This window comes from Stenotrophomonas sp. MH181796, assembly GCF_009659995.1.
Classification (GTDB): Bacteria; Pseudomonadota; Gammaproteobacteria; order Xanthomonadales; family Xanthomonadaceae; genus Stenotrophomonas; species Stenotrophomonas riyadhensis.
On record NZ_RAHU01000006.1, the window covers coordinates 284420 to 340802 of the forward strand.

Consider the following 56383-nt stretch of genomic DNA (forward strand, 5'->3'; position numbering starts at 1 on the left):
CGCCGGCCTGGCCGAAGCGCAGCCGGTGCCGGGTCGCCAGATCGCCCATCAGCTGCGCAATGGCGCGGTGCTGGTGGATGACAGCTACAACGCCAACCCGGGTTCGCTGGCTGCGGCCATCGATGCCCTGGCCGCCGCGCCGGAAGAGGGCTGGCTGGTGCTGGGTGACATGCGCGAGCTGGGCCCGGACGCCGAAGCGCTGCATGCGCAGGCCGGCATCCGTGCACGCGCCGCCGGCCTGAAGCGCCTGTATGCGCTGGGTCCGCTCAGTGCCGCCGCTGCTGCCGCCTTCGGCGACGGCGGTCGTCATTTCGCCACCCATGACGCGCTGTCGCAGGCGCTGAAGGACGAGCTGCACGCTGGCGTGCGCTGCCTGGTCAAGGGTTCCCGTGGCAGCGCCATGGACACGATTGTCAAAGCGCTGCTGGCGCAAGGAGAGGAATCCCCGCATGTTGTATGAACTGGCTCGATGGTTGCAGCAGTTGGAGAGCCTGTTCGGGCTGTTCAACTACCAGACGTTCCGCGCCATCCTTGCCGCGCTGACGGCCCTGTTCCTGTCGCTGTGGCTCGGCCCGGCGATGATCCGCAAGCTTGCCCAGTTCAAGGGCGGCCAGCCGATCCGCAAGGACGGTCCGCAGACCCATTTCTCCAAGGCCGGTACGCCGACCATGGGCGGTTCGCTGATCCTGCTCACCATCACCCTGTCGGTGTTGATGTGGGCCGACCTGCGCAACCGCTACGTGTGGCTGGTGCTGGCAGTGATGCTGTGCTTCGGCGCCATCGGCTGGTATGACGACTGGATCAAGATCGTCCGCCGCGACCCGAATGGCCTGAAGTCGCGCTGGAAGTACCTGCTGCAGTCGATCTTCGGTCTGGCCGCGGGCCTGTTCCTGTTCTACACGGCCGACGTGCCGGCAGCGCTGACCTTCTACATCCCGATGTTCAAGTCGATCGCGCTGCCGCTGGCCGGCATCGGTTTCGTGGCCATCGCCTACTTCTGGATCGTCGGCTTCTCCAACGCGGTGAACCTCACCGACGGCCTGGACGGCCTGGCGATCATGCCGACCGTGCTGGTGGCCTGCGCACTGGGCGTGTTCGCCTATGCCTCGGGCAACGTGGTGTTCGCCAATTACCTGCAGATCCCGCAGATCCCGGGCGCCGGCGAGCTGGTCATCATCTGCGCGGCCATCGCCGGTGCGGGTCTCGGCTTCCTGTGGTTCAACACCTATCCGGCCATGGTGTTCATGGGCGACATCGGCGCGCTGGCGCTGGGCGCGGTGCTGGGCACGATCGCGGTGATCACCCGCCAGGAGCTGGTGCTGGTGATCATGGGCGGCGTGTTCGTCATCGAAACGCTGTCGGTGATGATCCAGGTCGCCTCGTTCAAGCTGACCGGCAAGCGCGTGTTCCGCATGGCGCCGATCCACCACCATTTCGAACTGAAGGGCTGGCCCGAGCCGCGCGTGATCGTGCGCTTCTGGATCATCTCCGTCGTGCTCGTGCTGATCGGCCTGGCCACGTTGAAGGTGCGCTGAGATGAACGACCTGTCCCGCCAGGCAACACGCCTTGAAGCCATCGAAGGCAGCTACGACAAGTGGCTGCTGGGCGCGATCATCGCGCTCACCGGTGTCGGCGTGGTGATGGTGGCGTCCAGCTCGATCGCATTGATGAGCAGCCCGTTCTACTACCTCAACCGCCACCTGATCTTCCTGGCGGTCGGTATCGTGCTGGCGGTCATCGCCGCCCGCACCGAGCTGAAGTCCATCGAGCAGTACAACCAGATGCTGCTGCTGGGCTGCTTCGTGCTGCTGCTGGCGGTGTTCACGCCGGGCCTGGGCAGCACCGTCAACGGTGCGCGCCGCTGGATCAACCTGGGCATCTCCAAGTTCCAGACGGTCGAAGCGGTGAAGGTGCTCTACATCGTGTGGCTGTCCAGCTACCTGGTGCGCTTCCGCGACGAGGTCAACGCGACCTGGCCGGCGATGCTCAAGCCGCTGGGCGTGGCCGGTGCGCTGGTGGTGCTGCTGCTGCTCCAGCCGGACTTCGGTTCCTCGACCCTGCTGCTGGCGATCACCGCCGGCATGCTGGTGCTGGGCGGGGTGAACATGCCGCGCATGTCGATGCCGGTGATCATCGGCTTGGTCGGGATGAGCGCGCTGGCGATCATCGAGCCGTACCGCATGCGCCGCATCACCTCCTTCCTGGACCCGTGGGCCGACCAGCAGGGCGACGGCTACCAGCTGTCGAACGCGCTGATGGCGGTGGGCCGTGGCGAGTGGACCGGCGTCGGCCTGGGCAACTCGGTGCAGAAGCTGTACTACCTGCCGGAAGCGCATACCGACTTCATCTTCTCGGTCACCGCAGAGGAGTTCGGCTTCCTGGGCACCTGCGTGATCGTGGCGCTGTACGCGCTGCTGGTCGGTCGCACGTTCTGGCTGGGCATGCGCTGCGTGGAAATGAAGCGCCACTTCTCCGGCTACATCGCCTTCGGCATCGGCCTGTGGATCAGCATGCAGACCTTCGTCTCTATCGGCGTGAACCTGGGCATCCTGCCGACCAAGGGCCTGACCCTGCCGCTGATCTCCTCCGGCGGTTCGTCGGTGCTGATGACCTGCGTGGCGATGGGCCTGCTGCTGCGCGTGTCGTATGAACTCAAGCGCGCCGAGCGCCGCCAGGCCGTGCGCATCGGTGGCGCCGAAGACGCCGCTGCCGAGCCGATGGACGAGCCCGCCGCACCGGTGGCCGCCAGCGTGCCGATGAGCGCCGAGCCGACGGCGGCCGCTGCGCCGAACGCTGCACGCGGCACCAGCCGCCTGCAGTCGCGCGTCGAACCGACCTTCGGGAGGCTGTCATGAACGCAGCCGCCCACACTGCACGTCCAGTGATGATCCTCGCCGGTGGCACCGGCGGGCACATCTTCCCCGGCCTGGCCGTGGCCCGCGTGCTGCGCGAGCGCGGCGTGCCGGTCACCTGGATGGGCGCCGACGGTGCGATGGAAACCCGCCTGGTGCCGCAGCACGACATTCCGATCGACACGCTGGCCATCACCGGCCTGCGTGGCAAGGGCAAGCTGGCTCTGCTCGGCGCGCCGTGGCGGCTGATGCGCGCGCTGCGCGCGGCCGGCATGATCATCCGCAAGCGCCAGCCGCGTGCCGTGGTCGCCTTTGGTGGCTTCGCGTCCGGGCCGGGTGGCATGGCCGCGCGCCTGCATGGCTTGCCGCTGCTGGTGCATGAGCAGAACCGTGCGCCGGGCATGACCAACCGCATCCTGTCGCGCTATGCGCGCCGGCTGCTGACCGGTTTCCCGGGCACCTTCGCCAAGGGCGAGGAGTTCGTCGGTAACCCGGTGCGCGCCGAAATCGCCGCCATCGCACCGCCGGAACAACGCTTCGCCGACCGTCATGGCCCGCTGCGCGTGCTGGTGGTGGGCGGCAGCCAGGGCGCGCGCGCACTCAACACCGGCGTGCCGCAGGCGATCGCCGCACTGGGTACCGGGGTTCCGGTGCAGGTGCGCCACCAGAGCGGCGAGAAGATGCATGCCGAAGCGGTCGAGGCCTATGCCAAGGCCGGCGTGCAGGCAGAAATCACGCCGTTCATCGCCGACATGGCCGAGGCCTTTGCCTGGGCGGACCTGGTGGTGTGTCGCGCGGGCGCCTCGACATTGGCCGAGCTGTGTGCGGTGGGTGTCGGCAGCGTGCTGGTGCCTTTCCCCGCTGCCGTCGACGATCACCAGACCCGCAATGCGGAGTACCTGGTCGAGCGCGGCGCGGCGGTTTTGCTGAAGCAGGACGGAACGCTGGCCGACGGCATTGCCGCACTGCTGCGCGATCTGTCCGAAAATCCCGCCCGCCGCATGCAGATGGCGCAAGCCGCGCGTGCCCTGGCCAAGGTCGATGCCGCCGAGCGCATCGCCGATATCATTCTCGAGGAAGCTGTATGAAGAAGGCATGCCACCGCGCCTGCCCTGCGCGAGGCTGCGCATGATCCGTCGCCTGCACGACACCAACGACCTGGTGCGCGCGTTCCCGCGCGTGCATTTCGTCGGCATCGGCGGCACCGGCATGAGCGGCATCGCCGAAGTGATGCTGACGCTGGGCTATGAAGTGTCCGGCTCGGACAACGCCGACAACGTGGCGACCCGTCGCCTGGCCAGCCTGGGTGCGCGCATCATGCGCGGCCACTCCGCGGCCAACGTGCTGGGCACCGATTGCGTGGTGGTCTCCAGTGCCATCCGCGAAGACAACCCGGAACTGATGGAAGCGCGCAGCCAGCGCATTCCGATCATGCCGCGTGCGGCGATGCTGGCCGAGCTGATGCGCTTCCGCCGTGGCATCGCGGTGGCCGGTACCCATGGCAAGACCACCACCACCAGCCTCACCGCCGCGGTGCTGAGCGAAGGCGGCCTGGACCCGACCTTCGTGATCGGTGGCCAGCTGCTGGCCGCCGGCGCCAACGCCAAGCTGGGTGGTGGGCAATGGCTGGTGGCCGAGGCCGACGAAAGCGATGGCAGCTTCCTGCGCCTGAACCCGCTGATGTCGATCATCACCAACATCGATGCAGACCACCTGGAGAACTACGGCAACGACTTCGCCCGCGTGCAGGCGGCGTTCGCCGAGTTCCTGCAGCGCCTGCCGTTCTACGGCCTGGCGGTGCTGTGCATCGACGATCCGGAAGTGGCGGCTCTGGCTGCCAAGACCCCGCGCCACGTGATGAGCTACGGCATGAGCCCGCAGGCCGACGTGCGCGCCGAGAACGTGGTGCAGGAAGGCTCGCGCATGCGCTTCACCCTGCGCCTGCCGCAGGGCACCAGCCAGGAAGTGGTGCTGGCGCTGCCGGGCAAGCACAACGTGCTGAATGCACTGGCCGCCGCCGCAGTGGGCTGGCAGCTGGGCGTGGCCCCGGATGCGATCGCGCGCGCACTGGAAGGCTTTGCCGGTGTCGGTCGTCGCTTCAACGATCTGGGCGAAGTGACCACCGCCAGCGGCGCCAAGGTGCGCATCATCGACGACTACGGCCATCACCCGAGCGAGCTGGAGGCGGTGTTCGCCGCGGCCCGCGGCGGCTGGGCCGACAAGCGCCTGGTGGTGGCCTTCCAGCCGCACCGCTACAGCCGTACCCGCGACCAGTTCGACAAGTTCGCCGCGGTGCTGTCCAGCGTCGATGCACTGGTGCTGAGCGAGGTCTACCCGGCCGGCGAGGAACCCATTGCCGGTGCCGATTCGCATGCGCTGGCCCGCGCCATCCGCGCGCGCGGCCGCAGCGAACCGGTGGTGGTGGGCAAGGCCGCCGAGCTGGCCAGCGTGCTGCCGGACGTGCTGCAGGACGGTGACCTGCTGCTGATGATGGGCGCCGGCGACATCGGTGCCGTGGCCACCCATATTGCGGTGGAAGGCTTCAAGGGGGAGGGCGAGGCGTGAGCGCGCTGACCTTCCCGCCGCTGCGCGTGACCGACCCGGCCGTGTTCGGTCGCGTCGCCGTGCTGCTCGGCGGCAGTTCCAGCGAACGCGAGGTGTCGCTGGATTCCGGCCGCAACGTGCTCGAAGCCCTGCAGTCGCGTGGCGTCGATGCGTTCGCCGTGGACGGCATCCCGGCGCTGGCCAAGGCGCTCGCCGCCGGCGGCATCGACCGTGTGTTCAACATCCTGCACGGCCACAACGGTGGCGGTGAGGACGGCATCGTACAGGGCTTGATGGATGCCTTCGGCGTGCCGTATACCGGCTCGAGCGTGCTGGGTTCGGCGCTGAGCATGGACAAGATCCGCACCAAGCAGGTGTGGCTGACGCTGGGCCTGCCGACGCCGCAGTACCGCAAGGTCACTGCCGAGGACGTGCACGCCAATGCCGCCGAACTCGGCCTGCCGGTGGTGGTGAAGCCGGCCAACGAAGGCTCCAGCGTGGGCATCAGCCGGGTCACCGACGAGGCGAGCCTGGACGAGGCGGTGGCCCTGGCCGCCCGCTACGACGGCCAGCTGCTGATGGAGCAGATGGTGGTCGGCGACGAACTGACGGTGGCCATCCTCGGCGACGTTGCGCTGCCGTCGATCCGCATCGTGCCCAAGGGCCAGTGGTACGACTACAACGCCAAGTACATTGCCGAAGACACCCAGTACCTGTGCCCGGGCCTGGACGGTGACGCCGAAGAGGAAATCCGGCGCATCGCGCTGGCCGCATTCCGTGCCGCTGGCTGCCGTGGCTGGGGCCGCGTGGACGTGATGCGTGATCGCGACAGCGGCCGTTTCTTCCTGCTGGAAGTGAACACCGCGCCGGGCATGACCAGCCACTCGCTGGTGCCCAAGGCGGCCCGCCAGGCCGGCATCGGTTTCGAGGAGCTGGTGTGGCGTGTGCTGGAACAGACCCTGGAGGCCTCGCACGCATGAACGCGGTGCTGCGCATCTTCGTCTGGCTGTTGGCGCTGTCGGTGGTTGCACTGCCGGTGGTGGCCGTAGTCAATGGCTGGGTCGGCGCCGAGCGCTGGCCGCTGGCGAAGCTGCGCGTGCATGGTGAGTTCAAGCGGGTGCCGGCCGAGCAGCTGCAGCAGGTGCTGCTGCCGTACGCGCATGCGGGCTTCTTCGCGGTCAAGCTGCAGGACGCGCAGGACGCACTGGAACAGCTGCCCTGGGTGGAAAGCGCGCAGGTGCGCAAGCAGTGGCCGGACGTGCTGGAAGTGACCCTGGTCGAGCACAAGCCGTTCGCGCGCTGGGGCAACGACCGCCTGGTCTCCGAGCAGGGCAAGTTGTTCCCCACGCCGAAGAAGCTGGCCGATCTGGCGCTGCCCGAACTGGACGGCCCGGACAGCCAGACCGAAGAAGTGATGAAGCTGTACAGCGACTCGCGTGCATTGTTCGCACCGGCCGGCGTGGACGTGCGCCGGGTGACGATGGACGCGCGCGGCAGCTGGTCGCTGGTGCTGAGCAACGGCACCGAAGTGGTGGTCGGCCGTGACGACGCGCGCTCGCGCATGCAGCGCTTCGTCAAGGTGCTGCCGCAGCTCAACCGCCAGGATGCGCCGATCGAGCGCGCCGACCTTCGTTACACCAATGGTTTCACGCTGAGCTGGGGTACCCCGGCCACGCCGGCGAAAACGCCGGCGACCCCGGCCAGCAGGACGCAGGAAAGGACATGAATCGCAAGGGTGACAAATCGCTGATCGTTGGCCTGGACATCGGCACCTCCAAGGTGGTGGCGCTGGTGGGCGAGTACTCGCCGGGCAATCCGATCGAAGTGATCGGCATCGGCTCGCACGAGTCGCGCGGGCTCAAGCGTGGCGTGGTGGTGGACATCGAATCGACCGTGCAGTCGATCCAGCGCGCGGTGGAAGAAGCCGAGCTGATGGCCGGCTGCGAGATCCGCTCGGTGTATGCCTCGATTTCCGGCAACCACGTGCAGTGCAAGAACTCGCCTGGCATCGTGCCGATCCGCGACGGCGAGGTGACCTGGGGCGACCTGGATCGCGTGCTCGATGCGGCCAAGGCGGTGGCGATTCCGGCCGACCAGAAGATCCTGCATGCGATCCCGCGCGAGTATGTGCTGGACGATTCGCAGGAAGGCATCCGCAATCCGGTCGGCATGACCGGCGTGCGCCTGGAGGTGCACGCGCACCTGGTGGTGTGCGCGCAGTCCGCTGCGGCCAACATCAGCAAGTGCGTGCAGCGCTGTGGCCTGCAGGTGGACGACCTGGTGCTGTCCTCGCTGGCCTCCAGCGTGGCCGTGCTGACCGCCGACGAGCGCGAGCTGGGCGTGGTGCTGGTCGATATGGGCGCCGGTACCACCGATATCGCGGTGTTCGTGCAGGGCGCGATCTGCCACACGGCCTCGCTGCCGATCGCCGGCGACCACGTCACCAACGACATCGCGCACATGCTGCGCACGCCGACCCCGGAGGCCGAGCAGATCAAGGTGCGCTACGCCTGCGCCCTGGCCCAGCTGGCCACCGCCGAGGAAAGCATCCAGGTGCCGTCGGTGGGTGATCGCCCGCCGCGCCGCATGCCGCGCCATTCGCTGGCGCAGGCAGTGCAGGGCCGCTACGAGGAAATCTTCGAGATGGTGCAGGCCGAACTGCGCCGCTCCGGCTTCGAGGAGCTGGTGCGCGCCGGCATGGTGCTGACCGGTGGTGCCTCGAAGATGGAAGGCGTGGTCGAACTGGCCGAGGAAATGCTGCAGATGCCGGTGCGCGTGGGTATCCCGCAGCACGTCACCGGCCTCGGCGAAGTGGTGGGCAACCCGGTGCATGCCACCGGCGTGGGCCTGCTGCTGATGGGCAGCCAGATCGAGCACCCGCGGCGGCCGTCGCTGCCGACCGGGCGCGCTGGAAGCATGTTCAAGAAACTCAAGACCTGGTTCCGCGGCGAGTTCTGACGCGGAACCCGTAACACCGGGCATCGCCCGGGCGCAGCACCCGCAGTACCCGTAGCACAACGCAACACCGGCAACACACAACCCACACAGCCGCAACGTCGGCATGCAGCAGGACGGCAGGACGCCCGAATGCCCATGCCCGCCAAAGCGGATACAACGAGGACACGGACATGGCGCATTTTGAACTGATCGAAAAGATGGCACCCAATGCGGTGATCAAGGTGGTTGGCGTGGGCGGCGGCGGCGGCAATGCCGTGGCGCACATGGTCAACTCGGCGGTGGATGGCGTGGAATTCATCACCGCCAACACCGACTCGCAGGCCATCAAGAATTGTGGTGCCAAGCTGCAGCTGCAGCTGGGTACCAACGTGACCAAGGGCCTGGGCGCAGGCGCGAACCCGGAAGTCGGCCGTCAGGCCGCGCTGGAAGACCGTGAGCGCATCATGGACGCCCTGCAGGGTGCGGACATGGTGTTCATCACCGCCGGCATGGGCGGTGGTACCGGCACCGGCGCTGCGCCGGTGGTGGCACAGCTGGCCAAGGAAATGGGCATCCTGACCGTGGCCGTGGTCACCAAGCCGTTCCCGTTCGAAGGCCGTCGCCGCATGCAGGTGGCGCTGAAGGGCATCGAGGAACTGAGCCAGCACTGCGACTCGCTGATCACCATCCCGAACGAGAAGCTGATCACCGTGCTGGGTCGCAACGCGACCATGATCCAGGCCTTCCGTGCCGCCAACGACGTGCTGCAGGGCGCCGTGCAGGGCATCGCCGACCTGATCGTGCGTCCGGGCCTGATCAACGTCGACTTCGCCGACGTGCGCACCGTCATGTCCGAAATGGGCCTGGCGATGATGGGTACCGGCACCGCCCGTGGCGATGACCGCGCCCAGGCCGCCGCCGAAGCCGCGATCCAGAACCCGCTGCTGGACGATGTGAACCTGGCCGGTGCCAACGGCATCCTGGTCAACATCACCGCCGGCGCCGACTTCACCATGGCCGAGTTCGACGAGATCGGCCGCACCATCGATGGCTTCGCTTCCGAGGACGCCACCGTGGTGGTCGGTACCGTGCTGGATCCGGACATGCAGGACGAAGTGCGCGTGACCGTGGTCGCTACCGGCCTGAACCGCGTGTCGGCCAGCAAGGCCCAGCGTCCGGGCGAGCGTGCGCCGATCAAGCTGGTCCGCAATGCCACCACCGGCCAGCCGGAATTCGGCGAGTTCGACAACGGCGGCGACGCCGTGTCCAAGGCCGTGGGCGGCATGGGTCTGGGCCTGCGTCGCGCCAGCAGCGATACCGCGGCAGCCTCCGCTCCCTCGGCCCCGGCCGCTTCGGCCCCGGCGGCGGCGGAACTGCCGAACGATTACCTGGACATCCCGGCCTTCCTGCGCCGCCAGGCGGACTAAGCGGGGCGCCCGGGGCTTGTCCTCCCCGGGTTGCGCCACCATGTCCTGAAAACGCGGGCGCCGGGCCAGGATGGGTCCGGCTGCCCTGCTTCACGTGCGTCCCCGCGGCGTGCCGGTGCGTCCTGCCGGCAGCCTTCACTGGCGTTTCAGCCAGGGTAGGGGAGGGCGCGTGTTAATCTAATGTGTCACTTCCGGCCCATCCCCCATGATCCAGCAACGCACCCTCAAGAACACGATCCGCGCCACCGGCGTTGGCCTGCACAGCGGTGACAAGGTCTACATGACCCTGCGCCCGGCACCGGTCAACCATGGGATCGTGTTCCGTCGCGTGGACCTGGACCCGGTGGTGGAAGTGCCGGCCAAGGCCGAACTGGTCACCGAAGTGACCCTGTGCACCGGCCTGACCTGCAACGACGCCAAGATCCAGACCGTCGAACACCTGATGTCGGCGCTGGCCGGCCTGGGTGTGGACAACATCATCGTCGAACTGTCCTCGGCCGAGCTGCCGATCATGGACGGTTCGGCCGGCCCGTTCGTGTTCCTGCTGCAGTCGGCAGGCATCGTGGAACAGGACGCGCCCAAGCGCTTCATCCGCGTGCTGAAGACCGTGGAAGTGACCGAGGGCGACAAGGTGGCCCGCTTCACCCCGTACGAGGGCTACAAGCTGGGCTTCACCATCCAGTTCGACCACCCGATGATCCCGGCCAAGCAGTCGCGCCAGGAAATCGAGTTCTCGACGCTGGCCTACACCAAGGAAATCTCCCGCGCGCGCACCTTCGGTTTCATGCGCGACCTGGAATACATGCGCGAGCGCAACCTGGGCCTGGGCGGTTCGATGGACAACGCCATCGTGCTGGACGAGTTCCGCGTGCTCAACGAAGACGGCCTGCGCTACGCCGACGAATTCGTGCGCCACAAGATCCTCGACGCGATCGGCGACCTCTATCTGGCCGGTGGCCAGGTGCTGGGCGCCTACGAAGGCTTCAAGTCCGGCCACGCGCTCAACAACAAGCTGGTGCGGGCGCTGATGGCCGACGCGACCGCCTGGGAATGGGTCAGCTTCGACTCGCCGGCCACCCCGGATCCGGTCGAATACGCTACCCCGGCCTACGCCTGATCATTCCAGGTCATTGAAACGAAAGACAAAAACGCCGCCTGAAAGGGCGGCGTTGTCGTTTCCGGCGCCGACGGCGCATTCAGCGTACTTTGAAAGTTTCAAGGCCGGTTCGAGGTCACGGTTTTGTGAACCTGTTGGATCGGAAGCCTGAATTTAACGTAATTTTAACAACAATCTAACGACAGGCCCCCGGATGGCAGCTAGGATGCGACCCGGCCCCCGAAATGTTTCACGCCGTGGTGACACGCGCGACGGGGAGCGGAGCCGGATGCTCCGTTGTCGTCAGGACCGCTTCTTCGGCTTCGAAGGAACGTCCTGCAGGCAAGCCAAGGCGTCGCGTAGCCCTTTGTGCGTGGCGGCTGAAACTGCGTGGGGTCCATTCCGGTTGTCGAGCGCTGGGGAGCGCGTGGGAGTGGGAGACGCAGTCTTGATGGTCACCCTGGTGGCCTTCAGCCCGATGGAACGGGCCGCGTCGAGCAACTGGGCTTCGGCAAGCCGCAACTTGGCATGCCAGACCGGGGACTCGACGAGAAAAACGAGGTGTTCCCCGTCCACATTGGCCAGCCGGCAACGGCTGCGCAGAGGTGGCGGCAACTGGGGGCGCAACTGACGGTCCAGCGCGTCGAGCCACAAGGCACGCCGCAGCGGGTTCCCGCTTTTGTCCGCCATCACCGCATCCAGCGCCGGCTTCGGCACTGACGCGGGGCGAACGCTGGATTTCGGCTCAGACATGAAAACTCACTGATGGCATTCAAAAAGATCGTAATCAAAACGCGTGAAGGACAGGCCAAGTCGTCGCCGATCGCGCGTTTGCGGTTCTATTTCGAGGACCGCCCCCGCGCCCTGCTGGGCAGCGTGCTCGGGGTAGGCTGCATTATCGGCCTTGCCGGCGGCATTGGCGCCAGCGCGCTGAATGATTCCCGCCTGCAGGCCAAGGTCGAGCGCCAGGATGCGGAGCTGGCCAAGGTCAAGCGCGATGCGCAGACCCAGGTCAACGCGCTGGCGGCCCGCCTCGGCGAGCTGCAGGCCCAGGCCACCCGCCTCAACGCCCTTGGCGAACGGCTGACCCAGATGGGCAAGCTGGAAGACGGCGAGTTCGACTTCAACGAGACCCCCGGTCTCGGTGACGGCGACGCCGGCGGCCCGACCAGCGACATCCCGGTCAAGGACGTCAACGCCGACTTACAGGTGCTGGAGCAGCGCTTCGCTGCTTCAGGCCGCCAGTTGTCGGTGATGGAATCGCTGATGTTCGACCACCAGCTGCAGCAGAACGCCGTGCCGTCGCGCATGCCGATCCGCAACAGCTACGTGACCTCCGGTTTCGGCACCCGTGCCGACCCGTTCGGCCGCGGTGCCGCCACCCACAAGGGCATGGACTTCCACGCCAAGGTCGGTGACCCGGTGATGGCCGTCGCCGAAGGCGTGGTCAGCTTCGCCGGCGTGAAGGGCGGCTACGGCAACGTGGTCGATGTTGACCACGGTAACGGCTACGTCACCCGCTACGCCCACAATTCGCGCCTGGTGGTGAAGGCCGGTGACCTGGTCCGTGCCGGCCAGGAAGTGGCCAAGGCCGGTTCCACCGGGCGTTCGACCGGTGCCCACGTGCACTTCGAAGTGTGGGAAAACGGCAACGTGGTCAACCCGCGCAAGTTCCTCGGCGACGGCGGCAACACGCCGGTCGGCCGCGTCAGCCGCGGCTGATGCCCGGGTCGGATCCCTTCCGCGCCGCGGGAGGGTTCTGACCCGATGCGGGTGATCTGGTAGTGCCGGCCGCTGGCCGGCAATTCCTTTGAGGGGTCCGAACGAGGTTGCCGGCCAGCGGCCGGCACTACCCCACGGGGTTGAAACCCCTTGCGGCCGTCCCAAGCTACAATGGGTGTTGCCATCGACAGGGCGCCAGGCGCCCTGTTTCGTTTGCGGCGGACGGATCCCAAGGGGGAGGCCGGGCGTCGTGTCCATCCAACCCGGTTCCTTCAATGATCAACAGCCTGCTTACCCGCGTATTTGGCAGTCGTAACGAACGACAGCTGCGCCAGCTCAACCGCATCGTCGCCAAGATCAATGCGCTGGAGCCGGAGATCGAGAAGCTTTCCGACGAGCAGCTTCAGGCCAAGACGCCGGAGTTCAAGCAGCGCATCGCCGACGGTGAAGCCCTGGACAAGGTGCTGCCGGAAGCGTTCGCGGTCTGCCGCGAAGCCGGTCGCCGCGTGCTGGGCATGCGCCACTACGACGTGCAGCTGATCGGTGGCATGGTGCTTCACCTGGGCAAGATCGCAGAAATGCGCACCGGTGAAGGCAAGACCCTGGTGGCGACCCTGCCGGTGTACCTCAACGCGCTGGAAGGCAAGGGCGTGCATGTGGTCACCGTGAACGACTACCTGGCCCGCCGCGACGCCGCGCAGATGGGCAAGCTGTACAACTGGCTGGGCCTGAGCGTGGGCGTGGTGTACCCGGGCATGCCGCACAGCGACAAGCGCGAAGCCTACGCCTCGGACATCACCTACGGCACCAACAACGAATTCGGCTTCGACTACCTGCGCGACAACATGGCGCTGTCCAAGGCCGACCGCTACCAGCGCGGCCTGCACTACGCCATCGTCGACGAAGTCGACTCCATCCTGATCGACGAAGCGCGTACCCCGCTGATCATCTCCGGCCCGGCCGACGACTCCCCGGAGCTGTACATCCGCGTCAACCGTGTCGTACCGAACCTGGTCAAGCAGGAAGCGGAAGACGGCGAAGGCGACTTCTGGGTCGACGAGAAGGGCAAGCAGGTGCACCTGTCCGAAGCGGGCATGGAGCACGCCGAGCAGCTGCTGGTCGAGGCCGGCATCCTCGACGGCGAGACCGAAGGCCTGTACGCGCCGCAGAACCTGACCGTGGTCCACCACCTCAACGCCGCACTGCGCGCGCACGCGATCTACCAGCGTGACGTGGACTACATCGTGCGCGATGGCGAAGTGGTCATCGTCGATGAGTTCACCGGCCGCACCCTGTCCGGCCGCCGCTGGTCCGATGGCCTGCACCAGGCGGTGGAAGCGAAGGAAGGCGTGCCGGTCCAGCGCGAGAACCAGACGCTGGCGAGCATCACCTTCCAGAACCTGTTCCGCATGTACAAGAAGCTGTCCGGCATGACCGGTACGGCCGATACCGAAGCCTTCGAGTTCCAGAGCATCTATGGCCTGGAAGTGGTGGTGATCCCGACCAACCGCCCGACCATCCGCAAGGACAGCCCGGACCAGGTGTTCCTGAACCGCAAGGGCAAGTTCAATGCGGTGCTGGCCGACATCGAGGAGTGCGCCAAACGCGGCCAGCCGGTGCTGGTGGGTACCACCTCGATCGAAACCTCGGAAATGCTGTCCGAGCACCTGCGCAAGGCCGGCGTGAAGCACGAAGTGCTCAACGCCAAGCAGCATGACCGCGAAGCGACCATCGTCGCCAATGCCGGCCGTCCGGCGGCCGTGACCATCGCCACCAACATGGCCGGCCGCGGTACCGACATCGTGCTGGGCGGTTCGCTGGAAGCGGAGATCCACGAGCTGGGCGAGGGCGCGACCGATGAGCAGAAGGCTGCGGTCAAGGCCGAATGGCAGAAGCGCCACGAGGCGGTGAAGGCTGCGGGCGGCCTGCACATCGTCGGTACCGAGCGCCATGAATCGCGTCGTATCGATAACCAGCTGCGTGGCCGTTCCGGCCGCCAGGGTGACCCGGGTTCGTCCCGCTTCTACCTGTCGCTGGAAGACAACCTGATGCGCATCTTCGCCTCCGACTGGGTGCAGAAGGCCATGCGCATGATGGGCATGAAGGAAGACGACGTCATCGAGGACCGCCTGGTCAGCCGCCAGATCGAGAAGGCGCAGCGCAAGGTCGAGGCCCACAACTTCGATATCCGCAAGAACCTGCTGGACTTCGACGACGTCAACAACGACCAGCGCAAGGTGATCTACGCCCAGCGTGACGAACTGCTGGACGCCGAGTCGGTCAAGGACAACGTCGACGGTATCCGCGACGACGTGATCTTCGACGTGGTGGCCCGCTTCGTGCCGCCGAACTCGATCGACGAGCAGTGGGACCTGCGTGGCCTGGAAGCGACCCTGGAGTCGGACTTCGGCCTGCAGATGTCGCTGACCGACCTGGTCAAGGAACACGAGGAACTGGACGCCGAGGCGATTGCCGCCAAGGTGCAGGAACGCGTCAACCAGCACTTCGCCGAGAAGGAAGCCGGCGTGGGCGAAGAGACCATGCGCGCGCTGGAGAAGCACGTGATGCTGACCGTGCTGGACCAGAGCTGGAAGGAGCACCTGGCCCGCATGGATTACCTGCGCCAGGGCATCTACCTGCGTGGTTACGCGCAGAAGCAGCCGAAGCAGGAATACAAGAAGGAAGCCTTCGAGCTGTTCTCGGACATGCTGGAGAACGTCAAGCGCGAAGTGGTGACCCTGCTGTCGCGCGTGCGCATCCGCAGCGACGAGGAAGTGCAGGCGCTGGAAGCCGCCGAGCGCCAGCAGGCCGAAGCACGCCTGAGCCAGTCGCAGTTCCAGCACCAGGACGTGGGCGGCTACAGCGCCGACGAGGAAGCCGCGCAGGTGCAGGCTGCCCAGCAGGGCGTGGCGCAGATGCAGCGCGACGAGCCGAAGATCGGCCGCAACGATCCATGCCCGTGCGGCAGTGGCAAGAAGTACAAGCACTGCCACGGCCAGCTGAGCTGATCCCGACGAGCCCCGCGAAAGCGGGGCTTTTCGTTTGTGGCGGGGCAACCGCACCGGATCCGTGATTGCGCCGGTCGCCCTGTTCTGGGCATGCTTCCCCCATGGCTTCCCCCACCCGATCGATCCACGTTGTAGCGGCCGTCATCACCGATGCCCGTGGCCGCGTGCTGCTCAACCGCCGTACCGAGAACCGCGACATGGCCGGCCTGTGGGAATTCCCCGGCGGCAAGCGCGAATCCGGCGAGACCTCCGAACAGGCGCTGGTGCGCGAGCTGCGCGAGGAGCTGGGCATCGAGGCCGATGTCGGCGACTGGCTGATGGACGTGCCGCAGCGCTATCCGGACAAGCACCTGACCCTGGAGGTGCGCCACGTGCGCAGCTGGAAGGGCACCCCACGCGGACGTGAGGGGCAGGCGATCACCTGGGTGGCGCCGGACAAGCTGGGCCGCTATTCGATGCCACCGGCCGACCTGCCGGTGGTGGCCGCCCTGCGCCAGCCCGACAGCTACCTGATCACCCCGGCGCCGGCCGATGACGCCGACGGCGTGCAGCATTGGCATGAGCAGCTTCAGCGTGTGGTGGCGGCGGGCCAGCAGCGCATCCAGCTGCGGTTGCCGATGGCGCATCCGCAGCGCCAGGCGATGGTCGAACAGGTCGTGCGCGCGCATCGTCGCAGCGGGGTGCAGTGGTTGCTCAACCGCGATATCGAGCTGGCACGCGCATTGGGCGTGGGGGTGCACCTGGGCAGCGAACAGCTGCTGGAGCTGTCGCAGCGTCCACTGCCCGAAGGCCAGCTGGTGGCCGCGTCCTGCCATGACCTGCAGCAGCTGCAGGCCGCACAGCGGCTGGGCTGCGACTTCGCCGTGCTGGGTCCGGTGCAGGCCACGGCCAGCCATCCCGATGCCGTGCCGCTGGGCTGGGATGCCTTCGCCGAGCTGCGTGCGCAGGTGTCACTACCGATCTACGCGCTGGGTGGCATGGGCAGTGGCCATGTCTCCGAGGCGCGCCGCCATGGCGGGCAGGGCATCGCCGCCATCCGCGGGCTGTGGCCGGCGTGATGCAAACAGGGTCGGATCCCCGCAACGCGGGGCTCTGACCCCATCGCTGGGATCGGGGGTCAGAGCCCTTTCCGCAGGAAAGGGATCCGACCCCTGGCGATCACAGTGTGATCCAGAAGCACCCGTATTGCCGTCGCAACCCCAGCACCGTCGAAGCGCGCGACGCGCTGCCGGGCAGGGTCTGCTCCAGGCGCAGGCCGACCGGATGGCGCACGGCCGGGGGCTCAGGGTCGGATCCCTGCGCCGCAGGGCTCTGACCCTCATCCTGAGATTGCGGCAGCGCCTGCGAGGGATACACCGGCACCACGTCGACCAGCGGCCGCCGCGCCAACGATTCCAGCTGGCCGAGGATGCGCTGCGCGCCCGCATCGGAAACGGCGCCCCACAGGTACAGCGAGGACAGCCGGTTCACGTCGTTGCTGAGGATGCCGGTACGCAGTGCATCCACCAGTTCGCTCAGCCGCCGTGGGCAGCGTGCCCCGAGGGTGTCGCGCTGCAGGGTATTGCCGGCGGGCGCAGGCGATGGCAGCCGCGACTGCGCACCCAGGCTGTCGCAGGGACGGTCGGTATACACGCTTTGGCCCTGGGCATCGGTGCAGCGGTTCAGGCGCGTAGCCTGCGCGTGGACATCGCTCGATAGCACGCACAGCGGCAGCAGCAACAGCAGGAAAGAAAGCCGGATCATCCTCGCAGGGTAGCGCCGATCACGCTTGCGCGCCGTGCTTTCAGCCCTGCAGCAGCTTCAGTACCGAGGTGGTCGGCTTGGCCAGGTTCAAGGTGTAGAAGTGCAGGCCGGGAGCGCCGCCCTCGATCAGGCGCTGGCACAGCTTGGCCACCACTTCAGTGCCGAATGCACGCACCGACTCCGCATCATCGCCATAGGCCTGCATCTTGCGGCTGATCCAGCGCGGGATCTCCGCACCGCACTGTTCGGAGAAGCGGCGCAGCTGGCTGAAGTTGGCGATCGGCATGATGCCGGGCGTGATCGGCACCTGCACACCCAGCCGCCGCACTTCGTCGACGAAATGGAAGTACGCGTCCGGGTTGAAGAAGTACTGGGTGATCGCCGCATCGGCACCGGCGTCGATCTTGGCCTTGAAGTGCTTCAGGTCGGCCAGTGCGTCGGAAGCCTGCGGGTGCGTTTCGGGGTACGCGCCCACTTCGATATGGAACGCATCCCCGTGCTCGGCGCGGATGAAGTCGATCAGTTCGGCGGCATAGCGCATGTCACCGGGGAAGCCCATGCCCGATGGCAGATCGCCGCGCAGCGCGACCAGGCGGCGGCAGCCGATGGCGCGGTACAGCTTGAGCAGCTCGCGGATTTCCTGACGGGTGCCACCGACGCAGGACAGGTGCGGTGCGGCATCGAAGCCATGGTGCTGGTTGAGGTGGCGCACGGTCTCGGAGGTGTAGCTCAGGGTCGAGCCACCGGCACCGAAGGTGCACGACACGTACTCGGGGCCGTAGTCCTTCAACCTGGCCGCGGCGCGGTCCAGCTGGCTGCGCTGTTCGTCGGTCTTGGGCGGATAGAACTCGAAGCTGATGGCGGTCATGGCACGGGCGGCAGCGGCGGGTGCGGATCAGTATATCGCTTCATCAAGATGGATGTTGTCAATTTGTGCGGGTGCGCACCGTCCGTCGCCTGCGACCGTTCGCCCCGGCGATCGGCCGCTGCTCCGAAATCGCAACCCGGGTGCCGTGGCCGGCGGCACGCTGTTCCCATCCCGGCAACACCCACCCGACGAAGGAGCAGACGATGAAGATCTTCCTGGCACTCTGGTATGCAATGAAGGCCCTGGCCCGGCTGGCGATGATCGGCATGGCGATGGCCGTGCTCGGTTCCGGCTCGGCGCACGCCGCCAGCGCCAGCGCCCCGGCGGCGGGCAAGGTGCAGGTCGAGGTGGTCGGCAAGGGCCGCCCGCTGCTGATGATCCCCGGTCTCAACAGCAGTGCTGAGGTCTGGCGCGAGACCTGCCTGGCCCTGAAGGATGTGCAGTGCCATCTGGTGCAGCTGCCGGGCTTTGTCGGCGCCGCAGCCGCTGATCCGCGCCCGGCCGAGTTCCTGCCGGCGATGCGCGGGCAACTGCTGGCCTACCTGCATGACCAGCACCTGGGGCCGGTGGTGGTGGTTGGCCACAGCCTCGGTGGCCTGCTGGGCCTGCAGATGGCGCAGGCCGAGCCGAAGGCGGTCAGCGCGCTGGTGGTGGTTGACGCCCTGCCATTCCTGCCGGCCGCGCGTGACCCGAAGGCCACCGCTGACAGCGTGCGGCCGATGGCCGACCAGCTGCGCAAGGGCATGCTGGCCGCCGACGCCGCGCAATGGCAGGCGCAGTTGAAGGCGGGCCTGCCGGGGATGACCCGCGATCCGCAGCGCCAGGCCGAACTGGGCCGCTGGGGCGAAGACAGCGACCGCCAGACCACGGCCGATGCCATGCATGCGGTGATGACCACCGATCTGCGTGACAGCATCGCTTCGATCTCCGCACCGACGCTGGTGCTGGGCAGCTGGGCCGGCTACCAGCCGATGGGTGGCACCGAGGACGGCACCCGGGCGGTATTCCAGTCGCAGTACGCGAAACTGCGGGGCGTGCAGATCGCGATGAGCGCGCAGGGTTTCCACTTCCTGATGTGGGATGATCCGCGCTGGTTGCAGGAACAGGTGCAGCGTTTCCTCGCCGCGCATCCCTGACCGTTGTCCGCCCTCCTGCCATCGCCGAGAGCCCGCATGGACGCCACCACGTCATCCCGCCGCTTCTGGACGCTCAACGCACTGGCATGGGCTGGCTATGCGATGTACGGGCTGTGGGTCGGCACGCGGATCGGCGGCGGTGCGGTGTTCAGTGGCATCGTGTTGATCACCGTCAGCGTGGCGGTCTCACTCTGGTTGTGCAGCGGCGCACTGCGTTCGATTGCACTGCGCCAGCGCTGGTGGGATGCGAGCCTGGCCAGCCTGGTACTGAAGCTGGCCGCCGGTGTGGTGCTCGGGGCCAGCGTCGCTCAGGCGGTAACGGCGGCGCTGCTGCTGCCGGCACTGGCGCTGGGCTGGGTGCAACTGCCTGGCGGCCATGCGGATTACCAGTGGTCTTCGCTGCTGGTGTACTGGATGAACACCGCGTTGTTCCTGCTGATGTGGACCGGCTTGTGGGCGGGCCTGCACGGCCTGCGGCGGGCACGCCACAGTGAGCTGGCCCGCCTGCGCGCCGAGGCCGAACGCAGCGCCCTGGAGCGCGATGCGCTGCGTGCGCGGCTCAACCCGCACTTCATGTTCAATGCGCTGAACAACCTGCGTGCGCTGATCCTGGAAGACCCGGAACGGGCCCGCGACATGGTCACCCGCTTGTCGCGCACGCTGCGCCAGGCGCTGGCGCACAACCGCAGCGAGCAGGTCACGCTGGCCGAGGAACTGGCGGTGGTCGACGACTACCTGGCCATCGAGGCGGTCCATTTTGAACAGCGCCTGCAGGTGCGGCAGCAGATCGATGCCGATGCCATGCAGGCGCAGCTGCCGGCGATGGCGTTGCAGCTGCTGGTGGAGAACGCGATCAAGCACGGCATCGCCAGCCGCCCGGGCGGCGGCGAGGTGCAGATCCATGCCACGCTGGACAATGACGTGCTGCGCCTGCAGGTGGACAATCCGCTGGCCAGCGTCAGCGAGCCCACCCACGGACATGGCGTCGGCCTGGCCTACCTGCGTGCGCAGCTCGGTACGCAAGGTCGTTTCACCCTGCAGCCGGTCGGCGACCGCATGCAGGCCCTGCTGGAGATTCCGCAATGAATGGCGTGCTGCGCGTGTTGATCGTTGATGATGCGCGGCTGGCGCGGCAGGAGCTGCGCACGCTGTTGTCGGCGCTGCCGTGGGTGCAGTGCGTGGGCGAGGCCGACGATGTGCCGGCCGCGCGCGAGGCGATCGCCACGCTGGCCCCGGACCTGGTGCTGCTGGATGTGCAGATGCCCTCCGGCAGCGGCTTCGACGTGCTGGACGGCCTGGAGGTGGTGCCGGCCGTGGTCTTCGTTACTGCTTACGACACCTACGCGGTGCGTGCGTTCCAGGCCAATGCGCTGGATTATCTGGTGAAGCCGGTGGAGGCGCCGCGCTTGCTGGAGGCGCTGGAGCGGGCGCGCCAGCGCGAAGTGGTGGCGGCCGAAACGCCGGAGTCGCGCGGCACGCTGGGTGCGCAGGACCAGGTGTTCGTGCGCGAGGGCGAACGCTGCTGGTTCGTGGCGGTCTCCGAGATCCGCCGGCTGGTGGTGGATGGCAACTACACGCGGCTGTGGTTCCGCGACCAGAACGCCCTGCTGACCCGCAGCCTGAGCGCGCTGGAAGCACGCCTGCCGCCGGATCTGTTCTTCCGGGCCAACCGCAATACGCTGGTCAACCTGCGCCGCATCCGTGGCGTGACGCCCAGCATCGCTGATGGTTATGACCTGGCGCTGGATGACGGCAGCGAGGTGGAGGTGTCGCGCCGGCAGGCGCGTGAACTGCGTGAACGGATGGCGTTGTAGCTGCCGCTACAGCTGGGCACTGACGGGGCTGGTGAGGAAGCCCCACAACAATCGCGCCATCACGGCGGGCGAACGTGCCTGCTTGCGCGCATAGGCCAGCAGCGCATCCAGCTGCGGGCGGTCGTAAAGATGGCCGGCAAGCAGCACCGCGTGCACGCGGCGGGTACTGGCGGTTTCGTGCAGCGGATTGCCATCGAGCAGCACCAGATCGGCCACCTTGCCGACCTCGACGCTGCCATGCGATGCCTGCAGGTCCAGATGGCGCGCGGCCTGCAGCGTGGCTGCGCGCAGCACGTCGGCCTGGCTCAAGCCGGCCTGCCGCAGCCACTGCAGTTCATCGTGGTAGCGGAAGCCGCCCAGCCCGGTATCGGTGCCGACCAGCACGGTGACGCCGGCACGATGCGCGGCGCCGGTCAGCGCCAGCCCGTGCTCGAAGTAGGCCTTCAGTGCGTCTTCGCCGCGCAGGCCGGGGTAGCGCGCCACGGTGGCCTGCAGGTCATCACGCCACGCCCAGCGTGAAAGCGGATCGAGATAGGCCAGGCGCGGATCGTTGATGAAGGCGGGGTCGCGCGCACGCGCATCCTCTTCGCGGGTGACATGGGTGGGTACGAACGCGGCACCGCTGGCCTGCATCACACCGAACGCCTCGTTGCAGAGCGCGGGCTGGTAGCCGCCGACCATGCGTTCGGCCAGCGCGGTTGGATCCTCGCTGTCGAGCGTGCCACCGCGCCACGCCGCCGCGTTGTCGAAGCAGTGGCGTACGAACAGATGGGCATGCTCGAAGCTGCGCTGGCCTGCCTGCAGTGCGCCCTCCAGCGGCACCGCTTTGGGCAGGTGGCCGACCAGCGGGCGACGCAGCTGCTGCGCCTCGGTGGCCAGCCGCTGGTAGGTATCCGCACGCAGCCGGTTGTAGACCTTCAACGCGTCGACGCCGCGCGCGCTGTACGTGCGTGCACGCTCGGCGGCGGCCTCCGGCGCAAGAGACGGATCTTCAAAGTAGAAGCTTGCGACCTGCACGAAGCGCGGCGCAACCTGCTGCCCGGCCATGGCCTGTGCGGTCCAGCGGCGTTTGTCGGCCACGCAGGCGATCAACGGATCGGTAGCCTGCGGGCAGTCCATCATGTCGCGGGTGCCGGTGATGCCGTTGGCCAGCATCAGCGGGAACTGCAGCTGCGGCGACAACTGCAGTGCATGGGTATGCATGTCCCAGAAACCGGGCAGCAGCCACCGGCCACCGGCATCGAACACCGGCAGCGTGGCGTCCCGTGGAGCTTCACCGATGGCGGCGATCGTGCCGTTGCGCACTGTCACTGTGGTGGGTTCACTGACCTGGCCCCGCGCGACGTCCACCACCCGCGCATTGACGATCACGCGGCTGTTGCCCGGCTCGGGCAACGGCGGTGCCGACAGCGGCCAGAGCAGGGCGGCGGTGAACAGCACTGGCGGCGCCAGCAGGAGAATGGCCAGTACGATCGGCCATCGCCGACGGCGGGCGGAACGGGGCAACGCGCGTGCTGCATCCATGAGCCGGCGATCCTTGCGATGGGTCGCCCGCAGGGTGGGGCAAGATGGACGCGGACGCCAGTGACCATCGGCATCCCGCACGCCGTACCGCCGGGGCGGTTACCCTGTGCAGCGGATTCCCAGATTGCGCCGCGCCATGTCCATCGTCCTCACCGATTTCGCCCGTCCCCGCCTGTTCCCGCGTGTGCCGCGCGGCAACACCATCCAGGACTGCACTGCCGAGCAGTTCGAGGCACACCTCAATGCGCACGCGCCGCTGAAGGTGCTCGACGGCTACGCCCCGTTCTGCAAGTTGTTCGTCTACGAGAACTGGACCAGCACGCGCTGCCTGACGGTGCCGGTCACCGAGGCCAACCGCCACCAGCTGCGCAGCGGCTACGAAGCGCGCAACCGCGAGGAACTGCCGGTACTGGTGCGTTGGTTCGAGGGCGTGGAGTCGCCGCGCGCGAACTATCTGGTGGTGATCCTGTACAGCGCCGGGCAGCTGGCGAAGGAGGGTTCACCGATCGAGGCTGACTGGGGCATCGTCGGCTGTATCTACACCGCCGAACCCGAAGAGGTACCGATGGCGCCGATCACGATGATGCGCAATGCACTGGGCGTGGAGGAGGGCGGTTCCGGTGTGCCGCTGGATCGGGATGCCTACCAGCGCTCGGTGGCGTTCTGGGAGAACAACGCCAACTGGCGGCCGTGAGCCGGCCCGGGTCGGATCCCCGCAGCGCGGGGCTCTGACCCGATCGTTTGAACCAGGCCCCGGGCGCCCACTATGCTCGGACCAGGCCAACCCAGCAGGGACGGGGCATGGATATCTGGGCAAGGATGATTCCGGTGTTGCTGGTTGGCATGTTGCCTTGCGCCACGGCGCTGGCGGCCAAGCCCGCTGCTGACATCGCGTGCGCGCCATTGGCGGCCCTGCCTGGGCTGCGCGATGCCGGGCTGACCGCGCTGTCGATGCAGTCCAGCGACGGTCGTTGCATGGTTGAGGTGACGGCGGCCAACGGCAAGGCGTTGCTTCGGCAGCAGCAGATGCTGGAGGCGCTCACGCAACACGCCTGCGCGGCGCCCGCGGAGGTGACCATCGACGACACGCGGTTATCCCTGCAATTGCGCCTGCCGAAGCACTGCGCGGCGCGCAGCAGCCGGGATCTGTTCACGGGCGACGGTGTTTCGTGGGCACCGGCGCGCGGCGTGTCGCCGCGCTATCCACCGGAGGCCATGCAACAGGGACTTTCCGGGCGCAGCCTGCTCAAGGCATTGATTGACGCACAGGGGACGATTGCAGCCGTGATCGTGGAGACGTCCAGTGGCCACGCGTTGCTGGATGAGGCGGCGGTGGAAGAACTGCGCCGCTGGCCTTTCATCCGCACCGATGCGGCGGGCTCGGCACCGGAGCTGACCATCGTGCGTGTACCCATGCGGTACGAGTGGGTGGAGTGACCGCCATCCACGCGTCGCGGCGGACACGTCAGACGGCTATCCACTCCCACCATGGGTAGTGGTACTCGCGGTCGATGGCCTGCCAATGCTGGCCGCACTGGGTGCAGGCAACGGTGTGGCAGTCGCCCCAGCTGCCCTCGGCCTCTTCCACCGCGAGCAGCTGCATCTGTCCTTGTTCGATCAGGCGACGGGGATCGAAGAACGGGTAGCCGGGATTGAGCGCGCACAGGCAACCCTCGCGTGCACGCCAGTAACGCAGCCGACGCAGGGCGGCCTTCAGATGCGCCTGGTTGCTGATCAGCATGCCGCCGAGCGCGACGCCCTGACAGCGCTGTTCGATCAGGTCCGCGTGCGCGGCCAATGCATCCAGCGAGGGCGCGCTGAACAGCCGTGCGACCGTGCGTGCAGCATCGGTGATGCGCGCTGCGTCGTGCGACAGCAGGTCCTGCAGCAGCACATCGGCCTGTGCATCGTCGAGCCGGGGTATCGGCGCTGCAGACCAGGGCCAGCGCATCAGCGGGCCTTGCCGATGGCAGCGTAGTGGCCGGCAGTCAGCCTCAGCAGGTCGGCCGGCGCCAGTTCCACTTCCAGGCCGCGGCGACCGGCGCTGACATGCAGGTTGGGCAATGCCTGCGCGCTGGCGTCCAGGAACGTGCGCAGGCGCTTCTTCTGCCCCAGTGGGCTGATGCCGCCGACCAGGTAACCCGTCGCGCGCTGTGCAGCGTCAGCAGCGGCCATCTCGCACTTCTTGCAGCCGGCCGCTTCGGCCAGGGCCTTCAGGTCCAGCTGGCCGGCCACCGGCACGATCGCTACCAGCAGTTCGTGGGTCTCGGTGCTGGCCAGCAGGGTCTTGAACACCTGGGCCGGGTCGAGGCCGAGCTTGTCGACGGCTTCGCCGCCATAGGATTCGGCGTGAGCATCGTGCACGTAGCTGCGCACGGTATGGGCGATCTTCTCGCGCTTGAGCAGGTTGATGGCCGGAGTCATGGGGGCATCGTAGCGCGGCACGGCGGCGTTGCCTTGACCGAGGCTATTGCGGGTGGATGCGCGGTGCATGGCCACGCGCAAACGCAGAACGGGCGCCCGAAGGCGCCCGTTCCGTGTGTCGCATGCACCGGTAGTGCCGGCCGCTGGCCGGCACCCCGCAGGCATCAGTAGCGGTAGTGGTCCGGCTTGAACGGGCCTTCCACCGGCACGCCGATGTAGTCGGCCTGTTCCTGGCTCAGGGTGGTCAGCTTCACGCCGATCTTTTCCAGGTGCAGGCGGGCCACTTCTTCGTCCAGCTTCTTCGGCAGCAGGTAGACCTTCTTCTCGTAGCTGTCCTTGTTCGCCCACAGGTCGATCTGTGCCAGGGTCTGGTTGGCGAAGCTGTTGGACATCACGAAGCTCGGGTGGCCGGTGGCGCAGCCCAGGTTCACCAGGCGGCCTTCGGCCAGCAGGAAGATCGCATTGCCGTTCGGGAAGATGTACTTGTCCACCTGCGGCTTGATGTTGACGTGCTTGATGCCGGCGAACGACACCAGCGCGTCGACCTGGATCTCGTTGTCGAAGTGGCCGATGTTGCAGACGATGGCCTGGTCCTTCATCGCGCTCAGGTGCTCGATGCGGATGATGTCCTTGTTGCCGGTGGTGGTGACGTACAGGTCCGCACGGCCCAGGGTCGATTCGATGGTGTTGACTTCATAGCCTTCCATCGCCGCCTGCAGGGCGCAGATCGGGTCGATCTCGGTGACGATCACGCGCGCGCCGTAGGCACGCAGCGAGGCGGCGCAGCCCTTGCCGACGTCGCCGTAGCCGCAGACCACGGCCACCTTGCCGGCCAGCATCACGTCCATCGCGCGCTTCAGGCCATCGGCCAGCGACTCGCGGCAGCCGTACAGGTTGTCGAACTTGCTCTTTGTGACCGAGTCGTTGACGTTGATCGCCGGGATCAGCAGGGTGCCGGCCTGGGCCAGCTGGTACAGGCGGTGCACGCCGGTGGTGGTCTCTTCGGAGACGCCCTTCCAGTCCTTGACCACGCGGCCCCAGTAACCCGGGCGCTCCTTGGCGACGCGCTTGAGCAGGTTCTTGATGACCTGTTCTTCGTGCGAGGCAGAGGCGGTGTTGACCCAGTCGCTGCCGTTTTCCAGCTCGTAGCCCTTGTGGATCAGCAGGGTCACGTCACCGCCGTCGTCGACCACCAGCTCCGGGCCGGTCAGGGTGCCGTCGGCCAGGGTGAAGGTCAGCGCGTCCAGGGTGCAGTCCCAGTACTCTTCCAGGGTCTCGCCCTTCCAGGCGAACACCGGGGTGCCGGTGGCGGCGATGGCGGCAGCGGCGTGGTCCTGGGTCGAGAAGATGTTGCACGAGGCCCAGCGCACGTCGGCGCCGATGTCCTTCAGGGTCTCGATCAGCACGGCGGTCTGGATGGTCATGTGCAGCGAGCCGGTCACGCGCACGCCCTTCAGCGGCAGCTCGGCCTGGTACTTGCGGCGGATCGACATCAGGCCCGGCATTTCGTGCTCGGCGATGTCCAGTTCCTTGCGGCCCCAGTCGGCCAGCGTGATGTCGCGGATCTTGTAATCACCTTCGGTGGAGAAGGTCTTGGCAACAGCGTTCATTCGTGTGCTCCGGTTGTGGGCGAGCGGGTGCTCGCATCTAGCCGGGCGCCGTTGTTACAAAGCCACCTTACCGAGCCTGGCCGGGCCTCATGGGATCCGGTCGCAGCGCCCCTCGGCAGGGGAGAACCCCCATTATATCGCGGCCCCGGCATGACATCCGGATGACCCAACCATCGGCAGATGGGGCGGCGTGCACGGCCTGTTAAGGTCGGTGTTTTCACGCATCACACAGGTGGAACGATGAGCATGCACGCGCGCCGCACACGGCGCTGGACCGGCCTGGTCCTGTCGATGGGACTGCTGGCGGTGGCCCCGCTGGCCTGGGCTGCGGCCCCGCAGCCCGCCCAGGTACAGGCCCAGGGCGTCAATGGCTACGAACTGCCTTCGGCGGCGCTGCAGGCGGTGGTGGACGCGCCGCGCGCGCCCTTGCTGTACCTGTCGCCGCGCCGCGATGTCGCCGCGATGATGCAGATGCCGTCGCTGCCGTCGATCCAGGTGGTGGCGCAGCCGGAACTGAAGCTGGCCGGACTGCGCATCAACCCGCGCACCTTCTCCGACAGCCGCTTCAGCTTCGGCGAGAAGCTGTGGCTGATGAACGTGGCCGACGGCAAGGAACGGCAGATCAGCGGCCTGCCGGCCAAGCTGTCGATCGCCAGCGTGATGTGGTCGCCGGACCAGAAGTGGCTTGCCTTCAACCAGGTCGACGCCGCCAGCGGCGCCAATGAACTGTGGCTGGTGGATGTGGCCGGCGGCAGCGCCCGTCGTCTGGTCGCCGGCCTGAACACGGTGATCGGCAGTGGCTACCAGTGGCTGCCGGACAGCCGCGGCCTGGTGGTGTTCACGCGCCCGGCCAACCTTGGTGCGGCCCCGGCCGCCGATGGCATTCCGACCGGCCCGGCCGTGCAGCAGACCAGCCAGGGCGGCGGCGTGGTGTCGATCCGTACCTACCAGGACCTGCTGAAGAACGAGGCCGACGCGCGCCAGTTCGATTACTACGCCACCACCCAGCCGATGGAAGTCAGCCTGGATGGCAACACCCGCGCGATCGGCGCGGCCGGCATCTTCATGGGCTTCTCGGTGTCGCCGGATGGCCGCTTCGTGCTGCGCCAGCCGGTGCAGCGGCCGTATTCCTACGTGGTGCCGGTGAGCAGTTTCCCGCGCCGTATCGAAGTGATCGACCGGGCCAGCGGCAAGCTGGTGCACACCGTGGCTGTGCGTCCGCTGGTGGAAGGTCTGCCGACCGGCAACGACGCTGAAGTGACCGGCGTGCGCGATATCAGCTGGCGTGGTGATGCCGACGCCACGCTGGTCTGGGCCGAAGCCCAGGACGGCGGCGACCCGAACAGGGACGCCAAGGTGCGCGATGCGGTGCTGATGCAGGCTGCGCCGTTCGACAAGCCGCCGGTGACGTTGGCCCAGCTCGGCAGCCGTCTGGTGGGCATCAACTGGGGCCGTGGCGACCTGGCCCTGCTGACCGAGTCGTGGTGGAAGACGCGTAAGACCAAGACCTGGCTGATTGCCCCGGACAATGCCAGCGCCGAGCCGCGCCTGCTATGGGATCGAGACGGGCAGGACCGCTATTCCGATCCGGGCCGGCCGCTGTTGTCCAGCGACGACCGCGGGCGCTCGCTGCTGCAGACCAGCGCCGATGGCAGCAGCCTGTATCTGGCCGGTGCCGGTGCATCGCCGGAAGGCGATCGTCCGTTCGTGGACCGCTTCGATGTCGCCACGGGCAAGGCCACCCGCCTGTTCCACTCGCAGGTACCGAGCTATGCGCTGCCGGTGGCGTTGCTGGACGATCAGGCCAGCTCGCTGCTGCTGAGCCGCGAGAGCCCCGACGAGCCGGCCAACTTCTACGTGCAGTCGCTGGCCGATGCCGGTGCTGCGCCGCGTGCGCTGACCCACTTCGCGCATCCGCTGCCGCAGTTGAAGGGCGTGCAGAAGGAGCAGATCCGCTACAAGCGCAAGGATGGCGTCGACCTGACCGCGACCCTGCTGCTGCCGCCGGGCTACGATCCGAAGCGCGACGGCCCGCGGCCGCTGCTGATGTGGGCCTACCCGGGCGAGTTCAAGAGCGCGGCTGCGGCCAGCCAGGTGACCGATTCGCCGTACCGCTTCAATGCGGTCAGCTACTGGGGCCCGCAGGCGTTCCTGGCCAAGGGGTATGTGGTGTTGGCCAGCCCGTCGATGCCGATCATCGGCGAGGGCGACAAGGAACCGAACGACACCTACATCGAACAGCTGGTGGCCAACGCGCAGGCCGCCGTGGATGAAGTGGTGCGCCGTGGCGTGACCGATCGCGATCACATCGCCATTGGTGGCCATTCCTACGGTGCGTTCATGACCGCCAACCTGCTGGCGCACACGCGCCTGTTCAAGGCCGGCATCGCCCGCAGCGGCGCCTACAACCGCACGCTCACCCCGTTCGGCTTCCAGGCCGAGGAGCGCAACTACTGGCAGGCGCAGGACGTCTACCAGAAGATGGCGCCGTTCAACTACGCCGACAGGATCAAGGACCCGATCCTCTTCATCCACGGCGTGGACGACAACAACTCCGGCACCTTCCCGATCCAGAGCGAGCGCATGTTCGCCGCAGTGAAGGGCCTGGGTGGCACCGCGCGGCTGGTGATGCTGCCGAACGAATCGCACGCCTACCGCGCACGCGAATCGATCATGACCATGCTGGCCGAAAGCGAGCGCTGGCTGGAGCAGACCATCGGCCCGGCCGAGCAGGGCAAGGCGAAGAAGAAGCGCTGACGTGACCCGGTAGTGCCGGCCGTTGGCCGGCAACCTCATGGACCCACGCGACCTGAGGTTGCCGGCCAGCGGCCGGCACTACCAGATGAAACCATTTTTGCATCGCAGCACGATGCCCGTTCTGGTTTAGGCTTGGGGTCTGGATCCGTTGACCGAGGCCTGTGCGTCGCCGATGAACGAGTACCGCAGCAGCATCGAGTTTGCTTCCCCCGATCTTCCGCTTCGCGATGACGTGCGCCGGCTCGGCGCGCTGGTCGGCGACCTGCTGGTTGAACAGGTCTCTGCCGCCTTCCTCGACGATGTCGAAGACGTGCGCACCCGCGCCATCGCCCGCCGCGAGAACCAGGCGCCGCTGTCGGAGCTGGCCGATGGCCTGGCCGGGCGCACGCCGCAGCAGGCCGAGACCATGGTGCGGGCCTTCAGCACCTACTTCCAGGTGGTCAACATCGCCGAGCGCGTGCATCGCATCCGCCGCCGCCGTGACTACCAGCGCGCCGGTACCGCAGGGGCGCAGCCCGATGGCCTGCAGGATGCACTGCAGCACCTGAAGGCGCAGGGCGTGGGCCTGGACGAGCTGGCGCAGTGGCTGCCCCGCATCGACATCGAACCGGTGTTCACCGCACATCCGACCGAAGCAGTGCGCCGCGCGCTGCTGGAGAAGGAGCAGCTGATGGTGGCCAGCCTGGTCGACAATCTCGACGGCCAGCGAACGCCGGGTGAAGCCGCCGCCGATGCCGCGCGCTTCCGCATGGCGCTCACCGCGTCGTGGCAGACCACCGATTCCTCACCGGTGCGGCCCACCGTCGATGACGAGCGCGAGCACGTCGGCTTCTATCTGGTGCAGGTGTTGTACCGGGTGATACCGGTGCTGTACGAATCGCTGCAGCAGGCGCTGCGCGATACCTACGGCGAAGAGCTGCCGCTGCCACGCCTGCTGCGCTTCGGCACCTGGGTGGGCGGCGACATGGACGGTAACCCGAACGTGGACGCGCATACCATCCGCAATACGCTGGATGCGCAGCGGCAGGCGGTGCTCGGGCGCTACCAGAAGGAACTGCTGCAGCTGGCCAGCCTGCTCAGCCAATCCACCGAGCGGGTGGGCGTAAGCGATGCGCTGCAGGCGCGCGTGGCGCAGTACTACCAGTTGCTGCCGCAGGTGCAGTCGCGCCCGCGCCATGCCGACATGCCCTACCGCCTGCTCAACGACCGCATGCGTGCACGCCTGCAGGCCACGCTGGATGACGGCGAAGGCGCTTACGCCGGCCCCGATGAACTGATCGACGACCTGCAGCTGATCCTCGACAGCCTGCGCGCCAACCGCGGGGAGCATGCCGGTGGCTTTGCCGTACAGCGCCTGCTGTGGCGGGTGAAGACCTTCGGCTTCCACCTGGCGCGGTTGGACGTGCGCCAGGAATCGAGCGTGCATGCGCGCGCGCTGGCCACCGTGCTGGGCGGCGACGCAGCGTGGGACAGTCTCGATGCCGTGGGGCGTGCGCGTCTGCTGGCGCCGCATGCCAGTGGTGACGCGCCGTTGCCGAAGGGCGACGACGAAGGCAACCAGCGTCTGGATGCGGTATTTGTGGCGTTGGCCGATGCGCGTGCGCGCCATGGTGGCGATGCGCTGGGCAGCTACATCATCTCGATGGCACACGACCGCAGTGACGTGCTGGCCGTGCTGGCGCTTGCACGCCGTGGCGGCCTGGTGGAAGAGGGCGGTTCGGTGCCGCTGGATATTGCGCCATTGTTCGAAACCGTGGACGACCTCAAGCGTGGCACCGCCACCCTGCGTGACCTGCTGGCCGACCCGATCTATCGCGCGCACCTGCACGCACGCGACGACGTGCAGATGGTGATGCTCGGCTATTCGGACAGCAGCAAGGACGGTGGCATCGCCGCTTCGCGTTGGGGCCTGCAGCGTGCGCAGGTGGAACTGCTGGAGGTGGCGGCCGAGGCCGGCATCCGGCTGACCTTCTTCCATGGCCGTGGTGGTTCGATCAGCCGTGGTGGCGGCAAGACCACGCACGCGGTGGATGCTTCGCCACGCGGCAGCATTGATGGCCGCCTGCGGGTGACCGAGCAGGGCGAAGTGATCCATCGCAAATACGGCATCCGTGCGCTGGCGCTGCGCTCGCTGGAACAGGCCACCGGCGCGGTACTGCGCGCCAGCCTGCGCCCGCGGGCTGCCGAACCCCGCGAGGATGAGTGGCGACCGGTGATGGATGTGGTCGCTGGCTCCAGCAGCGAGGTCTACCGCGCCTTCGTCGGCCAGGCAGGCTTCATGGACTACTTCCGCACCGCCACGCCGATCGATGTGATCGAGCGGATGACGTTGGGCTCGCGTCCGTCGCGCCGGCTCGGCCAGGACGCAGCACTGGGCAACCTGCGCGCGATTCCGTGGGTATTCGCCTGGAGCCAGGCACGCGCGGTGATTCCCGGCTGGTATGGCGTGGGCAGTGGCCTGCAGGCGGCGATTGATGCCGGCCACGAACAGACCCTGCGCGACATGGCGCGAGACTGGCCGTTTTTCCGTACGTTCCTGGACGACATCGCCATGGTGCTGTCCAAGGGCGATATCACCATTGCCGAGCAGTTCTCGAAGCTGTCCGGCGAGCTGCACGGGCGCTTCTTCCCACAGGTGCAGCGCGAACTGGAACTCACCCGGCACTGGCTGCTGGCGCTGATGGACCAGCGGACGCTGCTGGACCACGATGCGCGGCTTGCGCTGTCGATCCGCCTGCGCAATCCCTACGTCGATCCGATCAGCGTGCTGCAGGTGGATCTGCTGCAGCGCTGGCGGACCAGCGGGCGCGAGGATGAGGACCTGCTGCGCGCGCTGGTGGCCTGCGTGAACGGTGTTTCGCAGGGCGTGCAGAACACCGGGTGAAATGCATCCGCCGGGCGTTGCCCGGCGAATTCGAAATGGTAGTGCCGGCCGCTGGCCGGCAACCTCATGGTGTCTGGCAACACGCACGAGGTTGCCGGCCAGCGGCCGGCACTACCACGATGTCGGATGCACGGCTGCCTCCGGCACCTTCCGGTATCCTCCCGCCCCATGAAGCATTCCTGGCGTATCAGCAAATACTGGCAGCGGACGCCTGAGGGGTACCTATGGTCACCGCCCGAGGAGTGGACTGACTTCAGCGATGTCGGCAAGCGCGTGAGCATCGAGGATTACCTCGTTGTCGAGGATGCCTATCTGGACGTGATAAGGCGTTTCTGCGTCGGCATCGGTGTCGAGTTCCTTCGCATCCAGTCGCTTTCTTCGCACGGCCCGTGTCAGTACCACGAGGGCCAGCAACTCGGCCTGCACGAGATTGAGCGGGTGGCGCGCGGCGTGCTGCGCAACGCCTTCTGGTGCAAGCTGGTCTGTCAGAACGCCGAAGTGCACTTCGGCTACGACTACTACATGTATGCGGTGTCGTCGGTGGACGCCTCGGCCGCATTGGCAGACGCCAACCCGTTATTGAACATCGAGCGGTTCCGCTCTCCCTATCTGCCCAAACGGGAAGGGTAGTGCCGGCCGCTGGCCGGCAAAGCCCTCATTCTTCCGGCGATGGCGGGTTCGACGCCAGCAGTTCCAGATGGCGCTGTTCCATTTCCTGGCGCAGCTGGCGGCGGATCTGTGCGGCGGCCTGGCGGCGCTTCTCGTCGGAGGTGGCCGGCTGCAACGGCGGCACCGGCGTCGGCCGGCCTTCCTCATCCACGGCCACCATGGTGAAGAAGCAGCTGTTGGCGTGGCGCACGCTGCGCTTGAGGATGTCCTCGGCCACCACCTTGATGCCGATCTCCATCGACGAGGTGCCGGTATGGTTCACCGAGGCCAGGAAGGTGACCAGCTCGCCCACCGCGATCGGCTGGCGGAACATCACCTGGTCCACCGACAGGGTGACCACGTAGCTGCCGGCGTAACGGCTGGCGCAGGCGTAGGCGACCTGGTCGAGCAGGCGCAGGATGGCGCCACCGTGGACCTTGCCGGAGAAATTGGCCATCTCCGGCGACATCAGCACGGTCATGGACAGCTGGTGGGTTTTCAGTTCGGTCGACATGCGGCGATTGTATCGGCAACCGGTAGTGCCGGCCGCTGGCCGGCAACCACGCGACTGTTTCCGGAGGCCATGAAAAAGCCGGCCAGCGGCCGGCTCTACCAGAAAAGAGAAGGGCCGCTTGCGCGGCCCTTCGTGTTTCTTACTTCAGCTTCGCATCGGCGCGCAGGGCGGCGGCGCGGTCGGTCTTCTCCCAGGAGAAGGCCGTGGCGTTGACGGTCTCGCCTTCGCCGTTGAGGTAGCTGAACTCCTTCGGCTTGCGGCCGAAGTGGCCGTAGGCCGCAGTCTGCTGGTACATCGGGTGCACCAGGTCCAGCATCTTGATGATGCCGTACGGGCGCAGGTCGAAGTGCTTGCGGATCAGCTTCTCGATCTTGTCGTCGCTGATCTTGCCGGTGCCGAAGGTGGTGACCGAGATCGAGGTCGGCTCAGCCACGCCGATGGCGTAGGAGACCTGCACTTCGCAACGGTCGGCCAGGCCGGCGGCAACCACGTTCTTGGCGACGTAACGGGCCGCGTAGGCCGCCGAACGATCGACCTTGGACGGGTCCTTGCCGGAGAAGGCGCCACCACCGTGACGGGCCCAGCCGCCGTAGGTGTCGACGATGATCTTGCGGCCGGTCAGGCCGCAGTCGCCCACCGGGCCACCGATCTCGAACTTGCCGGTCGGGTTGATGTGGAACTTGGTGCCCTTGTGCAGCCACTTGGCCGGCAGCACCGGCTTGATGATCTCTTCGCGGACGGCCTCGATGAGGTCCTTCTGCTTGATGCCCGGGGCGTGCTGGGTCGACAGGACCACGGCGTCGATGGCCGAGACCACGCCGTTTTCATAGCGCAGGGTGACCTGGCTCTTGGCGTCCGGGCGCAGCCACGACAGCGGCGAGTTCTTCTTCTTGCGGATCTTGGCCTGCTGCTCGACCAGGCGGTGCGACAGGTGGATCGCGGCCGGCATGTAGCTGTCGGTCTCGTTGGTGGCATAGCCGAACATCAGGCCCTGGTCGCCAGCGCCCATTTCTTCCGGCTTCTTGCGATCCACGCCCTGGGCGATGTGCGGCGACTGCTTGCCGATCAGGTTCAGCACGCCGCAGGTGGCGCCGTCGAAGCCGACGTCGGAGCTGTCGTAGCCGATGTCCGTGATGACCTTGCGGGTCAGCGCTTCCAGGTCGATCCAGGCGCTGGTGGTGATCTCACCGGCCACGATGGCAACACCGGTCTTGACCATGGTCTCGCAGGCCACGCGGGCGCGCTGGTCCTGGGTCAGGATCGCGTCCAGCACCGCATCGGAGATCTGGTCGGCAACCTTGTCCGGATGGCCTTCGGAGACCGACTCGGAGGTGAAGAGATAGCTGGACATCAGGCGTAATATCCCTTGATTCGGATGGAAAGATGGGCGCGAATGATACACGGGGTGCGCCGCCTGTGCATTGTGAACCTGTACCGGTTGCCGGTGGTTAAGCCCGCGTAGCCCCGGCAGGGGCCGTCCGGCCGGGATTGGGGCCCAGCCTCGAGGCCCAGTGTTCCACCAGCGTGACAACACGCCGGGCTGCTACCGGCCCCGACTGCGCGGGCGACCCTGCCCGCGCCTGGACCGGGCAGCCGTCATCGTTCTGCCCAAAAACCGCCATCTGGCTGCCGCCTGCCGGGCGCAGGCTGTCGGCCAATCCGGCCGCCGGGCATGAGTGGATCTGCCATGCAGGAACTTGAACAGCGTCTCCAGCAACGCTTCCCCGATTGGTTCCATGGCCGTCGTGGCCAACTGGCGCGGCCGTTGCTGCGCAGCGTCGGCCGCTGGTCGCGCCTGGACCAGATCGAAGCCTTCCTGCAGCGCAGCTCAGGCCTGCGTGGTTTCGGCTTCGTCGCCGCCGGCCTGGAGTTCATCGACGGCCAGTACCAGGTGGATCCGGCCGCGCTGGCGAAGATCCCGGCCACCGGCCGCCTGCTGATCGTCGCCAACCACCCTTCCGGGGCACTGGACGCCCTCGCACTGCTGGACGCGGTCGGCCGCATCCGCCGTGACGTGCGGATCGTGGCCAACGACCTGCTGGGGGCGATCGCGCCACTGCAGGACCTGCTGCTGCCGGTACGCATCCTCGGTGGCAAGGCCCAGCGTGGCAGCCTGCATGCCGTCGAAGAGGCGCTGGCCGCCGAGCAGTGCGTGATCGTGTTCCCGGCCGGCGAGGTCTCGCGGCTGTCGCTGCGCGGCATCCGTGATGGCCGCTGGCAGCGCGGTTTCGTCCGCTTTGCCCGTGCCGCTGGCGCGCCGGTGCTGCCGGTGCGTGTGGAGGCGCGCAACTCGGCGCTGTTCTACGGCGCCTCGACCCTGTTCAAGCCGGCGGGCACCGCGCTGCTGGCGCGCGAGATGTTCACCCGTCGTGGCCGTCCGCTGCGGCTGAGCATCGGCGAGCCGATGCAGCTGGGCAGGGGCGGCGACCCGGGCGCACAGCTGCTGGCGGTGCGCCGCGCGCTGTATGCGCTGGGCCGTAATGGGGCGGCGGGCGATGCCGCTGCTGTTGCAGGCCCCGAGCCGCTGGCGTCCCCGGTGCCACCTTCGCAGGTCGCCGCCGGCATCGCTGCCGCCACCCAGCTGGGCCAGACCGCCGACGGCAAGCAGATCCTGCTGGCGACCTGCAGCGCTGATTCACCGCTGCTGCTGGAGCTGGGGCGCCTGCGCGAGCTGACCTTCCGCCAGGTGGGCGAGGGCACCGGGCGCAGCCGCGACCTGGACGATTACGATCCGCAGTACGAGCACATCGTGATCTGGGACGCCGCCGCGCAGCGCATCGCCGGTGCCTACCGGATCATGCGCGGTGCGCAGGCGTTGGCCCGGCACGGCCTGTCCGGGCTCTACAGCGCGTCGCTGTTCCGCTATTCCGACGACGCCATCACCCACATCGCCGAAGGCCTGGAACTGGGCCGCAGCTTCGTGGTACCCGACTACTGGGGCAGCCGCAGCCTGGATTACCTGTGGCAGGGCATCGGCGCCTACCTGCAGTGCCGGCCGGGCATCCGCTACCTGTTCGGCGCGGTGTCGATCAGCGCAGCGCTGCCACGCGATGCACGCGAGCAGCTGGTGGCGTACTACCAGCGCTACTACAGCGGTACCGCCGGCCTGGTCGAATCGAACCGCCCCTTCCAGTACTTCGCCGCGCCGCCGAGTTTCGGCGAGCTGGATGCAGGTGCCGCGTTCGATGTGCTCAAGGCCAACCTGGCCGCACTGGGTACCGGTGTGCCGACGCTGTACCGCCAGTACACCGATCTGTGCGAACCCGGCGGCGCGCGCTTCCTCGCCTTCGGTGTCGACCCGGATTTCAGCGATTCGATCGACGGCCTGATCGAGGTGGACCTGTGCGCGATCCGGCCGAACAAGCGCAAACGCTACCTGCGCGACGCGGGGACGCCGGCATGAGCACGCTGGCGAACCTGTCGCCGCACCGGCGCGCAGTGTTCGTCTCCGACGTGCACCTGGGTTCACGTCATTGCCATGCCACCGAGCTGGCGCGGTTCCTCTCGCAGCTGCGCTGCGAACGGTTGTACCTGGTGGGCGACATCATCGACCTGTGGTGGATGGCGCATCGCCGCGCCAACTGGCGCCAGTCGCACAGCGAAGTCATCCAGGCCCTGCACGCGCTGCGCCGTGCGGGGACCGAGATCGTCTACATCCCCGGCAACCACGACGCCTCGCTGCGCCACGTGTGCGGGCTGATGCTGCCGGCGATGCAGGTGCGCCGTCGCGCCATCCATGTGACCGCCGATGGCCGTCGCTTGCTGGTCGCGCACGGCGACGACTACGACGGCGTGACCCACTTCGGTGGCCTGCAGGAAAAGTTCGGCGACTGGCTGTACTACCGCATCCTGACCGGCAACCAGGCGCTGAACGCGGTGCGGCGGCGGCTGGGCATGCGCTACTGGTCGCTGTCGGAATTCCTGAAGAAGCGCAGTGGTGCGGCCGAACGCTACATCGAGCGCTTCGTGCAGGCCGGGCTGGACGATGTGCGCCGGCGCGGCCTGGATGGCATCGTCTGCGGCCACATCCACCGCGCCGCGCTGATCGAGCGCGATGGCCTGGTCTACGCCAACGACGGCGACTGGGTGGAGAGCCTGACCGCACTGGCCGAAGACCATGATGGCGCGCTGCGCCTGCTCGATCACAACGGCCAGACCCTGGTGGAACTGCCGGGCGCGCGCATCAAGCAAGCGGCTTGACCCACTCTTGTAGAGTCGAGCCATGCTCGACTGATCTTCTCAGACTGCCCCGCGTACAGCAGTCGAGCATGGCTCGACTCTACAAAAGAGCGCGAGCGGCTGTGCCATCAAGACGGCACGCCCGCAAGCCGCTAGCATCGGCCCATGGATTCCCTGACCCAGATCGTGCTCGGCGGCGCCGTCGCTGCTGCCATCGCTCCGCCCGGCCACCGCCGCGCGGCCCTGCTGGCCGGTGCCGCGCTCGGTACCCTGCCGGACCTCGACGCCCTGTGGCTCGGCTTCACTGCCGCCGATCCGGTGGCGAACATGATCGAGCACCGCAGCTTCAGCCATTCGCTGCTGGTGCTGCCCTGGGTGGCGGCGCTGATCTGGTGGTTGTTCAAGCGCTTCGGCAACGGGCGGGTCGCACAGTCACCGGTGCGCTGGTTCTGGGCGATCCTGCTGGCGTTGGTCACTCATCCCGTGCTCGATGCGTTCACCGTGTATGGCACGCAGCTGTGGTGGCCGTTGCGGCCACACCCGACCATGGGTTCCAGCGTCTTCATCATCGATCCGGCCTACACCGTGTGGCTGCTGCTGGGCTGCGTGCTGGCCTGGTTTGGCCGCGCCCGGCCTTGGGCGGGCAAGGTGCTGGGCGTGGCCCTGCTGCTCAGCAGTGGCTACCTGGGCTGGGGCCTGATCGCCAAGGCCCAGGTCGACCGTGCCGCACAGCAGAGCCTGGCCGCGATGGGCCTGGGCAATGCGCCGCGCTTTTCGGTACCGATGCCGTTCAATACCCTGCTGTGGCGGGTGGTGGCGATGACGCCGAACGGCTACGTAGTGGGCGACCGTTCGCTGGTGGCCGACCACGGGCCGATGCGGTTCGAAGGCCATGCGTCCAACGTGCAGGCGTTGCGTGAAGCAGGGAGCGTCCCGGCGGTGCAGCAGCTGACGTGGTTCAACCGTGGCTTCATGCGTGCACAGGTGGTTGACGGCCGGCTGGTGCTGAGCGACCTGCGCATGGGCCTGGAACCGGATTACACGTTCAACTTCGCGGTGGCCGAGCAGGCTGATGGGCAGTGGCGGGCGATCACGCCCGAGCAGGTGCGGGTGGATTACAGCAGCCCGGCCGCACGCGCCGACGTCGGACGCCGGTTGGCCGCGATGTGGCAGCGGATCTGGCAGGAGCCGGCAGCACAGCCGGGTGCGGTCGACCACAGCGCCGTGCATTGATCCGTAGATCCACGCCATGCGTGGATGGCGGGGTGCATCGGCGAAGGCAGCCACGCATGGCGTGGCTCCACCGAATCAATACACCGTGGCGCGGCCCTGCACGAACGAGTAGAAGAACACCGCGTTCGGGTCGTTCTGCACCAGGCGGAACTCGCGACGCATGCCTTCCACGGTTTCCTCGTCCACCGATCCGGCCTGCAACAGTTGGTCGGCGGCCGACAGCAGCAGCTGTTCCCAGAACGCGATCATCGTCTTGCGACGTGCCGGCTCGCGGTTGTCCAGGTGGATGGTCTTGATCTCGGTGTGCACGTCGCGGAAGCCGCCGGCCAGCAGCAGGTTGCCCAGCTTGGCGCCGACGAACGGATCTCCCCCGTGGTCGTACTGGAAGTCGTTGAAGGCCATCCAGTAGCGCCAGATATGCGGCGAATACGGGTCGAGCAGGAACGAGGCATTCATCACCTCGGTGATGTAGACCGGCGAACCCGGGGCCAGCACGCGGCGCACTTCGCTCAGTACGCGTGCTGGTGACGGCACGTGCTCCAGCACCCAGCACAGGAACGCCGCGTCGAAGCTGCGTGCCTCGAACGGCAGCTCGCCGGCGTCGGCCTGCTGCAGGGTGTAGCGGTCGCTGCACCACGGTGTGCGCGCCAGGTTCTCGCGCGCGGTGGCCAGCTGTGTTTCGCTCAGGTCCACGCCGGTCACGTGCAGATCGGGGAAGCGGCGCAGCAGGATTTCGGTCTGCGCGCCGACGCCGCTGCCGACTTCCAGCAGGCGACGCGCGCCGCTGTAGTCGATCTGGCCGAAGATGCTCGATTCCAGCAGCCGTGCCTGGGTCATCAGGCGCTGCTGCTCGGTGCCGGAAAAGCCGTGCAGGTAGGTCGGGGAGGAGATCGGCGGGGTCATGGGGCGGGCTCTTGTAGCGTCGAGCTTGCTCGACGGCTCCGGGAAATCAGTCGAGCAAGCTCGACTCTACGGTTTGAGGAATCGAGCAAGCTCGACTCGACGGCGTGGCAATACGCTCAGGCAGCAGATGACAACGCCGGTTCCCCGGCGATCAGACGGTCGAAGTACTCGGTGGTCAGCGCGATCTGGCTCTGCGGGTCTTCGGCGCGGTTGACCACTGCGCGGAAGGCGGCATTCTCCGGTCGATCCTTGGCGTACCAGCCCAGGTGCTTGCGCGCGATGCGCACGCCCTGCGGCTCGCCATAAAACGCATGCAGTGCATGCAGGTGGCCGAGCAGGATGTCGCGCACTTCCGCCAGCGATGGCGGCGGCAGTTCCTCGCCGGTGGCCAGGTAGTGCGCCACCTCGCGGAAGATCCATGGCCGGCCCTGTGCCGAGCGGCCGATCATCACTGCGTCCACGCCGGTTTCCTTCAGGACGAACGCCGCCTTCTGCGGCGAATCGATGTCACCGTTGGCGATCACCGGAATGCGCAGTGCGGCCTTGATCTCGCCGATCGTGGCGTACTCCGCCTGGCCGGTGTAGTGCTGGTCGCGGGTGCGGCCGTGCACAGCCAGTGCGGCGATGCCGCTGCCCTCGGCGATGCGGGCGATCAGAGGGCCGTTGCGGTGGTCGCAGTCCCAACCGGTACGGATCTTCAGGGTGACCGGCACGTCCACCGCGTTGACCACCGCTTCGAGGATGCGCGCCACCAGCTGTTCGTCGCGCATCAGTGCCGAACCGGCCCAGGCGTTGCACACCTTCTTGGCCGGGCAGCCCATGTTGATGTCGATGATCTGCGCGCCGTGGTCCACGTTGTAGCGGGCGGCTTCGGCCAACTGCTGCGGCTCGGTGCCGGCGATCTGCACGCTGATCGGTGCCGGCTCGCCGTCATGGTCCATGCGATGGATCGACTTGCGCGTGGTCCAGAAGCGCGGGTCGCTGATGGTCATTTCCGAGGCGGCCAGTCCCGCGCCCAGCCGTTTGCACAGCAGGCGGAAAGGCTTGTCGGTAACGCCGGCCATGGGCGCCAGCACGACGTTGGGGGCAATGGTGTACGGGCCGATCTGCATGCGCCCATTGTAGGGCGCGGGCAGCGGTACGGCCGTGTCGGGGGCGTTCCGGTTCAGGCCGATCCGCACCCAGCTCATGCCGTACCGGCATCAACAGATGCTTGACGGTTGCTTCCGCCGCCCCCAAGGGCGGGCGATGGTGGGCGGCTAGCCCAGGCTCTGCCAGGCCTGGCGGGTCCCCACGGCGAAGGCCAGCCCCAGGCCCAGGCAGACCAGCGAACTGACCGCCCAGAAGCGCGTGCCGTTGTACCCCGGTCGGAACAGCGCCAGGCCGAAGCCCATCATGGCGCGCAGCAACAGCAGCGCGGCAATGCCTGGCAGGACCAGGCGGCTGGCCGGCAACGGCGCATGCCAGCCGGCAGCAGCCAGCGCGTACAGCGCCCAGGCAACCAGCAGGGCGGTGATGCCGGCGGTCATCAGCGGCGGCCACCAGTGGCCGGCCTGGGCCAACCGGACCATGCGCGGGCCGGCGCCGAAACGCTCGTACCAGGGCGCGCCGAAGGCGATGCAGCCAATGTGCAGCAGGGCCGCGATGGCACTGCCGGCGGCCGCGATCAGCAGCCAGGGGAATCCGTCCATGTCCTGCCCACGCAGAGAAGCTGCGCGGATGGTGGGCGAGGACCGGGATGCGGGCAATGCGACAAGCGGTCGCAGCCGGGATCAGCGCGGCGGATCGATCCGCAGTCCTGAACCGAGACGGTCCAACGCCACATCCACGCGTGGCAGCCGTTGCCGGCCCTGTGGCCACAACAGGCGCAGGGGCAGGCCGCGGCAGTCCAGCGCCGGCAGGATCGACACAAGGCTGCCGCGCGCCAGCGCATCATCGACCAGCCAAGAGGCCAGCTGGGCGATGCCAAAGCCGGCCTCGACCGCCGCGACCTGCGCTTCGGCACTGCCGACCACCAGCCGCGCGCGGGCCTGCAGCGGCGTGCTACGCCGTCCAGCATCCGCCACCTGCCACGGTCCGATGCTGCCGTCGGCACGGCCGAACAGTACGCCGTCATGGTCGGTCAGTTCGGCCGCGGACGTCGGCAGGCCATGCTGCTGCAGATAGGCCGGGGACGCGCAGAAGCGCAGGCATTCGTAGCCGAGCAGGCGGCTGCCCAGGGTGGCCGGCAGCGGCTCCGGTCCACCGATGCGCACGGCCAGGTCGATGCCGTCCTCGGTCAGGTCGATGAAGCGGTCGCTGAAGGTCACCTGTGGCCGCAGCTGCGGAAACGTGTCGGCCAGCTGCAGCAGCAACGGCCAGACTTTCAGGCGCCCGAAGGTGGCCGGGGCATCCACGCGCAGCCGGCCCACGGGAGCGTCTGCGTGCGACACCAGTACCGACTCGGCATCGGCCAGCTCACCCAGCACGCGCACGCAGGTGCGGTAGAAGCCCTCACCGGCTTCGGTCAGGCGAAGGCGGCGGGTGCTGCGTTCAAACAACCGCGCTCCCAGTCGCGCCTCCAGCCGAGCAATGGTCTTGCCCACTGCCGAGCTGGTCAGGTGCAGGCGCTCGGCGGCCGCAGTGAAGCTGCCGGCATCGGCGGTGGCGACGAAGGCCTCGATGCCGCGCAGGCGCTCGGTGGGAAGCATGAGGGAAATCCAGTCCGGAATCGATGGAAAACATAGCAGTAATCGGAACCTGGGGAGGAAATAGGCTGGCGGCCCCTGTTCTGATGCCCGCTCATGTCCTCCCTCGATTCCGCCGTGGCCACTGTCCACGCAAATGCTCGCGCACGTCTTTCGGTCGTCCTGCTGGCGGTGTCCGCCTTCGTCATCGTCACCACCGAATTCCTGATCGTTGGCCTGTTGCCGGCACTGGCACGCGACCTTGGTATTGGCATTGCGCGCGCCGGACAACTGGTCACCCTGTTCGCGTTCACCGTGATGCTGGCCGGGCCACCCTTGACCGCGCTGCTGTCACACGTCAGCCGGCGCCGCCTGTTCGTGGTCATCCTGCTGTTGTTCGCGGCGTCCAACGCGCTGGCCGCGATGGCCACGCAGCCATGGCTGCTGGCGCTGGCGCGGGTGCTGCCGGCACTGGCGCTGCCGGTGTTCTGGGGCACGGCCAGTGAGACTGCTGCGCAGCTGGCCCCTGCAGGGCAGGGCGGTCGTGCGGTCGCGCGGGTCTACCTGGGCATCACCGCCGCAATGCTGTTCGGTATCCCACTGGGTACGTTGGCCGCCGACGCCCTCGGTTGGCGCGGCAGCTTCTGGCTGTTGGCGGCCCTGTCGCTGTTGATGGCCGGCGCATTGGCGACATGGATGCCGGACACCGAGGCCGGAGCGCGTCGCGCGCTGGGCGAACAGGCACGTATGCTGCGGCAGCCGCCGTTGCTGGGCCATGTGCTGCTGTCGGTGCTGGTATTCACCGCGATGTTTGCGGCCTACACCTATCTGGCCGATGTACTGGAGCGGCTGATGCAGGTACCGGCGGCACAGGTGGGCTGGTGGCTGATGGGCTTCGGGGCCGTCGGGCTGATCGGCAATGCACTGGGCGGGCGCTGGGTCGATCGTGCGCCGCTGGGCGCAACGCTGGTGTTCTGCGCGGTGCTGGCGCTGGGCATTCTGGCCAGTGTCGGGCTGGCCGGCCACGGCACGTTCGTGCTCATCGCGCTGGCTTCGTGGGGCGTGGCGCATACCGCGTTGTTCCCGTTGTGCCAGGTGCGGGTGATGCGTGCGGCGCCACAGGCGCAGGCGCTGGCGGGAACCTTGAATGTGTCTGCGGCCAACGCCGGAATCGGCCTGGGCGCGCTGCTCGGCGGCGGTGCGATCGAACGCTGGGGCCTGGACACGCTGGGCGTGGTGGCTGCTGCCGTGGCGTTGCTGGCGATTGCAGCGGGGCTGCTGTTGCGGCGCTGGCAGTAGATCCGCGCCGCGCGCGGACCGCCCATGAAAAAGCCCGGGCATCTGCATGCCCGGGCTCGCTCATCCACGCATGGCGTGGATCTACTTCACTTCCACGTCGGCCGGGGTGAAGCGCGGCATTGCCGCAGCGGCGCCTTCCTTCTCGGTCGAACGACCGGCGAACTGGTTGGCGAAGCGTACGTGGCGGGCGAACGGGGCGTCGGCCACCTGCGCCAGCGACGCGGCCAGCGCACCGTTGAAGGCGTCACCGGCACCGGTGGTGTCGATGGCCTGTACCTGCTCGGCACCCACGCGGTAGTACGGCTGGGTATCGCCGCGCAGGTTCTCATCGGCATGCGACACGAACACGCCCACCGAACCCAGGGTCACCACCACGGTGCCGTTGCCGACCAGCTTGCGGCACAGCGCGTGCAGGCTGGCACCATCCAGCGCGGCGACGTCATTGGCATCCACGCGCTCACCGACATGGCGGCCGAGCAGGGCTGCGAACTCGGTTTCGTTCGGGGTGATCACATCGGCCAGCTTGAGCAGGCCGATGGTCGAAGGGGCGTCGGCCGGTGCGGTGTTGAGCACGGTGGTGACACCGGCCTCGCGGGCCGCGGCCAGCGCCGCTTCAATGGTCTGCACCGGCGATTCCAGCTGCACCAGCACCACCTTGGCGCCGGTCAGCAGGCCCTGCTGCTGTTGCAGGAAGTCCGTGCTGAGCGCGGCGTTGGCACCCGGGCCGATCACGATGGTGTTGCGGCCACGGGCATCGACGTAGATGCCGGCGGTGCCGGTCGGCTCGCTGGTGGCCTCGGCGATCAGCGCGAAACCATCCTGCGCGGCCAGCTCGCGGGCGGTGCTGCCACCGGCGTCATCGCCCAGCGCACACACGAAGTGGGTGTCGGCGCCTGCGCGGCACGCTGCCACGGCCTGGTTGAAGCCCTTGCCACCGGGGCCGGTGCTGTAGCGGCCGGCAATGGTCGCACCCGGTGCCGGCAGCGACTCGCACCGCCACACGTGATCGACATTGAAGGAACCGACGACAACGACACTGCTGCTCATAGGGAATCTTTTCTCAACCAAGGGTTCAACTGAAGTGCGTCAGCACGCCGGCGATGGTCGCCGTCATGAAGGTGGCAATGGTACCGCCCAACACCGCGCGCAGGCCGAACTTGGCCAGATCGTGGCGACGTTCCGGGGCCAGGCCGCCGATGCCGCCGATCTGGATCGCGATCGAGCTGAAGTTGGCGAAGCCGCACAACGCGTAGGTGGCGATCAGGCGACCTTCCTCGGACAGGCTCACGCCCGCGATCTGGCCGTTCACGATCTGCGACAGCTCGGTGTAGGCCACGAACTCGTTGATCACGACCTTCTGGCCGATCAGCGAACCGACGGTGGTGGCATCGGCCCACGGCGTACCGATCACCCAGGCGATCGGGGCCAGCACGTAGCCGAAGATGGTCGACAGGTTGGTCGGCTTGCCGATGGCAGCGGCCAGGCCGGTCACATCGCCGATCCAGGTCAGCGGGGCATTCAGCAGCGCGATCAGGGCGATGAAGGCCAGCAGCATCGCACCGATGTTCAGCGCCAGCTTCAGGCCGTCACCGGCGCCGGCGGCGGCCGCGTCGATGATGTTGCTGGAGGTCTTCTCGACTTCCATCTTCACCGTGCCGCGGGTAAGCGGGGTGCCGGTTTCCGGGATCAGCAGCTTGGCCACGACCAGGGTGGCCGGGGCTGCCATGATGCTGGCCGCCAGCAGGTGCTTGGCGTAGAACGCCTGCTGCGCCGGGTCGCCACCGCCGAGCATGCCCACGTAGGCCGCCAGCACGCCGCCGGCGATGTGGGCCATGCCGCCGATCATCATGGTCAGCAGCTCGGACTGGGTCATCTTGGCGATGTACGGGCGCACGGTCAGCGGCGCCTCGGTCTGGCCGATGAAGACGCTGGCGCAGACGCTGGTGGTTTCAGCACCGGACACGCGCATCACCTTGGTGATCGACCAGGCCATCACGCGCACGATGCCCTGCATGACGTTGAGGTGGTACATCACCCCCATCAGCGCAGAGAAGAAGATGATGGTCGGCAACACCTGGAAGGCGAAGATGAAGCCGTAGTTCTTGGTGTCCATCAACGAGCCGAAGATGAAGCCCGAGCCCTCGTTGACGTAGCTGAGGATCTTGACGAAGCCCTTGCCCAGTGCGTCGAACACGTCGCGTCCGCCCGGGACCAGGATCACCAGCGCCGCGAAGGCGATCTGCAGGGTGATACCGGTGGCAACCAGCTTCCAGTCAACCGCGCGCTTGTTATTGGAAAACAACCAGGTGATGCCGATCAGCACCGCCAACCCGAACAGGCCGAAGCCGATCCTGCCCAAACCTTCGACCATGTGAGTGACTCCCCTGGGGCGTCGCGAAAAACGGGAAGCCTAGTGCAGGGCAGGGGCCGGGGCAAGAAAAAGCAGCGTGCGCGCGGCCATCGGTACCGATCAGGCCAGCAACGGCAAGGGCTTGCGCGCGGCGGGGGCAGGTAGAATGGGGTTCGATCCCGGCCCGGATGCGGGCCCGCAGCAGGAGATTTGCATGCAATACCGTCGCCTGGGCTCCACCGGCCTGCCGATTTCCGCCCTGTCCTTCGGCGCCTGGGTGACCTTCGGTGACCAGATCCCGCGCGACGAGGCCCGCAACCTGGTGGCCGCCGCCTGGGATCATGGCGTCAACTTCTTCGACAACGCCGAGGGCTATGCCAATGGCCGCGCCGAACAGGTGATGGGGGACGTGATCACCGACCTGCGCTTGCCGCGCGACGGTTTCTGCGTGTCCAGCAAGGTGTTCTTCGGCAGTGCCAAGGACCCTCGGCCCACCCAGCGCGGGCTGTCGCGCAAGCACGTGACTGATGCCTGCCATGCCGCGCTCAAGCGTCTGCGGGTGGACTACCTGGACCTTTATTATTGCCACCGCCCGGATCCGGACGCGCCGATCGCCGAGACCGTGCATGCCATGGACACCCTGGTGCGGCAGGGCAAGATCCTCTACTGGGGCACCTCGGAGTGGTCGGCGGCGCAGATCCAGCAGGCGCTGGACATCGCCGAGGCGCGCAACCTGCAGGGCCCGTCGATGGAGCAGCCGCAGTACAACCTGCTGCACCGCGAACGGGTGGAGGTGGAGTACGCACCGCTGTATGCCGGCGCTGGCCTGGGCACCACCATCTTCTCGCCGCTCGCCTCGGGCCTGCTCACTGGCAAGTACGACCAGGGCATCCCGGTTGATGCCCGGCTGGGTCGCGAAGGCATGGAGTGGCTGCACGCGCTGGTGCTGGGTGACGACACCGAGGCCCGCCTGGGCCAGGTGCGGCGCTTCAGCGAGGTGGCACGCGCGCTGGGTCATGCCCCGGCTACCCTGGCCATCGCCTGGTGCCTGCGCAATCCGAACGTCTCCAGCGTGATCCTCGGCGCCAGCCGGGTCAGCCAGCTGCTGCAGAACCTGCAGGCATTGGACGTGCTGGAGCAGGTCGACGCGGCCGGCTGGGCCCAGGTCGAAGCCGTCTTCGCCTGACAGCCCTTTGTAGAGTCGAGCCGTGCTCGACTCCAGGTTGGTCGGGCCTTTGTAGAGTCGAGCCATGCTCGACTCCGCACGTAGCGCGGGCATTTCCAGACGACGGCGCGAGAGCAGTCGAGCGTGGCTCGACTCTACAAAAGCCGTGTGCCCCCATATTTCAATAGATGAAATCTATCGCATTTCAGAATTCGATCATTAATCTCATCAATCAAATTGAGAATGGTTGTTGATTGTCAACTGAGAATCATTATCATTTAACTCGTCCCTCGCACGAGTCCAGATGCTCATGAATGCTCAACCTGTACTGCTGCGCCCCGAAACGCTGACCCTCCGCGATCGCCCGGTCCGCGTCGTTCCGCCGGAAGAGGTCATCGACAGCGAAGCCCTGCTCAAGGGCCGTCGTGAAATCCTGATCCAGCACGGCGACCGCTTCTATCGCCTGCGGCACACCAGCAACGACAAGCTGATCCTGACCAAGTAATCGCGGTCTGGTCGCCCGCCTCCCTCCCTCCTGCCGGCAGCGCCGACAGGGTGGGCGACCCGCCCGCTCCCGCTCTCTCCCCCTCGGTCTACCGCGTGCACCTTCCAGGTGTGCCGGTAACCGGGGGTTCCCCTGCCTGACCGAATGAACCCGATGACCCGCCATACCGCCCTGTGTCTTGCTGTCTGGATGGCCTTGCCGCTGTCCGCCCACGCTGCTGCCGCCGCTGCGCCCGACGCGCGCGAATTCGACCGGGTGCAGGTCACCGCCACCCGCACCGAGCGGGCGGTGAGCGACGTGGCGGCCACCGTGGACGTCATCGACCGCGAGCAGATGGACCGGCACCTGGTGCAGGACATCAAGGATCTGGTGCGCTACGAACCGGGCCTGTCGGTCACTCGCAGCGCGACCCGCTTCGGCCTGGATGGTTTCCGCATCCGTGGCCTGGACGGCAACCGTGTGCGCATCCAGACCGATGGCATCGTCATGCCGACCCGGTTCGACATCGGTTCGTTCGCCAGTTCCAACCGCAATTTCACCGACCTCGATACGCTCAAGCGCGTGGAGATCGTGCGTGGTCCGGCCAGTTCGCTGTACGGCTCCGATGCACTCGGTGGCGTGGTCGCGTTCGTGACCAAGGACCCGGCCGACTACCTCAAGGATGGCAAGAACAGCTACTTCGGCCTGAAGTTCGGCTACGACGGTGAGTGGAAGGGCCTGCTCGGCGGTGCCACCGCCGCCTTTGGTGGCGACCACTGGAGCGGCCTGGTCAACGTCAACCACCACCAGGGCCAGGAAACGGACAACAAGGGCACGGTGCGCAGCGACAACGACACCCGCACTGCGTCCAATCCGCAGGATCGTGATGGCCGCAGCCTGCTCAGCAAGCTGGTCTATGCACCGAGCGAAGACCAGCGCTTCCGCCTGACCGTGGAAGGCAACGAAGACACCACCGATACCAATGTGTTGTCGGCGATTGCCAGCGTTGCACCGCGCCCCGGCGCGATGGCTGCGGCCACTGGCATGAAGTCCCACGACACGCAGAAGCGCACCCGCGTGTCCTTTGCCCACGAAATGGATGCGCTGGACCAGCCGTTCGCCGACAGCCTGCACTGGCAGGTGTATGCGCAGAACAGCGAAACCCGGCAGCAGACCGACGAGACCCGCACCGACGGCAGCCGCCGTCACCGCGTGTTCTCCTTCGACCAGCATGCCTATGGCCTGCAGGCGCAGTTCAACAAGGCCTTCAGCACCGGTGCGGTCGAACACGCGCTGACCTACGGCTTCGAGGGCACGCGCACCGAGATCCGCCAGAAGCGCGACGGCTACCAGGTCAGCAAGGCCGGCGTGGTCAGCAACACGGTGGTACCGGACACCTTCCCGGTGCGTGACTTCCCGATCAGCAAGACCACCGAGTTGGGCCTGTACGCGCAGGATGAAATGCGCCTGGCCGACGGCAAGCTGTCGCTGGTGCCGGGCGTGCGCGTGGACCGTTACGAGCTGAAGCCGGAGGTGGACAGCATCTTCGCCGAAGACAATCCGACTACCGCCGTAGCGCAGCTGAAGAAGACCAGCGTGTCGCCGAAGCTGGGCATGGTCTGGCGCTTCACCGACCAGTGGTCGCTGTTCGCCGGCTATGCGCGTGGCTTCCGTTCGCCGCCGTACAACGACGTCAACATCGGCCTGACCAACGTGGCCATCGGCTACACCGCCATCGCCAACCCGGACCTGAAGCCGGAAACCAGCGACGGCTACGAACTGGGCCTGCGCTTCATCGCGCCGGCGGCGTACGTCAGCGTCAGCGGCTACTACAACGACTACAAGGACTTCATCCAGTCCAACGTCGATACCGGCCGCAACGCACAGGGCTTGACCGTGTTCCAGTCGCAGAACATCGCCGACGCGCGCATCTATGGTGCGGAAATGAAGGCCGGCATCGAATTCGGTGAACTCAGCCCGGCGCTGAAGGGCTGGGCGCTGCGCAGTGCGTTGGCATGGTCGCGTGGTGACAACCGGACCGATGACGAACCGCTGGCCTCGGTCGATCCGCTGCGTGGCACGCTGGGCCTGATGTACGACACCGATAGCTGGGGCGTCGAACTGGCCGGCACCTTCGTGCAGCGCAAGAAGCGCCTGCCGCCGCCTGCCGCGCAGACCAATCCGAACGCACCGGCGCCGTTCGTCTACCAGCCGGCCGGCTACGGCGTGCTGGACCTGATGGCGCACTGGAACTTCGCACCGGGTGCCACCTTCAATGTCGGCGTGTTCAACCTGGCCGACAAGCGCTACATCGAATGGTCGTCGATCACCCCGAGCCTGATCACCAATCGCGCACTGAGCGATCGTTTCAGCAGCCCGGGCCGCACCTTCTCCGCCAGCCTTGCCGTTTCCTGGTGACCTCATGAGCCGAGCACTGTCCGCACGCAGGAATGACTCCATCGCCGCGCCGTACAGCGCGGCCTGGCCGACCCCGGCACAGCTGGCCACGCTCGGCACCGTGTTGTGCCTGTACCACGCCGACGGCAATGAGCTGGGCGGCTGGCGCCAGGCCGTACGCGTGCATGCCTGCCAGGGCGTGGACAGTGAAGGCCTGCGCGAGAGCCTGTGCTTCCTCGATGGCCGTGGCCGCTGCGTGTGGCGCCTGTACCTGCTGCCGGACAGCGACTTCCTGGCCTGGGACCGGCTGGTGGCTGCACTGCCGCCGGGGCCGGAACACGACAGCGATGGCAGTGTCGGCGAACGCCTGTGGCGGCGCCTGGCCGGCCATCTCGGTGGCCAGCGCTGGCGCCTGTGCGCGCTGCGCCTGCATGCCGCCGACGATGGCCGCACGCTGGCCGCCAGTCTGTCGACCCTGTCCTCGCTGGGCGCAGCCACCGCGCGCCGCATCGCACGGCTGGAAGGTGCCGAAGGCGAGCTGGCAATCGACGATTGCTGCTGTGCCGATGCCGCGCGGCGTCCGGCGCCGCGGATTCCCGGCGACCTGCCGCTGATCCGCCTGTGATCCACTCCTGATGGAACGCCTGTCGGCCACGGACGGCCTCTCAACGCATCTGCAACCCCGAAGGAAGACCCCGATGAAGTTCCAGACAGCCAGCGCCCTGCTTGTGCTCGCCGCCAGCGGCGTGGCCAGCGCGCAGCCCTCCGATATCGCCCGTGACCACGACAGCATCCTTGCCATGCAGGGTGAGTACACCGTGGACTTCGCCTTCGACGAGACCGTGCTGCTGAAGCCGGGTTACGAGCGCGCACCGGCGATGCGCAGCGGCGGCAGCGAAGTGGTCATCGTGGTCGAGGACACGCCGAAGCGCATCGTGCTGCAGCACCTGCTGCTGGACGAGAAGAGCGGCCACATCACCAAGCACTGGCGCCAGGACTGGGTGTACGAAGCACCGAACCGTTTCGAGTTCAGTGCCGACCAGACCTGGAAGGTGCGCAGCATTCCGGCGGCGGTGAACCAGGGCGCCTGGACCCAGTGCGTATACGAAGTGAGCGACGCACCGCGCTATTGCGGCACCGGCACCTGGACCTACACCAACAACGTGCCGAGCTGGACCAGCGACCTGAGCTGGCGTCCGCTGCCGCGCCGCGAGTACACCAAGCGCAGTGACTACAACGCGCTGGCCGTGATCAACCGCCACACGCTGACCCCGAACGGCTGGACCCACGAGCAGTTCAACACCAAGGTGCAGCGCAACGCCGATGGCAGCCAGGTGGAGATCGCCCGCGAGTTCGGCTTCAACGACTACGTGAAGACCACCGAGGTCGACTTCACCCCGGCGCGGAACTACTGGAAGGCCACCGCCGGTTACTGGGCAAAGGTGCGCCAGCGCTGGGATGGCTTCCTCGGCCAGGCCCCGGGCGTGCACCTGAAGACCAAGATCGACGGCATGGCGATGATCATCCCGATGTTCACCCAGGCCGAAGAGATCCAGGCCGGCAAGAAGGTGAAGGACAAGCAGATCGACGACGTGTTCGCCAAGTACGTGGAAAAGGCCCAGTAAGTCGAGCCCTGCTCGACTCATGGCGCGGATCCTCTGGTCAGGTGCCGCGCCGCGTATCCGCTCCTGGTAGGTGCCGAGCTTGCTCGGCACGCTCTTCGCCGGCGATTGCACACCGCATCCACGCATGGCGTGGATCTACCGTGCCGCATATCCGCTCCTGGTAGGTGCCGAGCTTGCTCGGCACGCTCTCCATCGGTGATCGCACGCTGCATCCACGCCATGCGTGGATGCGATGCACTCAGGACGCCGGCCCACTCAAGGTGGTCAGGTCCAGACCAGCGTCCTGGAACGCACGCAGGGTGGCCTGCAGGCTGGCCTCGTCATCGCGGGTGCGGACGCCGAGGATGGCTTCGTGGCAACGCACTCGATCCGTGCTGCAGGCGCTACGGTCCGGCAGCAGCAGCGCGGTCTGTGCGACGAGGATCGCCATGTGCGCCACTTCCTTTCTCGGCTTCGGTTGGCCCCGGTAGAACCGGTCGAACTCAGCACGCAGGTCGGCCACCACGCCGGCATCGCTGCGCGTGCGTGACACGCTGGCCGGAACCAGATAGGTCGGGTGGCCCTCGTGGAAGGCTTGCGCTTCATCGGCCAGCACCGTTTCCAGCACGAAGGCCTGCACCGCGTCAGGAACATGGCCATCTGCCGCGCGGGCGCCTGCGGGTAGCACCGCGGCGAACAGTGGGGAACTGGCCAGAAGGATGCGCAGACAGAGGCCGTATTTCATCTTCATTCCTTGAACATCGGGAGCGCGGGAGCAACGTTCCGCGCTTCCGGACGATCCGATCGGGTGGCGCGCGCAGCATAGCGCCCCACCCGAGCGTGTCACGATCGCGTCAGGCTTCGCGCAGGGCCAGTGCCGGTGGCGTATGCAGGATCGCGCGCGTACCCCACCAGCCTGCCAGAAGGCTCAAGCCGATGCCGACCACGCCGCCGATCAGCAGGCCCGGCCACGGCGGCAGCAACGGCAGCTCGAACACCTTCTGCGAGACCGCCACACCGATCGCAGCGGCCGCGCCCACCGCCAGCAACGCCGCCAGCGTGCCCAGCGCACCGAATTCCACCAGCACCGCGCCACGCAGCTGGCGCCGGGTCGCGCCCAGCGTGCGCAGCACCGCGCTGTCGTAGCGCCGTTCGCCCGCCGTGGCCTGCAGCGCGGCCAGCAGCACCAGCATGCCGGCCAGCAGGCTGAACACCATCACCAGCTGCACCGCCTGCGCCACCCGTTCCATCACATCGCGCACCTGCGAGATCACTGCGTCCACGTCCAGCAGCGACAGGTTCGGCTGCGCGCGTACCAGCTCGCCCAATCCGGCGGCCTTGCCGGCCGGCAGATGGAATGCCGACAGCAGGTTGTGCGGCGTATCGCCCACCGCGTTCGGGTTCAGCAGCACGAAGAAGTTCGGACGGAAGGTGTTCCAGTCCGCCTTGCGCACGCTGGTGACAGTGAACTCGCGTTCCTGCTCGCCCACCGCAATGGTGATGCGGTCGCCGGGATACACGCCGTAGCGCTTGGCCCAGCCGATCTCCACCGAGGCTTCGGCGGCGGTGCTGTCTGCCTTCCAGAACGTACCGTTGACCAGCGTGTTGGCTGGCGGGAAGCTGCTGCGCCAGCTGAAGTTCAACGGCCGGTTCTCGTCATCGTCGTCGCGTTGGGCCTCGCTGGACGCCGGCTGCCCGTTCTGTTCCGGCGAGCGGTCCACGCGCAGCGGCGGCTTGCCGTTGATCGCGATCAGGCGGCCAGTGGCCATCGGTTCGATGCTGGCGTCGTTGGCGCCCAACCCGCGCAGCGTGGCCAGCACGCTGTCGCGCTGTTCGGGCTGGATGTTGATCAGGAAGTAGTTCGGCGTGTCCGCGGGCAGTCGCTCGCGCCACTGCTGCAGCAGGCCGGGGCCGGTCACCGCCAGCAGCAACAGCGCGCACAGCGACAGCGACAGCCCGACCAGCTGCATCACCGCCAGCATCCGGCGCCGGGTCAGCGCGGCCAGGCCCAGCCGCCAGTGGCCATGCAGGCGGTGCTGCAGGCCGCGCAGCAGCTGCAGCAGCACGAAGCCGACCACGCCGGCCGCCACCGCCAGCGCGGCCAACCCGCCCAGCACCCACAGCGCCAGCTTGAGATCACCGGTGACCTGCACCGCCAGCAGCAGGCTGGCCGCCAACGCCGCCACATAGGCCAGCAGCGAGGCCGGCGGCAGGGCGGCGAAGGAGCGGTTGAGCACCCGCATCGGCGGCACCCCGCGCAGGCGCAGCAGCGGTGGCAGGCCGAAGCCGAACAGCAGCAACAGCCCGATGCCGGCACCGGTCAGCGCAGGCATTGCCTCGGGCAGCGGCAGGCGCTGCGGCACCAGGCTGCCCAGCACCTGCACCAGGCCCTCCTGCGCCGCCATGCCCAGGCCGATGCCGACTGCGCAGGCCGGCACCGCCAGCATCAGCAGCTGCAGTGCCAGACCGGACAGGATGTCGCGCTGGCGCGCGCCCAGGCAGCGCAGGATCGCCACCTGGTCGATGCGGCGCAGCGCGAAGCGGTTGGCCGCCAGCGCCGTGGCCACGCCGGCCAGCAGGACTGCCAGCAGCGCGCTGAGGCCGAGGAAGCGTCCGGCCAGGTCGAATGCCTGGCGCACGCCGCGCTGGGTGTCGTCCACGCTCAACAGGCGCAGGCCCTTTACCTGTGGCAACAGCCATTGCCGCAGCGCGGCGATCTGGTCGGCCGCTCCGGCGAACATCAGCCGGTAGTTGATGCGGCTGCCGGGGCCGAGCAGTCCGGTGCCTTCCACGTCGGCGCGGTTGACCAGCAGGGTCGGGGAGAGCGTGAGCAGGTCGCCACCGGTGTCGGGCTCGGCCTCGATGATGCCGGCGATGCGCAGCGTACCGGCGCCGAATTCGAGCGCATCGCCGGCCTTCAGGCCCAGCCCCTGCAGCAGTCGCGGGTCGGCATAGGCCTGGCCCTTGGGGGGCATGCCGGCGTCGGTGATCAGGGCGCCGCCGGGCGTGGCCCGCACCCGCAGCGTGCCGCGCAGCGGATAGCCCGCCTGCACCGCCTTGATGCTGGCCATCTGGCTGGCCTCGCCATGGAACAGCACGCTGCCGAAGCTGGCGATGCGGGTATAGGCCAGTCCGCGCCGCTGCGCTTCTTCGGCGAACGCCTGCGGCGGGTCATCGCGCCCGGCGATGCCGAGATCACCACCGAGCATTTCCGCCGCGCTGCCGGTCAGCGCCAGGTTGACCCGGTTCACCAGCGTGCCGACCGCGGTCATCACCGCCACGCCCAGCACCAGCGCGGCGAATACGGTCAGCAGGTCACCGGCCAGCGCTTCGCGGCGCAGCGCGCGCCACGCGTGCCGCAGCAGGTTCATGCCTGCGCCCCACGCTCGACCGGCAGCAGGCGGCCGTCGTCGATGCGGTGGATGTACTGGCAGCGCTGGGCCAGTCGCAGATCGTGGGTGACCAGTACCAGTGTGGTGCCGCTGCCGGCGTTGAGCTCGAACAGCAGGTCGCTGATGTGCTGGCCGGTGGCGTGGTCCAGCGAGCCGGTCGGTTCGTCGGCGAACAGGATGCGCGGGCGGGTGACGAAGGCACGTGCCAACGCCACGCGCTGCTGCTCGCCGCCGGACAGCTGGCGCGGATAGTGGCGGGCGCGATGGGCCAGGCCGACCTGGGCCAGCACTTCATCGACCCGCGCCCGGTCTTCGCGCCCGGCCAGCTCCAGCGGCAAGGCGACGTTCTCGGCGGCGGTCAGCGCCGGCAGCAGGTGGAAGCTCTGGAACACGAAGCCGACCTCGCGTGCGCGCAACTGCGCGCGCGCTTCCTCATCCAGCGCTGACAGGTCCTGGCCGGCCAGCGCGATGCGGCCGCGGCTGGGCAGGTCCAGCCCGGCCAGCAGGCCGAGCAGGGTGGTCTTGCCGGAACCGGAGGCGCCGACGATGGCCGCGCTGGTCCCTTCATGGACGGTCAGGGTGATGTTGTCCAGTATGTGGACTTCACCCTCCGGGCCCTGCACGGATTTGCCGACCTGGTCGACGGCGATGGCAACGGACGCGCTGCGGGGGGACAGGCTGTCGATGAGGAGACTCCAATGCGCAAGACGGGATGGAGCCGGCGAGCCGGCGCGATGATGGTGCTGCTGCTAGGGTTCCTGCTGCTGCCCGGGCTGGCCTGTGCCAAAGGTCCGGCGGGCACCGTGCTGGTACTCGGCGACAGCCTCAGTGCTGCCCACAATATCCCCGCCGACGCCGGCTGGGTCAGCCTGCTGCAGCAGCGGGTCAGGCAGCAGTCGAAAACCCCGGCGCGCATCGTCAATGCCAGCATGAGCGGGGAGACCACCGCCGGCGCGCTGACCCGCCTGCCAGGCCTGCTGGCCAAGGAAAAACCGACCGTGGTGGTGATTGCCCTTGGCGGCAACGACGCACTGCGCGGGCTGACCCCGGCGCAGGTGCAGGGCAACCTGGAAAAGATGGTGCAGGCCAGCCAGAAGGCGGGCGCCAAGGTGCTGCTGCTGGGCATCGATGTGCCGCCCAACTACGGGCCGGCCTATCGCCAGCGCCTGGCGGCGGCCTACAAGGCGCTGGCCACGCAGTAC

General features: G+C 67.6%; 48 protein-coding genes, 1 pseudogene and 1 riboswitch (2 of these 50 cut by a window edge). Of the genes and pseudogenes, 31 read left to right on the forward strand and 18 right to left on the reverse strand.

Features of this window, described 5'->3' with window-relative positions:
- The 10 genes and pseudogenes from murF to lpxC form a co-directional block, all read left to right on the forward strand.
- Positions 1 to 460: the final stretch of a UDP-N-acetylmuramoyl-tripeptide--D-alanyl-D-alanine ligase gene (gene murF / locus D5301_RS16445; protein WP_153856293.1), read on the forward strand. 935 nt of this gene lie to the left of the window's left edge; the window shows 460 of its 1395 coding nt (coding positions 936–1395); its start codon lies beyond the left edge, outside the window; its stop codon occupies positions 458 to 460.
- Positions 450 to 1535, forward strand: a complete 1086-nt coding sequence (gene mraY, locus D5301_RS16450; protein ID WP_010481929.1) for a phospho-N-acetylmuramoyl-pentapeptide-transferase — start codon at positions 450 to 452, stop codon at positions 1533 to 1535. Before murF ends, mraY begins: the two co-directional genes overlap by 11 nt.
- Position 1536: 1 nt before the next feature.
- Positions 1537 to 2856 (forward strand): putative lipid II flippase FtsW, encoded by a 1320-nt coding sequence (gene ftsW / locus D5301_RS16455; protein ID WP_153856294.1) that lies wholly within the window; start codon positions 1537 to 1539, stop codon positions 2854 to 2856.
- Positions 2853 to 3941, forward strand: coding sequence for an undecaprenyldiphospho-muramoylpentapeptide beta-N-acetylglucosaminyltransferase (gene murG, locus D5301_RS16460; RefSeq protein WP_153856295.1), 1089 nt, complete (start codon positions 2853 to 2855; stop codon positions 3939 to 3941). Before ftsW ends, murG begins: the two co-directional genes overlap by 4 nt.
- A gap of 40 nt (positions 3942 to 3981) precedes the next feature.
- Entirely contained in the window at positions 3982 to 5418 is a 1437-nt protein-coding gene (murC, locus tag D5301_RS16465; RefSeq protein WP_012510048.1) for a UDP-N-acetylmuramate--L-alanine ligase, read from the forward strand.
- Positions 5415 to 6377: a D-alanine--D-alanine ligase gene (locus D5301_RS16470; protein ID WP_164161597.1), complete on the forward strand. Its 963-nt coding sequence runs from the start codon at positions 5415 to 5417 to the stop codon at positions 6375 to 6377. The genes murC and D5301_RS16470 overlap by 4 nt, the downstream gene beginning before the upstream one ends.
- Positions 6374 to 7048 (forward strand): annotated as a pseudogene (locus D5301_RS16475) (cell division protein FtsQ/DivIB); the annotation flags it as partial. The gene D5301_RS16470 and the pseudogene D5301_RS16475, both read left to right, overlap by 4 nt.
- Before the next feature lie 71 nt (positions 7049 to 7119).
- Positions 7120 to 8355, forward strand: a complete 1236-nt coding sequence (ftsA, locus tag D5301_RS16480; RefSeq protein WP_005408083.1) for a cell division protein FtsA — start codon at positions 7120 to 7122, stop codon at positions 8353 to 8355.
- Positions 8356 to 8525: 170 nt separating this feature from the next.
- The gene (gene ftsZ, locus D5301_RS16485) at positions 8526 to 9761 is read left to right on the forward strand and encodes a cell division protein FtsZ (protein WP_153856296.1); all 1236 of its coding nucleotides are present in this window, start codon (positions 8526 to 8528) and stop codon (positions 9759 to 9761) included.
- 205 nt (positions 9762 to 9966) lie between these two features.
- On the forward strand, positions 9967 to 10878 hold the full coding sequence (gene lpxC, locus D5301_RS16490) for a UDP-3-O-acyl-N-acetylglucosamine deacetylase (RefSeq protein ID WP_004143722.1): 912 nt from the start codon (positions 9967 to 9969) through the stop codon (positions 10876 to 10878).
- A gap of 282 nt (positions 10879 to 11160) precedes the next feature.
- Here lpxC and D5301_RS16495 read toward each other — a convergent pair whose 3' ends face one another.
- Positions 11161 to 11610: a DUF721 domain-containing protein gene (locus D5301_RS16495; RefSeq protein WP_005408086.1), complete on the reverse strand. Its 450-nt coding sequence runs from the start codon at positions 11608 to 11610 to the stop codon at positions 11161 to 11163.
- A 12-nt stretch (positions 11611 to 11622) separates the two neighbouring features.
- Here D5301_RS16495 and D5301_RS16500 point away from each other — a divergent pair, with 12 nt between their 5' ends.
- The 3 genes from D5301_RS16500 to D5301_RS16510 all read left to right on the forward strand — a co-directional run bounded on the left by D5301_RS16500 (position 11623) and on the right by D5301_RS16510 (position 16645).
- Positions 11623 to 12579, forward strand: a complete 957-nt coding sequence (locus D5301_RS16500) for a M23 family metallopeptidase (RefSeq protein ID WP_033834438.1) — start codon at positions 11623 to 11625, stop codon at positions 12577 to 12579.
- Positions 12580 to 12854: 275 nt separating this feature from the next.
- Positions 12855 to 15587: a preprotein translocase subunit SecA gene (secA, locus tag D5301_RS16505; RefSeq protein WP_110711053.1), complete on the forward strand. Its 2733-nt coding sequence runs from the start codon at positions 12855 to 12857 to the stop codon at positions 15585 to 15587.
- A 101-nt stretch (positions 15588 to 15688) separates the two neighbouring features.
- Positions 15689 to 16645 carry a Nudix family hydrolase gene (locus D5301_RS16510; RefSeq protein ID WP_153856297.1) on the forward strand — a complete coding sequence of 319 codons (957 nt, stop codon included), beginning with the start codon at positions 15689 to 15691 and terminating at the stop codon, positions 16643 to 16645.
- Between the two features lie 100 nt (positions 16646 to 16745).
- Here the strand turns inward: D5301_RS16510 and D5301_RS16515 are convergent, their stop codons facing one another.
- Positions 16746 to 17330, reverse strand: coding sequence for a DUF4124 domain-containing protein (locus D5301_RS16515; RefSeq protein WP_153856298.1), 585 nt, complete (start codon positions 17328 to 17330; stop codon positions 16746 to 16748).
- 40 nt (positions 17331 to 17370) lie between these two features.
- Positions 17371 to 18198, reverse strand: a complete 828-nt coding sequence (gene metF / locus D5301_RS16520) for a methylenetetrahydrofolate reductase [NAD(P)H] (RefSeq protein ID WP_049399801.1) — start codon at positions 18196 to 18198, stop codon at positions 17371 to 17373.
- 203 nt (positions 18199 to 18401) lie between these two features.
- On the opposite strand from metF, the gene D5301_RS16525 reads away from it, so the two are divergent.
- Genes D5301_RS16525 through D5301_RS16535 form a run of 3 tightly spaced genes read left to right on the forward strand, consistent with a single transcriptional unit; the run spans position 18402 to position 21148 of the window.
- Positions 18402 to 19334: an alpha/beta hydrolase gene (locus D5301_RS16525; protein ID WP_153856299.1), complete on the forward strand. Its 933-nt coding sequence runs from the start codon at positions 18402 to 18404 to the stop codon at positions 19332 to 19334.
- A gap of 36 nt (positions 19335 to 19370) precedes the next feature.
- On the forward strand, positions 19371 to 20420 hold the full coding sequence (locus D5301_RS16530) for a histidine kinase (RefSeq protein WP_153856300.1): 1050 nt from the start codon (positions 19371 to 19373) through the stop codon (positions 20418 to 20420).
- Complete coding sequence (locus D5301_RS16535) at positions 20417 to 21148, forward strand: LytTR family DNA-binding domain-containing protein (RefSeq protein WP_153856301.1); 732 nt, start codon at positions 20417 to 20419, stop codon at positions 21146 to 21148. Before D5301_RS16530 ends, D5301_RS16535 begins: the two co-directional genes overlap by 4 nt.
- A gap of 6 nt (positions 21149 to 21154) precedes the next feature.
- Here D5301_RS16535 and D5301_RS16540 read toward each other — a convergent pair whose 3' ends face one another.
- Positions 21155 to 22672 carry an amidohydrolase family protein gene (locus tag D5301_RS16540; RefSeq protein WP_153856302.1) on the reverse strand — a complete coding sequence of 506 codons (1518 nt, stop codon included), beginning with the start codon at positions 22670 to 22672 and terminating at the stop codon, positions 21155 to 21157.
- 136 nt (positions 22673 to 22808) lie between these two features.
- On the opposite strand from D5301_RS16540, the gene D5301_RS16545 reads away from it, so the two are divergent.
- Positions 22809 to 23366, forward strand: coding sequence for a DUF3228 family protein (locus D5301_RS16545; protein ID WP_153856303.1), 558 nt, complete (start codon positions 22809 to 22811; stop codon positions 23364 to 23366).
- Positions 23367 to 23473: 107 nt separating this feature from the next.
- Positions 23474 to 24109: an energy transducer TonB gene (locus D5301_RS16550; RefSeq protein ID WP_153856304.1), complete on the forward strand. Its 636-nt coding sequence runs from the start codon at positions 23474 to 23476 to the stop codon at positions 24107 to 24109.
- A gap of 28 nt (positions 24110 to 24137) precedes the next feature.
- Here the strand turns inward: D5301_RS16550 and D5301_RS16555 are convergent, their stop codons facing one another.
- The 3 genes from D5301_RS16555 to ahcY all read right to left on the reverse strand — a co-directional run bounded on the left by D5301_RS16555 (position 24138) and on the right by ahcY (position 26706).
- Entirely contained in the window at positions 24138 to 24623 is a 486-nt protein-coding gene (locus tag D5301_RS16555; RefSeq protein ID WP_153856305.1) for a hypothetical protein, read from the reverse strand.
- Positions 24623 to 25096 (reverse strand): Cys-tRNA(Pro) deacylase, encoded by a 474-nt coding sequence (gene ybaK / locus D5301_RS16560; protein WP_153856306.1) that lies wholly within the window; start codon positions 25094 to 25096, stop codon positions 24623 to 24625. The genes D5301_RS16555 and ybaK overlap by 1 nt, the downstream gene beginning before the upstream one ends.
- A gap of 164 nt (positions 25097 to 25260) precedes the next feature.
- The gene (gene ahcY, locus D5301_RS16565) at positions 25261 to 26706 is read right to left on the reverse strand and encodes an adenosylhomocysteinase (protein ID WP_014036003.1); all 1446 of its coding nucleotides are present in this window, start codon (positions 26704 to 26706) and stop codon (positions 25261 to 25263) included.
- A gap of 36 nt (positions 26707 to 26742) precedes the next feature.
- Positions 26743 to 26826: riboswitch (S-adenosyl-L-homocysteine riboswitch) on the reverse strand.
- A gap of 120 nt (positions 26827 to 26946) precedes the next feature.
- Between ahcY and D5301_RS16570 the strand changes: the two genes are divergently transcribed.
- The 3 genes from D5301_RS16570 (at position 26947) to D5301_RS16580 (ending at position 32977) form a co-directional block, all read left to right on the forward strand.
- Positions 26947 to 29463 carry a prolyl oligopeptidase family serine peptidase gene (locus D5301_RS16570; RefSeq protein WP_153856307.1) on the forward strand — a complete coding sequence of 839 codons (2517 nt, stop codon included), beginning with the start codon at positions 26947 to 26949 and terminating at the stop codon, positions 29461 to 29463.
- A 172-nt stretch (positions 29464 to 29635) separates the two neighbouring features.
- Positions 29636 to 32347 (forward strand): phosphoenolpyruvate carboxylase, encoded by a 2712-nt coding sequence (gene ppc, locus D5301_RS16575; RefSeq protein WP_153856308.1) that lies wholly within the window; start codon positions 29636 to 29638, stop codon positions 32345 to 32347.
- 168 nt (positions 32348 to 32515) lie between these two features.
- Positions 32516 to 32977 (forward strand): hypothetical protein, encoded by a 462-nt coding sequence (locus D5301_RS16580; RefSeq protein ID WP_153856309.1) that lies wholly within the window; start codon positions 32516 to 32518, stop codon positions 32975 to 32977.
- Between the two features lie 25 nt (positions 32978 to 33002).
- On the opposite strand, the gene D5301_RS16585 is transcribed toward D5301_RS16580, so the two are convergent.
- On the reverse strand, positions 33003 to 33509 hold the full coding sequence (locus D5301_RS16585; RefSeq protein ID WP_010481883.1) for an acyl-CoA thioesterase: 507 nt from the start codon (positions 33507 to 33509) through the stop codon (positions 33003 to 33005).
- 139 nt (positions 33510 to 33648) lie between these two features.
- Positions 33649 to 34860 (reverse strand): methionine adenosyltransferase, encoded by a 1212-nt coding sequence (metK, locus tag D5301_RS16590; RefSeq protein ID WP_010481882.1) that lies wholly within the window; start codon positions 34858 to 34860, stop codon positions 33649 to 33651.
- Between the two features lie 336 nt (positions 34861 to 35196).
- On the opposite strand from metK, the gene D5301_RS16595 reads away from it, so the two are divergent.
- The 3 genes from D5301_RS16595 to D5301_RS16605 all read left to right on the forward strand — a co-directional run bounded on the left by D5301_RS16595 (position 35197) and on the right by D5301_RS16605 (position 38921).
- Positions 35197 to 36912, forward strand: coding sequence for a lysophospholipid acyltransferase family protein (locus D5301_RS16595; protein WP_153856310.1), 1716 nt, complete (start codon positions 35197 to 35199; stop codon positions 36910 to 36912).
- Complete coding sequence (locus tag D5301_RS16600; protein WP_153856311.1) at positions 36909 to 37709, forward strand: UDP-2,3-diacylglucosamine diphosphatase; 801 nt, start codon at positions 36909 to 36911, stop codon at positions 37707 to 37709. Before D5301_RS16595 ends, D5301_RS16600 begins: the two co-directional genes overlap by 4 nt.
- 144 nt (positions 37710 to 37853) lie before the next feature.
- Positions 37854 to 38921, forward strand: a complete 1068-nt coding sequence (locus D5301_RS16605; protein WP_153856312.1) for a metal-dependent hydrolase — start codon at positions 37854 to 37856, stop codon at positions 38919 to 38921.
- A gap of 75 nt (positions 38922 to 38996) precedes the next feature.
- Here D5301_RS16605 and D5301_RS16610 read toward each other — a convergent pair whose 3' ends face one another.
- The 4 genes from D5301_RS16610 to D5301_RS16625 all read right to left on the reverse strand — a co-directional run bounded on the left by D5301_RS16610 (position 38997) and on the right by D5301_RS16625 (position 42514).
- Complete coding sequence (locus D5301_RS16610; protein ID WP_032129690.1) at positions 38997 to 39824, reverse strand: class I SAM-dependent methyltransferase; 828 nt, start codon at positions 39822 to 39824, stop codon at positions 38997 to 38999.
- Between the two features lie 116 nt (positions 39825 to 39940).
- Positions 39941 to 40936 carry a tRNA dihydrouridine synthase DusB gene (gene dusB / locus D5301_RS16615; RefSeq protein WP_153856372.1) on the reverse strand — a complete coding sequence of 332 codons (996 nt, stop codon included), beginning with the start codon at positions 40934 to 40936 and terminating at the stop codon, positions 39941 to 39943.
- 147 nt (positions 40937 to 41083) lie between these two features.
- Positions 41084 to 41515 carry a hypothetical protein gene (locus D5301_RS16620; protein ID WP_153856313.1) on the reverse strand — a complete coding sequence of 144 codons (432 nt, stop codon included), beginning with the start codon at positions 41513 to 41515 and terminating at the stop codon, positions 41084 to 41086.
- Positions 41516 to 41596: 81 nt separating this feature from the next.
- Entirely contained in the window at positions 41597 to 42514 is a 918-nt protein-coding gene (locus tag D5301_RS16625; protein ID WP_153856314.1) for a LysR family transcriptional regulator, read from the reverse strand.
- A gap of 93 nt (positions 42515 to 42607) precedes the next feature.
- Here D5301_RS16625 and D5301_RS16630 point away from each other — a divergent pair, with 93 nt between their 5' ends.
- Positions 42608 to 43789 (forward strand): MFS transporter, encoded by a 1182-nt coding sequence (locus D5301_RS16630; RefSeq protein WP_153856315.1) that lies wholly within the window; start codon positions 42608 to 42610, stop codon positions 43787 to 43789.
- A gap of 81 nt (positions 43790 to 43870) precedes the next feature.
- Here the strand turns inward: D5301_RS16630 and D5301_RS16635 are convergent, their stop codons facing one another.
- Together D5301_RS16635 and D5301_RS16640 are read right to left on the reverse strand one after the other, a co-directional pair.
- Positions 43871 to 44836, reverse strand: a complete 966-nt coding sequence (locus D5301_RS16635; protein WP_153856316.1) for a ribokinase — start codon at positions 44834 to 44836, stop codon at positions 43871 to 43873.
- 25 nt (positions 44837 to 44861) lie between these two features.
- The gene (locus D5301_RS16640; RefSeq protein ID WP_110711071.1) at positions 44862 to 46160 is read right to left on the reverse strand and encodes a nucleoside transporter C-terminal domain-containing protein; all 1299 of its coding nucleotides are present in this window, start codon (positions 46158 to 46160) and stop codon (positions 44862 to 44864) included.
- A gap of 193 nt (positions 46161 to 46353) precedes the next feature.
- Between D5301_RS16640 and D5301_RS16645 the strand changes: the two genes are divergently transcribed.
- From D5301_RS16645 to D5301_RS16665, 5 genes are all read left to right on the forward strand, one after another.
- Positions 46354 to 47325 carry an aldo/keto reductase gene (locus tag D5301_RS16645; RefSeq protein ID WP_110714256.1) on the forward strand — a complete coding sequence of 324 codons (972 nt, stop codon included), beginning with the start codon at positions 46354 to 46356 and terminating at the stop codon, positions 47323 to 47325.
- Positions 47326 to 47614: 289 nt separating this feature from the next.
- Entirely contained in the window at positions 47615 to 47809 is a 195-nt protein-coding gene (locus D5301_RS16650; protein ID WP_005412278.1) for a hemin uptake protein HemP, read from the forward strand.
- A gap of 189 nt (positions 47810 to 47998) precedes the next feature.
- Positions 47999 to 50206: a TonB-dependent hemoglobin/transferrin/lactoferrin family receptor gene (locus tag D5301_RS16655; RefSeq protein ID WP_153856373.1), complete on the forward strand. Its 2208-nt coding sequence runs from the start codon at positions 47999 to 48001 to the stop codon at positions 50204 to 50206.
- A 4-nt stretch (positions 50207 to 50210) separates the two neighbouring features.
- Complete coding sequence (locus D5301_RS16660; protein ID WP_049399785.1) at positions 50211 to 50810, forward strand: hypothetical protein; 600 nt, start codon at positions 50211 to 50213, stop codon at positions 50808 to 50810.
- Between the two features lie 73 nt (positions 50811 to 50883).
- Positions 50884 to 51810, forward strand: a complete 927-nt coding sequence (locus D5301_RS16665; protein WP_153856317.1) for a DUF6607 family protein — start codon at positions 50884 to 50886, stop codon at positions 51808 to 51810.
- 238 nt (positions 51811 to 52048) lie between these two features.
- On the opposite strand, the gene D5301_RS16670 is transcribed toward D5301_RS16665, so the two are convergent.
- The 3 genes from D5301_RS16670 to D5301_RS16680 all read right to left on the reverse strand — a co-directional run bounded on the left by D5301_RS16670 (position 52049) and on the right by D5301_RS16680 (position 55804).
- On the reverse strand, positions 52049 to 52534 hold the full coding sequence (locus D5301_RS16670; RefSeq protein WP_228756433.1) for a hypothetical protein: 486 nt from the start codon (positions 52532 to 52534) through the stop codon (positions 52049 to 52051).
- A 109-nt stretch (positions 52535 to 52643) separates the two neighbouring features.
- On the reverse strand, positions 52644 to 55160 hold the full coding sequence (locus tag D5301_RS16675; protein WP_153856318.1) for an FtsX-like permease family protein: 2517 nt from the start codon (positions 55158 to 55160) through the stop codon (positions 52644 to 52646).
- Positions 55157 to 55804 carry an ATP-binding cassette domain-containing protein gene (locus D5301_RS16680; protein ID WP_110711076.1) on the reverse strand — a complete coding sequence of 216 codons (648 nt, stop codon included), beginning with the start codon at positions 55802 to 55804 and terminating at the stop codon, positions 55157 to 55159. The genes D5301_RS16675 and D5301_RS16680 overlap by 4 nt, the downstream gene beginning before the upstream one ends.
- 75 nt (positions 55805 to 55879) lie before the next feature.
- On the opposite strand from D5301_RS16680, the gene D5301_RS16685 reads away from it, so the two are divergent.
- On the forward strand, positions 55880 to 56383 hold the 5' portion of the coding sequence (locus D5301_RS16685; RefSeq protein WP_049444410.1) for an arylesterase. 141 nt of this gene lie beyond the right edge of the window; the window shows 504 of its 645 coding nt (coding positions 1–504); the start codon lies at positions 55880 to 55882; its stop codon lies off the right edge, out of view.

What these genes read in the sequence shown, in the direction of transcription:
- D5301_RS16555 (WP_153856305.1), bottom strand. Translation starts at nt 24,623, where the DNA reads ATGCGCTGGCCCTGGTCTGCAGCGCCGATACCCCGGCTCGACGATGCA.
- murG (WP_153856295.1), top strand. Translation starts at nt 2,853, where the DNA reads ATGAACGCAGCCGCCCACACTGCACGTCCAGTGATGATCCTCGCCGGT.
- D5301_RS16665 (WP_153856317.1), top strand. Translation starts at nt 50,884, where the DNA reads ATGAAGTTCCAGACAGCCAGCGCCCTGCTTGTGCTCGCCGCCAGCGGC.
- D5301_RS16515 (WP_153856298.1), bottom strand. Translation starts at nt 17,330, where the DNA reads ATGATCCGGCTTTCTTTCCTGCTGTTGCTGCTGCCGCTGTGCGTGCTA.
- D5301_RS16640 (WP_110711071.1), bottom strand. Translation starts at nt 46,160, where the DNA reads ATGGTCGAAGGTTTGGGCAGGATCGGCTTCGGCCTGTTCGGGTTGGCG.
- dusB (WP_153856372.1), bottom strand. Translation starts at nt 40,936, where the DNA reads ATGCAGATCGGCCCGTACACCATTGCCCCCAACGTCGTGCTGGCGCCC.
- D5301_RS16585 (WP_010481883.1), bottom strand. Translation starts at nt 33,509, where the DNA reads ATGTCGACCGAACTGAAAACCCACCAGCTGTCCATGACCGTGCTGATG.
- D5301_RS16600 (WP_153856311.1), top strand. Translation starts at nt 36,909, where the DNA reads ATGAGCACGCTGGCGAACCTGTCGCCGCACCGGCGCGCAGTGTTCGTC.
- D5301_RS16570 (WP_153856307.1), top strand. Translation starts at nt 26,947, where the DNA reads ATGAGCATGCACGCGCGCCGCACACGGCGCTGGACCGGCCTGGTCCTG.
- ftsA (WP_005408083.1), top strand. Translation starts at nt 7,120, where the DNA reads ATGAATCGCAAGGGTGACAAATCGCTGATCGTTGGCCTGGACATCGGC.
- D5301_RS16545 (WP_153856303.1), top strand. Translation starts at nt 22,809, where the DNA reads ATGTCCATCGTCCTCACCGATTTCGCCCGTCCCCGCCTGTTCCCGCGT.
- D5301_RS16550 (WP_153856304.1), top strand. Translation starts at nt 23,474, where the DNA reads ATGGATATCTGGGCAAGGATGATTCCGGTGTTGCTGGTTGGCATGTTG.
- D5301_RS16630 (WP_153856315.1), top strand. Translation starts at nt 42,608, where the DNA reads ATGTCCTCCCTCGATTCCGCCGTGGCCACTGTCCACGCAAATGCTCGC.
- D5301_RS16610 (WP_032129690.1), bottom strand. Translation starts at nt 39,824, where the DNA reads ATGACCCCGCCGATCTCCTCCCCGACCTACCTGCACGGCTTTTCCGGC.
- ahcY (WP_014036003.1), bottom strand. Translation starts at nt 26,706, where the DNA reads ATGAACGCTGTTGCCAAGACCTTCTCCACCGAAGGTGATTACAAGATC.
- D5301_RS16605 (WP_153856312.1), top strand. Translation starts at nt 37,854, where the DNA reads ATGGATTCCCTGACCCAGATCGTGCTCGGCGGCGCCGTCGCTGCTGCC.
- murC (WP_012510048.1), top strand. Translation starts at nt 3,982, where the DNA reads ATGATCCGTCGCCTGCACGACACCAACGACCTGGTGCGCGCGTTCCCG.
- ftsW (WP_153856294.1), top strand. Translation starts at nt 1,537, where the DNA reads ATGAACGACCTGTCCCGCCAGGCAACACGCCTTGAAGCCATCGAAGGC.
- secA (WP_110711053.1), top strand. Translation starts at nt 12,855, where the DNA reads ATGATCAACAGCCTGCTTACCCGCGTATTTGGCAGTCGTAACGAACGA.
- ftsZ (WP_153856296.1), top strand. Translation starts at nt 8,526, where the DNA reads ATGGCGCATTTTGAACTGATCGAAAAGATGGCACCCAATGCGGTGATC.
- D5301_RS16655 (WP_153856373.1), top strand. Translation starts at nt 47,999, where the DNA reads ATGGCCTTGCCGCTGTCCGCCCACGCTGCTGCCGCCGCTGCGCCCGAC.
- metK (WP_010481882.1), bottom strand. Translation starts at nt 34,860, where the DNA reads ATGTCCAGCTATCTCTTCACCTCCGAGTCGGTCTCCGAAGGCCATCCG.
- D5301_RS16540 (WP_153856302.1), bottom strand. Translation starts at nt 22,672, where the DNA reads ATGGATGCAGCACGCGCGTTGCCCCGTTCCGCCCGCCGTCGGCGATGG.
- D5301_RS16660 (WP_049399785.1), top strand. Translation starts at nt 50,211, where the DNA reads ATGAGCCGAGCACTGTCCGCACGCAGGAATGACTCCATCGCCGCGCCG.
- D5301_RS16580 (WP_153856309.1), top strand. Translation starts at nt 32,516, where the DNA reads ATGAAGCATTCCTGGCGTATCAGCAAATACTGGCAGCGGACGCCTGAG.
- ybaK (WP_153856306.1), bottom strand. Translation starts at nt 25,096, where the DNA reads ATGACTCCGGCCATCAACCTGCTCAAGCGCGAGAAGATCGCCCATACC.
- D5301_RS16625 (WP_153856314.1), bottom strand. Translation starts at nt 42,514, where the DNA reads ATGCTTCCCACCGAGCGCCTGCGCGGCATCGAGGCCTTCGTCGCCACC.
- D5301_RS16645 (WP_110714256.1), top strand. Translation starts at nt 46,354, where the DNA reads ATGCAATACCGTCGCCTGGGCTCCACCGGCCTGCCGATTTCCGCCCTG.
- D5301_RS16650 (WP_005412278.1), top strand. Translation starts at nt 47,615, where the DNA reads ATGAATGCTCAACCTGTACTGCTGCGCCCCGAAACGCTGACCCTCCGC.
- ppc (WP_153856308.1), top strand. Translation starts at nt 29,636, where the DNA reads ATGAACGAGTACCGCAGCAGCATCGAGTTTGCTTCCCCCGATCTTCCG.
- D5301_RS16525 (WP_153856299.1), top strand. Translation starts at nt 18,402, where the DNA reads ATGAAGATCTTCCTGGCACTCTGGTATGCAATGAAGGCCCTGGCCCGG.
- D5301_RS16635 (WP_153856316.1), bottom strand. Translation starts at nt 44,836, where the DNA reads ATGAGCAGCAGTGTCGTTGTCGTCGGTTCCTTCAATGTCGATCACGTG.
- D5301_RS16620 (WP_153856313.1), bottom strand. Translation starts at nt 41,515, where the DNA reads ATGGACGGATTCCCCTGGCTGCTGATCGCGGCCGCCGGCAGTGCCATC.
- D5301_RS16670 (WP_228756433.1), bottom strand. Translation starts at nt 52,534, where the DNA reads ATGAAATACGGCCTCTGTCTGCGCATCCTTCTGGCCAGTTCCCCACTG.
- D5301_RS16535 (WP_153856301.1), top strand. Translation starts at nt 20,417, where the DNA reads ATGAATGGCGTGCTGCGCGTGTTGATCGTTGATGATGCGCGGCTGGCG.
- D5301_RS16500 (WP_033834438.1), top strand. Translation starts at nt 11,623, where the DNA reads ATGGCATTCAAAAAGATCGTAATCAAAACGCGTGAAGGACAGGCCAAG.
- mraY (WP_010481929.1), top strand. Translation starts at nt 450, where the DNA reads ATGTTGTATGAACTGGCTCGATGGTTGCAGCAGTTGGAGAGCCTGTTC.
- D5301_RS16495 (WP_005408086.1), bottom strand. Translation starts at nt 11,610, where the DNA reads ATGTCTGAGCCGAAATCCAGCGTTCGCCCCGCGTCAGTGCCGAAGCCG.
- D5301_RS16675 (WP_153856318.1), bottom strand. Translation starts at nt 55,160, where the DNA reads ATGAACCTGCTGCGGCACGCGTGGCGCGCGCTGCGCCGCGAAGCGCTG.
- D5301_RS16530 (WP_153856300.1), top strand. Translation starts at nt 19,371, where the DNA reads ATGGACGCCACCACGTCATCCCGCCGCTTCTGGACGCTCAACGCACTG.
- lpxC (WP_004143722.1), top strand. Translation starts at nt 9,967, where the DNA reads ATGATCCAGCAACGCACCCTCAAGAACACGATCCGCGCCACCGGCGTT.
- D5301_RS16510 (WP_153856297.1), top strand. Translation starts at nt 15,689, where the DNA reads ATGGCTTCCCCCACCCGATCGATCCACGTTGTAGCGGCCGTCATCACC.
- D5301_RS16595 (WP_153856310.1), top strand. Translation starts at nt 35,197, where the DNA reads ATGCAGGAACTTGAACAGCGTCTCCAGCAACGCTTCCCCGATTGGTTC.
- metF (WP_049399801.1), bottom strand. Translation starts at nt 18,198, where the DNA reads ATGACCGCCATCAGCTTCGAGTTCTATCCGCCCAAGACCGACGAACAG.